A 57671-nucleotide genomic window follows, 5' to 3' on the forward strand; every position below is an offset into this window, starting at 1 on the left:
TTTCGCCGCGCTTCAGGCTGAACGACACATTATTGACGCGGCGCACGTGGCGGTTGACCGGATGCCAGGCGGTGAGATTTTCCACTTTCAGTATTGTTTCGCCGATCTCGTGCGGCTGGTGCGGATAGAGCGCGGTGAGTTCGCGGCCCACCATCATCGTGATGATGTCATCTTCACTCAGCCCGGCCGCTGGCCGCGTGGCGATGTGCTGACCATCGCGAATCACACAGATGGTGTCCGAAATTGCTTTGACCTCATTAAGCTTGTGGGAGATGTAGATGCAGGCAATACCGTGCTCGCGCAGGTTAGTGATAATCCCAAGCAGCACTTCGGTTTCCTGTTCGGTGAGCGACGAGGTCGGCTCATCGAGGATTAGCAATCGCACCTGCTTATTCAGCGCCCGCGCGATCTCTACCAGCTGCTGCTGGCCGAGGCCGAGCTCGCCAACTTTGGTGGCAGGCGAAACGTTAAGTTTGACCCGCTCCAGCAGCTGCTGGCAGCGCAGCGTCATGGTTTCATCATCGACCATACCGAAGCGACCGAGCTCGGCACCGAGGAAAATGTTCTCCATGACCGTAAGCTGCCGCACCAGCGCCAGCTCCTGATGAATAATCACAATGCCTTTGCGCTCGGTGTCGCGGATGGTTTGCGCCTCGATGCGATCGCCGGCAAAGCGAATTTCGCCGTCAAATTCGCCGTGCGGGTAAAGCCCGCACAGCACTTTCATCAGCGTCGATTTGCCCGAGCCGTTCTCACCGCACAGCGACATGACTTCACCGGCTTCGAGCCGCAGGCTGACGGCATCCAGCGCTTTTACCGCGCCGAAACGCTTGGTGATGTTGTTCATTTCCAGCAGCATCGATCTGCTCCTTCGCGTTTCAGGCGCTTAGAGTTCGCTCTGTTTATGGAAGCCGTCTTTCACCACGGTGCTTTCAATGTTGTCTTTGTTGACCGGAATCGGCTTCAGCAGGCGCGACGGCACCTCTTTCAGGCCATTATTCAGCTTGCTGTTGCTGGCGGGGGTTTTGCCATCGCCCAGTTCCACCGCAATTTTTGCCGCTTCGGTGGCGAGTTCGGTGATGGGTTTGTACACCGTCATGGTTTGCGTGCCGTTCATGATGCGTTTGATGGCGGCGAGATCGGCATCCTGACCGGAAATGGCGACTTTGCCCGCCAGTCCCTGCGCGCTCAGCGCCTGAATGGCCCCACCAGCGGTGGCATCGTTGGAGGCAACGACGGCATCAATGTGGTTGCTGTTAGCGGTCAGCGCGTTTTCCATGATTTTCAGCGCATTCTCTGGCAGCCAGGCATCGACCCACTGATCGCCCACCACTTTGATGCTGCCGTTATCGATGTAAGGTTTTAACACTTTCATCTGGCCGGCACGGAACAGGCGTGCGTTATTATCCACCGGCGAGCCGCCCATCAAAAAGTAGTTCCCTTTAGGTACCTGTTTAACCAGACTTTCGGCCTGCAGTTCGCCGACTTTTTCATTATCAAACGAGATATAAAAATCGATGTCGGCATTATTAATCATGCGGTCATAAGCGAGCACTTTAATGCCTTCGCGTTTCGCTTCGGCCACCACATTACTCAATACCTGACCGTTATAAGGAATGATGACCAGCACATCGACACCGCGGTTGATCATATTTTCAATCTGTGAGATTTGCGTCTCTTCATTGCCGTTGGCCGACTGGACAAATACTTTGGCCCCAGACTTTTCCGCCTGGCTGACAAAAATGTCCCGGTCTTTCTGCCAGCGTTCCAGACGTAAATCATCGATCGCCATACCGATTTTCACTTCTTTCGCCAGCCCGGCGTGGCTGAACAGGGCCAGTGCAGCGCTGAGGGCTAACAGCGTGTGTCTCATTTTCATCATGGTCATCCTGTAGGTTGAGGCTATTGTCGTTGTAAGGCTATGAACCAGGGCGGATGAATTGTTGCCCCGCGACGTGAACAACATCAATTACTGATTTTTATCCTGCTATTACGTTTTTTTGTTTATTTGTGATTCTTTGAGCGCGATCGAAATTTTACGCGCCCATCTGTTAAATCTTGCAGCGGCGCTGCGCGCCGGTACGCGATGTAATTAAATACATGGATTTGCGAGCTGCCGCACAAATAATAATTATCTTAAGTTCAGTGTGAAATATCGTAATTGAGCTGAACGCTTACGCCTCCGCAAAATAACGCTTCACTGCTGACCATTCGGGTCTGATGCTAAGGAGCACAACATGCACGCTTATTTCGACCAGCTTGAGCGCGTTGGTTATGAAGGGGCCAATACCACTAACGCACTGGCGTTTCGTCATTACAATCCGCAGGAAGTGATTCTGGGTAAAACCATGGCGGAACACCTGCGTTTTGCCGCCTGTTACTGGCACACGTTCTGCTGGAACGGGGCGGATATGTTCGGCGTGGGGGCCTTTGATCGCCCGTGGCAGAAAAATGGCGATGCGCTGCAGCTGGCGAAGCTCAAAGCGGATGTCGCGTTCGAGTTCTTTTACAAACTCAACGTGCCTTATTACTGCTTCCATGATGTCGATGTGTCACCGGAAGGTGATTCGCTGCGCAGCTACCAGGAAAACCTGGCGGTAATGACCGATAAACTGCTGGAAAAGCAGCAGGAAACCGGCGTCAGATTGCTGTGGGGCACCGCGAACTGCTTTACGCATCCCCGCTTTGCGGCCGGCGCGGCGACCAGCCCGGATCCGGAAATTTTCGCCTGGGCAGCCAGCCAGGTGTGCAGCGCGATGCAGGCGACGCAGACGCTGGGCGGTGAAAACTATGTGCTGTGGGGCGGACGCGAAGGGTACGAAACGCTGCTGAATACCGATTTGCGGCAGGAGCGCGAGCAGATCGGGCGCTTCATGCAGATGGTGGTGGAGCACAAGCATAAAATCGGTTTCCAGGGGATGCTGCTGATTGAGCCGAAGCCGCAGGAGCCGACTAAACACCAGTACGACTTTGATGTCGCGACGGTCTACGGTTTCCTCCGGCAGTTTGGCCTGGAAAAAGAGATCAAAGTGAATGTGGAAGCCAACCATGCCACGCTGGCGGGTCACTCTTTCCATCATGAAATTGCGACGGCGATTGCACTGGGCATCTTCGGTTCGGTCGATGCCAACCGCGGTGACAGCCAGTGCGGCTGGGATACCGACCAGTTCCCGAACAGCGTCGAAGAAAACGCGCTGGTGATGTACGAAATCCTCAAAGCGGGCGGGTTCACCACCGGCGGCTTAAACTTTGATGCCAAAGTACGGCGCCAGAGCACCGACAAATACGATCTGTTTTATGGCCACATCGGCGCGATGGATACCATGGCGCTGGCGCTGAAAGTGGCGGCGCGTATGGTGAGCGATGGTGAGCTGGATAAGCGCGTGGCGCAGCGCTATAGCGGCTGGAATGGTGAGTTCGGCCAGCAAATTCTGAAAGGCGAGTTTTCTCTTGCCTCGCTGGCGGCGCATGCTCAGCAGCAGCAACTCAATCCGCAGCATCGCAGCGGACGCCAGGAGCAGCTGGAAAATCTGGTGAATCACTATCTGTATAATTTCTAATCCATCAGGAGCGAAGCATGGTTATCGGGATCGATTTAGGCACCTCCGGCGTCAAAGTGGTGCTGCTGGATGCGCACGGCCAGGTTCAGGCAACGGCCAGCGCGCCGCTGCAGGTGACGCGTCCGCAGCCGCTATGGAGCGAACAGGATCCCGAAAGCTGGTGGCAGGCCACCGATAGTGCCATGCAGGCGCTGGCGCAGCAGCACGATTTACGCCACGTCAGCGCCATCGGCTTTAGCGGCCAGATGCACGGCGCGACGCTGCTGGACGCCGCGCATCAGGTGTTGCGTCCGGCGATACTGTGGAACGACGGGCGCAGCAGCGCGCAGTGTCGCCAGCTGGAGCAGCGCGTGCCATCGTCACGTCAGATTACCGGCAACCTGATGATGCCGGGTTTTACCGCGCCCAAATTGTTGTGGGTGCAGCAGCATGAACCGGCGATATTTGCGCAGGTAGCAAAAGTGCTGCTGCCGAAAGATTATCTGCGCTGGCGGATGAGCGGCGATTTCGCCACCGATATGTCAGATGCGGCGGGAACGATGTGGCTGGATGTGGCACAGCGCGACTGGAGCGATGCAATGCTGGCGGCGTGCGGACTGAACCGCAGCCACATGCCGCAGCTGTTTGAAGGCAACCAGATTACCGGCACGCTGCTGCCGGAAATTGCGGCGCGCTGGGGGATGGAGCCGGTGCCGCTGGTGGCCGGCGGCGGCGACAATGCGGCTGGCGCTGTGGGCGTTGGCATGGTTGAGCCAGGACAGGGCATGCTGTCGCTCGGCACCTCCGGCGTCTATTTTCTGGTGAGCGAAGGCTATCTCAGCAATCCGCAACGCGCCGTGCACAGTTTCTGTCATGCGCTGCCGCAGCGCTGGCATCTGATGTCAGTGATGCTGAGTGCCGCCGCCTGTCTGGACTGGGCCGCTGCACTGACCGGCTGCGATGATGTGCCGCACCTGCTGGCCGAAGCTGAACGCGCCAGCGCCCAGGCCACGCCGGTGTGGTTTTTGCCTTACCTTTCCGGCGAGCGCACGCCGCACAATAATCCGCAGGCACAGGGGGCTTTCTTTGGCCTGACGCACCAGCACGGCCGGCCGGAACTGGCGCGCGCGGTGCTGGAAGGCGTGGGCTTTGCGCTGGCGGAAGGCATGGATGCGGTGCATGAGTGTGGCGTACTGCCCAACACGGTGATGCTGATTGGCGGCGGTGCGCGCAGCGCGTACTGGCGGCAGATGCTGGCGGACATCAGCGGACTGACGCTGGATTATTGTCACGGCGGCGAGGTGGGACCGGCGCTCGGTGCCGCGCGCCTGGCGCAGCTGGCAGTGGACCCGGCCAGCGAATGGCCGGCACCGGCGTTAGTGCAGCGCCATCAGCCGGACGCCGCGCAGCATCAGGCGTATCAGCCGCGCCGTGCGCGCTTTGCGCAGCTATACCAGCAGCTGTTACCACTGATGTCCTGATTTGGCTGACGCATGGCCGGATGAGGTCGCAAGGCGTGAACAGAGTCGGGTATGATGGGAAGAATCGATGAAGATATGTGGCCGGATTTGGCTGCGCATCTTCGCCCATCGTTACCCCTTCATTGCCTGAGGAACCCACCATGCCGCAGCCCGTCTATTTTCTTGTCCTGCCGGGCGTCATGGCGCTCGACCTCACCGGGCCGGCAGAGACGCTGCAGCTGGCGGGCGGACATTTTGCGCTGCACTACATCGGCCCGCAGGCGAGCGTCACCTGCTCGACCGGCATGACCATTGCGGATATTGCACCGCTGCCCGCCACGCTACCTGATAACAGTCTGCTGATTGTGCCCGGCGTGTTCGATTCCCGCATCTGGTTCGATACCGGGGCAGCCGGGCAGGCGCGCGACTGGCTGCGCCAGCAACACGGCGCGATTCATACGCGGCGCATTACTCTCGTGTGTATTTGCTCCGGCGCGCTGCTCTCCGCGCAGGCTGGTCTGCTGGATGGCGTACAGTGCACCACGCACCATGATGTGTTGCCGCGCCTGAAAGCTGCCGCGCCGGCTGCGCTGGTGAAAGACAACCGCGTGTTTGTGGAAGATGCCGGCATCTGGACCAGCGCGGGGATAACTGCGGGTATCGATCTGGCGCTGCACCTGATCAACCGTCTGTGCGGCGCGCGGCAGGCGCTGACGGTGGCGCGGGAGATGGTGGTGTGGTTCCGCCGCTCGGGTGACGATCCGCAACTGTCGCCGTGGCTGCGTTATCGTAATCATCTGCATCCGGCGATTCATCGCGCGCAGGACGCGATGATTGCACATCCGGAACATGACTGGTCGCTGGGCGCGCTGGCCGAACGTGCCCACGTCAGCGAGCGCCATCTGACGCGCCTGTTTCGCCAGCATCTGGGTATCAGCGTGCGGGAATACCACGAGCAGCTACGGCTGGTGATTGCGCGCCAGCGCCAGCAGCAGGGGGAAGCGGCGGAAAAAGCGGCGCTGGCCGCCGGCTTCTCCTCGGCACGCCAGCTGCGCCGCGCCCGGCAGCGCTGGGACGATCAGCTCACCAGATGATGCTTGTCCACGCGTTTCAGCACCATTGCCAGCAGCAGGCTGCCCAGCAGGGTTACGCCAAAGACCCACGGCAGATCGAGCCACGGCCGCGACATATCGTCGTAATGATGGGTACGCAGATAGTGAATGAACAGCGCATGGAAACCATAAATCGGCAGCGAATAGCGTGAAATGGTCGCCAGCAGCGGCAGCGGCCGTTGGTTCAGCACATTTTTAAACAGCACCAGCAGGCTTATCGCCGCGATAAACACCAGTGGGCCACAGTAAAGATACCAAGTGTCATTAAACGCGCCGTTAATCTTCAGCATCTGTCTGGTGCCGAGCGCGATACCGATGACGCAGGCGATAAAACTCAGCCCGGCCAGCCAGCTGATGCCGCGCCTGTCGGTATCCATCACGCCAATCGCCCGTCCAAGCAGCGCGTACAGCAGGTAGTAAATCGAGTCGCCGCTGACATACAGATTGACCGGCAGCCAGTGGAACGGCCCCAGCGACTGGCTGACGGTGTTCGGATTGGCGATTACCGCGAGGATCAGCACCAGCAGCGCCACATAGCGCGGCGGCACGTTTTTCACCTGAATCAGCGGAGACAGCAGGTAGATGCCGATAATGGCGAAGAAGAACCACAGATGGTAGAACACCGGCTTCTGCAACAGCTTCAGCAGCGATCGGCCTTCGCTGATCGGCGTCAGCCATGTGATGTAGGCCAGCGCGACGGCGCTGTAGAACAGCAGGCACAGCACAATGCGCAGCAGATGGCGGCCCTGTGCGCTGCGTTCGCCAAAGAACAGATAACCGGAAATCATGAAGAACAGCGGCACGCAGACGCGCGAAGCCGAGTTAAGCAGATTGGCGACGTCCCAGCTGGGTCCGGTGACTGCCATCGGTCCGGTAATGTACCAGGTGGTGGTGTGAATGACGATCACCATCAGACAGGCGACCGCGCGTAAGTTATCAATCCAGCAGATTTTTTGCGACATGGCTTCCTCGTGCGTACTCCGTGCGAAGAAGGGTAGCCAGTGCACAGCGGGCCAACAACCCCCGCAGCCTGGATTTCGGAGCTCTCTGTTAACCGCCGCATAACCGCACCCGCCTGCGCCAGGATTTCCGGCTGCACAATGCGCGGTCAAAGGGTATACTGTCGCACTCTTTTTAAATCCACCCGTATCGCGTGCGAATTCAACATGCAAAAGTTTGATACCAAGACCTTTCAGGGCCTGATCCTGACCTTGCAGGATTACTGGGCGCGTCAGGGCTGCACCATCGTCCAACCGCTGGACATGGAAGTGGGCGCTGGCACTTCTCACCCTATGACTTGCCTGCGTGCTCTCGGGCCAGAGCCGATGGCGAGCGCCTACGTGCAGCCATCGCGCCGTCCCACCGATGGCCGCTACGGTGAAAACCCGAACCGTTTACAGCACTACTACCAGTTCCAGGTGGTGATTAAGCCGAACCCGGACAACCTTCAGGAGCTGTACCTCGGATCGCTGAAAGAGCTCGGTATCGACCCTGGCGTGCATGACATTCGCTTCGTCGAAGATAACTGGGAAAACCCAACGCTGGGTGCCTGGGGACTCGGCTGGGAAGTGTGGCTGAACGGCATGGAAGTCACGCAGTTCACCTACTTCCAGCAGGTCGGCGGCCTGGAGTGTAAGCCGGTGACCGGCGAGATCACCTACGGTCTGGAGCGCCTGGCGATGTACATCCAGGGCGTGGACAGCGTGTACGATCTTACCTGGAGCGACGGCGCGTTCGGCAAAACCACCTACGGTGACGTGTTCCACCAGAACGAAGTGGAGCAGTCGACCTACAACTTTGAGTACGCCGACGTCGATTTCCTGTTCAGCTGCTTCGAGCAGTATGAAAAAGAGGCACAGCAGCTGCTGGCGCTGGAAAAACCGCTGCCGCTGCCGGCCTATGAGCGCATTCTCAAAGCCGCGCACAGCTTCAACCTGCTTGATGCGCGCAAGGCGATCTCGGTCACCGAGCGCCAGCGCTATATCCTGCGTATCCGCACCCTGACGAAAGCTGTGGCGGAAGCCTATTATGCCTCCCGCGAGGCGCTCGGCTTCCCTATGTGCAACCGTAATAAGTAAGAGGCAGCCATGACCGATAAAACTTTCCTGGTGGAAATTGGCACCGAAGAGTTGCCTCCGAAAGCCCTGCGCAGCCTGGCAGAAGCCTTTGCTGCGCACTTTACCGCTGAGCTCGACAGCGCCGGTCTGGCGCATGGCGACGTCAGCTGGTTTGCGGCACCGCGTCGTCTGGCGCTGAAAGTGGCACAGCTGGCGGCCGCGCAGCCCGATCGCGAAGTAGAAAAGCGTGGCCCGGCTGTCGCTGCGGCGTTTGATGCCGAAGGCAAGCCGACTAAAGCGGCAGAAGGCTGGGCACGTGGCAACGGCATCACCGTAGAGCAGGCTGAGCGTCTCAGCACTGACAAAGGCGAGTGGCTGGTGCATCGTGCTGCGGTAAAAGGCGAAAGCGCGCAGGCGCTGCTGCCGGCGATGGTCGCGACCGCGCTAAGCAAGCTGCCGATTCCAAAACTGATGCGCTGGGGCGCCAGCGACGTGCAGTTCGTGCGTCCGGTGCACACCGTGACGCTGCTGCTGGGTGATGAGCTGATTCCGGCCACCATCCTCGGTATTCAGTCCGATCGCGTTATTCGCGGCCACCGCTTCATGGGCGAGCCGGAGTTGACGCTGGACAATGCCGATCAATATCCGCAGCTGCTGCAGGAGCGCGGTAAAGTGATCGCCGATTACGCCACGCGTAAAGCCAAAATCAAAGCCGATGCCGAAGCCGCCGCGCAGCAGCTGGGCGGTAAAGCCGACCTGAGCGACAGCCTGCTGGAAGAGGTGGCTTCGCTGGTGGAGTGGCCGGTGGTGCTGACGGCGAAGTTTGAAGAGAAGTTCCTCGCGGTACCGGCTGAAGCGCTGGTGTACACCATGAAAGGGGATCAGAAATACTTCCCGGTGTACGCCGAAGACGGCCAGCTGCTGCCCAACTTCATCTTCGTCACCAACATTGAATCGCGCGATCCGCAGCAGATCATTGCCGGTAATGAAAAAGTGGTGCGTCCGCGTCTGGCCGATGCCGAGTTCTTCTTCAACACCGACCGCAAAAAGCGTCTGGAAGATAACCTGCCGCGTCTGGAAACCGTGCTGTTCCAGAAAGAGCTGGGTACGCTGCGTGACAAAACCGACCGTATTCAGGCGCTGGCCGGCTGGATTGCCGCGCAGATTGGCGCTGATGTCAATCACGCCACGCGCGCCGGCCTGCTGTCGAAGTGCGACCTGATGACCAATATGGTGTTCGAGTTCACCGACACCCAGGGTGTGATGGGCATGCACTACGCGCGCCACGATGGTGAAGCGGAAGATGTGGCGGTCGCACTTAACGAGCAGTACCAGCCGCGTTTTGCCGGTGACGATCTGCCGTCCAGCCCGGTAGCCTGCGCCGTGGCGATTGCCGATAAAATGGATACCCTGGCCGGTATCTTCGGCATCGGACAGCATCCGAAAGGCGATAAAGACCCGTTTGCGCTGCGTCGTGCCGCGCTGGGCGTGCTGCGTATCATCGTTGAGAAAAACCTGCCGCTCGATCTGCAAACCCTGACGGAAGAAGCGGTGCGCCTGTACGGCAGCAAGCTGAGCAACACCAACGTAGTTGATGATGTCATCGACTTCATGCTGGGCCGTTTCCGCGCCTGGTATCAGGAAGAGGGCCACAGCGTTGACACCATTCAGGCGGTGCTGGCGCGTCGTCCAACCCGTCCGGCCGATTTCGATGCACGTATGAAGGCGGTTTCGCACTTCCGTACGCTGGAAGCGGCTTCGGCGCTGGCGGCGGCTAATAAGCGCGTGTCGAATATCCTGGCGAAAGCCACCGAAACCCTGAACGACAGCGTGCAGGCGTCCCTGCTGAAAGAGAACGCTGAAATTCAGCTGGCGACCTTTGTCACCGCGCTGGGCGACAAGCTGCAGCCGTACTTTGCGGAAGGCCGCTATCAGGATGCTCTGGTGGAGCTGGCGCAGCTGCGCGAAGCGGTGGATAACTTCTTCGACAACGTCATGGTGAATGCCGATGACGAAGCGGTGCGTATCAATCGCCTGACGCTGCTGGCGCAACTGCGCGAGCTGTTCCTGCAGGTGGCGGACATTTCGCTGCTGCAGTAAGCGATGGGCAGAAGTGAACCGAAGGGACGAGCAATCGTCCCTTTTTTTTCACGCGGCAGAAGGGGTGAACAGGCGCGCGTCGCGCAGCAGGTGATCGTTACCGCGACGGCGGGTAAAGCCGCTGCGGTCAAAGAATTCCAGAATCTGCACCGCGACTTTGCGGCCGGTACCCAGCTGGTTGCGGAAGTCAGCGGCGCTGGTGCTGCCTCCGGCGGCCGCACGCTGACGAATCAGATCGGCGAAGATCTGGATCTGCGCGCTGCGGTAGTAGCGATCGCGCACGATCGCCGTGATATGACCGAGACGCGCCGCGGTGAGCAACAAACCACGAATCTGCTCTTCATCCTGCTGCAGCGCATCGGCAATATCGCGCACCCACAGCGGCTGGTCGCTGAACAGCGGCTCGACCTGCTGCCACAGCGTGGCTTCCTGTGGATTAAAGCGCGGCGCGAAGTCGGGCAGGTGCAGCCAGCCCTGTTTCTGCCGCAGCTCGCCTTGTGCCAGCATCTGGTCGATTAATCCCGGCACCAGCGGTGCCGGCGCATGCGGCAGCGCCACACGGCGCAGGCGATCGTGGCCGATGCCCGGCAGCTCCGGGTGCTGCTGGTGGAAGGCGCTCAGCGCTTCCCGTAAACGCTGCTGCCAGGCGCTGGCCATTGTGTCGCTCATCAGGCTGGTCCCCAGCCGTACCGGATTCAGCGGCAGCAGCAGCGCGTCCAGCGCCGGCGCAGTGAGCTGGCGCGCCCAGCCGAGCTCGTCATACGCGGCCGGTTGATACGCCAGATGCGCCTGCAGGCTGGCGCTGTCATCGCGCGCCGCAGCCAGCTGCTGGAGCCACTGCAGGTAGTCCGGCTGGCGTTTACCGCGCTTTTTGCTATCGCACAGCAGTACGCGTCCGCCGCCCAGCGTGTGCTGCGCATTGCTGTCGCGGATAATTATCCGATCGTTTTCCGCCAGCCACAGCGGCTGGCTGAGCACCAGTTCAGCCACATCGTCCGTGAGCTGCGTTAAGCGGCCGGTGACGTGGCTGGCCGCGTGATGCAGATGCACCGGCTGTGAGGCCGTTTTCAGCGGTTGCAGCAGGCGCAGTGCGACGATCAGCCGCTGCGTGCCGGCGGGACGCGGCTGCGCCAGCAGCCAGTCGCCGCGCGTAATCTGTGCTTTCTCTACGTCACCGACGATATTCAGCGCGATGCGCTCGCCCGCCTGGGCGCGCGTCACCGGCTGATTCTGCGCATGCAGCGCCCGCACGCGCAGCGGCAGGTTCAGGCTGCTAAGCCACAGCGTGTCGCCCACCCTGACTTCACCGCTCAGCGCGGTGCCGGTGACCACCAGTCCGGTGCCTTTCAGCGTGAAAGCGCGGTCGATGGCGAGCCGGAAACGGTGGCCAGGCTCAAACGCCGGTGCGTTCAGGCTGCTGAGGTGCTGGCGCAGCGTTTCAATGCCCTGCAGCGTATGGCTGCTGCTAACAAACTGCGCTGCCGCTGGCCAGCCGAGCTGCTGCGTGAGCTGCGCGACCTGCTGCTGCACCTCTGCGATGCGTGCGGCGTCAACGCGGTCGGCTTTGGTCAGCGCCACGCTCAGCGGCGGCTGTCCGGCGAGGCTCAGCAACTGTAAATGCTCACGCGTCTGCGGCATCACGCCATCGTCACAGGCCACCACCAGCAGCGCATGATGAATGCCGCCGATGCCGGCCAGCATGTTGGCGAGAAATTTTTCATGGCCAGGCACATCAATGAAGCCCAGCGTGCGGCCATCGGGCTGCGGCCAGTAGGCATATCCGAGATCGATGGTCATGCCGCGCCGTTTCTCTTCCGGCAGGCGATCGGCATCAATCCCGGTCAGGGCCTGCAACAGCGCGGTTTTACCGTGATCGACATGTCCGGCCGTGGCAATAATCATGGTACTAAGGTCCGTATCAGGGCGGCTTCGTCATCAAGGCAGCGTAAATCCAGCCACAGTTTGCCCTCCTGCAGGCGGCCGATCACCGGGCGTGCCAGCTGGCGCCAGCACTGCGCCAGGGCGTTGAGCTGGCTGCCGTGACCGTCGCGTGGCGTGAAGGTGATAGCAAAGCTGGGCAGACGTTCGACCGGCAGCGAACCGCTGCCAATTTGCGAGGAACAGGCGGCGATCGCCAGCGAAAAATCGGCGCTGAAGGCGTGCTCCAGCGCCGGCATCAGACGTTCAGCCTGTTGCAGAATATCGTGCGCGCTGCGCGTCAGCAGGCGCAGTGTCGGCAGCGCCTCGTGCAGGGTTTCCGGCTGACGGTAGAGCTGCAGCGTCGCTTCCAGCGCCGCCAGCGTCATTTTATCGACGCGCAGTGCGCGCTTCAGCGGATGCTGTTGCAGCTGGTCAATCAGCGCTTTTTTGCCGACGATAATCCCGGCCTGCGGGCCACCCAGCAGTTTGTCACCGGAGAAACTCACCAGGCTCACGCCGGCCGCAATCAGCTGCTGCGGCATCGGTTCAGGCGGCAACCCGTACGCCGTCATATCCACCAGCGAACCGCTGCCGAGATCGCTGATCACCGGCAGGCCGTGCGCGTCGCCTAACTGCACCAGCTCGGCTTCAGACACGGCATGGGTAAAGCCCTGAATCTGGTAATTACTGGTGTGTACCTTCATCAGCAGGCCGCTATCCCCGGCGATGGCGCCGCGATAATCCTTCAGATGGGTGCGATTGGTGGTGCCAACCTCCACCAATCGGCAGCCCGCCTGGCGCATCACGTCAGGGATACGGAATGCGCCGCCGATCTCCACCAGTTCGCCGCGCGACATAATCACGTCGCGACCCGCTGCCAGGCTGGCCAGCATCAGCAGTACCGCAGCGGCGTTGTTATTGACGATACAGGCAGCTTCGGCGCCGGTTAGCTCACACAGCAGTGCGCTGACTGCGCGATCGCGATGACCGCGCGCCGCGTCGTCCAGCGCATACTCCAGCGTTACCGGCTGGCGCAGACAGGCGCTGACCGCCGCGATGGCGCGATCGCTGAGCTGCGCGCGCCCCAGATTGGTGTGCAGCACGGTGCCGGTCAGGTTAAACACCGGGCGCAGCGCGCTTTGCTGCTGCTGCTGTGCGCGGCGCAGCGCTTCATCCGGCCAGCTGGCGTGCCAGTGCGGTAACGATTGATGTTGCTGAATGTGGTCGCGCGCCTCCTGCTGCATGCCGCGCAGCTGGCGCGTGATAAAGGCGGTACCGGATTGTGCCAGCAGCGGCTGCAGCGCCGGATCGCGCAGCAGGCTGTCGATGGCAGGGAGCTGACTGTAGAGGGCTTTCATCGCATCACTTAGTGGGTGGGCGGAACCGTACGGGCAAAGCTTTCCCGCTCGAACAGCGTTTCTGCCAGTTTAACCAGCGCCGGGCGATTGACGCACCAGTTGGGCAGCACGCGGCGAAAATTGAGATAGCCCAGGGTGCAGCCGGTAGCGATATCGGCGAGGTTGAGCGTGCCGCTGTTGAGCAACTCGCCCTGTGCGGCGGCGGTTTCCAGCGCGTCGAGGCCGCGCGCGATTTTCTCGCGATTACGCAGCAGCACCTCTTCCGATTGCCGATCGCCGGGACGCATCTGTTCGCGCACGATCATCACCGCCGCATCATTGATGCCGTCGGCCAGCTTCTCCAGCTGGCGGATCTGCAGGGCGCGCAGTGCGTCGTCGGGCAGCAGGGCAGGCGCATCGCCACGCAGCTCAATCACCTGAGCAATAATTGAGGAGTCAAACCAGGTCAGCTGCTGGTCATCAATGAAGGCCGGCACTTTACCCAGCGGATTGTACTGCGGGACGTGGCTGTCAGGCTCCCACGGAGAGTGGTTGACGAATTCAAACACCAGGCCCTTTTCCAGCAGGATCACTGAGATTTTGCGCACAAACGGGCTGGTATAGCTGCCAATCAGTTTCATCGAAGCCTCCGTGTGAATGATCAATTCAGGCAACAGGGATGACGCAGGTGAATAAACCTGGTCGCCATGAATGGCGACCCTACCATGTCCGGCGTCCAATCATGCGCACGTGGCATCAATCCCCGGGAAACATAAACGGATTCAGGCTGCTGCGCGCGAATCCTTCCTGCTCCATGCGGGCATCCAGCACCAGCGAGGCGAGATCGTCGGCCACCGGTTCCAGCGCCGGATCTTTCTCCTGGTATAGCATCTTCAGATAGGTACCGCAGTCGCCGCAGCTTTCGGCTTTCACGGCGGCCTGCTCGCTATCCAGCGACCAGTAATGCAGATCGCGCGTTTGCTCGCAGTTCGAGCACTTGCTGCGCACCACGTACCACTCGCTTTCGCACAGGTTACAGTGCAGATAGCGCAGACCCTGCTGGCCAACGTCCATGTGCACCACGCTGGCGACCGGCACGCTGGCGCACACCGGGCAGAACTGACGGTGCTCGCCATATTCGGCCCGCGCTTTGCCGGGGATCATCGCTGCCATCTGCGCCCAGTAAATTGACAGCGCCGCCCAGATGAACGGGGCTTTATCACTGCTGACCTGGGCGAATTCGCCTTCCAGCAGCGCGCTGGCAAGGGTTTCCAGCTCGGTGGACGAGGCCTTCTCCAGATTCTCCAGCACCGCCAGCGCCTGGCCGCTCATCTCTGGCTTCAGCTCGGCGATCAGCGAATGCAGCAGCCGCTGCCAGTGCACATCGCGCGGATAAGTGTGGATATCCAGCGGCGGTTTGCCCTGCTGCGCGCTCTCTGCCAGCCGCTGATGCAGATCGATCTGCAGCGGATGGTCATACAGCACGATTTCCTGGGCCTGCGCGATCACCGCGGCAAAACGCAGGTAGTCGCCCAGCGGATTTTTCGCCGCCAGATCACGCAACCGCGCCGCACGGCGGCTGTAGAGATTTTTCAGCCGGGGGAAAAGTAACGGCGGAACTTGCTCCGCCGTGTTCTTTTCGCTCTTCTCCAGCTGCTCCTGCGGGATGATGCGAATACTCATCAGGGACGTTTTTCCTGTTGTGTTTGGCGTTGGCGCTGCTCGCGATACCAGCGTGGGTGATGTTTCTTCGCCCACGCGGCCGGTACCCAGCCCTCAACCATGGCGGTAATGGTGCCTTTCACCCACAGGGCGGCATAAATATGCACCATAATCGTCATGATCAGTGCCACAGCCGAGACCGAATGCACCACCAGCGCGGCGCGAATCAGCGGAATGGTGAAGTACCCGGCGAACCAGGGGCGCCAGATGACAATTCCGCTCGCCAGCAGCAAGACTAAGCTGATGATAGCAGCCCAGAACACACACTTCTGCCCGAAGTTGTATTTCCCGGTATCGCCCACCTCTTCATTACGCACGATTTTGCGGATATTTTTTGCCCATACCAGATCGTCGCGCTGGATAAGATTGTGCTTCCAGTAGCGTAAGAACATGATAATAAAGGCTGCAAACATCACCACGCCGACGAACGGGTGCAGAATACGCGCCAGCTGTGGCGTACCGAGCACGTGCATCAGCCAGTTAAACGACGGGAAAAAGAAACCCAGTCCGCTGAGCGCGGCAAACACAAAACAGAACGCGACAATCCAGTGATTGATGCGTTCCGGCGCGCTGTAGCGCACCAGACGATCGCGCTTTTTCATCATTCGCGCTCCTCTTTTTCATGCAGGTTTTCGTCGTCGTCCTCTTCCACCCGGTTCGGACCGACGCCAACGTAGTGGAACACCGCGGCGGCGAAGGTGGCGGCAAAGCCGATAGCAGCCAGCGGTTTCCAGACGCCTTTCCAGAAGGTGACCGCCGGGCTGATGCTCGGGTTGGCCGGCAGGCCGTGATACAGCTGCGGTTTGTCGGCGTGGTGCAGCACATACATGACGTGCGTGCCGCCGACGCCAGCCGGATCGTACAGCCCGGCGTTGGCATAGCCGCGCGTGTTCAGCTCAGCGACGCGATCGGCAGCCAGCTGCTGCATATCGCTTTTGCTGCCGAAGTGAATCGCCCCGGTCGGACAGGTTTTCACGCACGCCGGTTCCTGACCGACGTTAACGCGATCGACGCACAGCGTGCACTTATACACGCGGTTGTCGTCTTTATTCAGCCGCGGCACGTCAAACGGACAGCCGGCGATGCAGTAGCCGCAGCCAATGCACTGTTCCGACTGAAAATCGACGATCCCGTTCGCGTACTGAATAATCGCGCCTTCCGACGGACAGGCTTTCAGGCAGCCGGGGTCGGCGCAGTGCATACAGCCATCCTTGCGGATCAGCCACTCCAGCTTGCCGTTCTCCTCGACTTCCGAGAAACGCATCACCGTCCAGGATTTGGCGGTCAAATCCGCCGGGTTGTCATACACCCCGACGTTATGACCGACCTCGTCGCGAATGTCGTTCCACTCTGAACACGCGACCTGACACGCCTTACAGCCGATGCAGGTGGTAACGTCGATCAGTTTCGCCACTTCCTGCTGATGGTCACGCGCCTGCGGGGCAGGCGTGAAACCATTGGTGGCGGAGCGGCGGATAATGTCTTGCGATTGATAAGCCATCTTCGTTCTCCGTTACACCTTCTCGACGTTAACCAGGAATGCCTTAAACTCCGGCGTTTGCGTGTTGGCGTCACCGACAAACGGCGTCAGGGTATTGGCGATAAAGCCTTTTTTCGCCACGCCCTGATAGCCCCAGTGAATCGGGATGCCAATGGTATCGACAGTTTTGCCATCGACGTTGAGCGGACGCAGACGCTTGGTGACCACCGCTTTGGCTTTAATATAGCCGCGGTTGGAGCTCACCTTCACCGTGTCGCCCTGAGCGATGCCGAGCTTGTTCGCCAGCTTCTCGCCAATCTCCACAAACTGTTCCGGCTGCGCGATGGCGTTAAGCAACGCGTGTTTGGTCCAGTAGTGGAAATGCTCGGTCAGACGATACGTGGTGCCGACATACGGGAACTGCTCCGCTTTGCCCATCGCCGCCAGATCGTCTTTGAACACGCGCGCGGCCGGGTTGGAGACCACGTCAGGATGCAGCGGGTTGGTGCCAAGCGGCGTTTCAAACGGCTCGTAGTGCTCCGGGAACGGTCCTTCTGCCATTTTGTCGATGGCGAACAGGCGGCCCATGCCTTCCGGCTGCATGATAAACGGCCCGACGTTACTGCCCGGTGCGGCCGTGCTGTAGTCCGGAATATCCATACCGCCCCACTTGCTGCCATCCCATTTGAGGATCTGGCGTTTCGGATCCCACGGGTTGCCCTGCGGGTCGGCGGAGGCGCGGTTATACAGGATGCGGCGGTTCAGCGGCCACGCCCAGCTCCAGTTCAGCGTATTGCCCAGCCCGCTCGGATCGGTGTTATCGCGGCGCGCCATCTGGTTACCGTCCGGTGTCCAGCTACCGGCGAAAATCCAGCAGCCGCTGCTGGTGCTGCCGTCATCTTTCAGATGGGCAAAGGTGCTGAGCTGCTGGCCTTTTTTCACCAGCAGCGTGCCTTTGTCATCGTAGATGTCCGCCAGCGCCTTGCCGTTGCTCTCCATCGCCACCTCTTCCGAGGCCGGATTGTCGGGCGTCAGGTAGTTCCAGGTCATGTTCAGCACCGGCTCTGGCTGTGCACCGCCTTCACGCGCATACATCTCACGCAGTCGCAGATAGATACCGGAGAGAATTTCACCGTCGTTGAGCGCTTCGCCCGGCGCATCCTGACCTTTCCAGTGCCACTGCAGCCAGCGGCCGGAGTTGACGATTGAGCCGTTCTCCTCGGCAAAGCAGGTCGACGGCAGACGGAACACTTCGGTCTGAATCTGCGCCGGATCGACATCGTTAAACTCGCCGTGGTTTTGCCAGAAGGTCGAGGTTTCGGTGTTGAGCGGGTCGATGGTGACGAGGAACTTCAGCTTCGACAGCGAATCGATCACTTTGCGCTTGTTCGGGAACGACGCCACCGGGTTAAAGCCCTGGCACAGATAGCCGTTTACCTTGCCCTGCGACATCATCTCGAAGTACTGCAGCACGTCGTAGCCTTTGTCCCACTTCGGCAGCCAGTCAAAGCCCCAGCTGTTCTCCGCCTGCGCTTTATCGCCAAAGAAGGCTTTCATCATGCTGACGAAGAATTTCGGGTAGTTGCCCCAGTAATTCACCTGGCCCGGCAGCGTCGGCTTCGGCGTGTTCGCCGCCAGATAGCTGGTGAGATCGGTCTGTTTTTCCGACGGCAGCGTCATATAGCCCGGCAGGCTTTGCGACAGCAGGCCGAGATCGGTCAGACCCTGAATATTGGAGTGTCCGCGCAGCGCATTGACGCCACCGCCGGCCATCCCCATATTGCCCAGCAGTAGCTGAATCATCGCCATGGTGCGAATGTTCTGCGCCCCGACCGAGTGCTGTGTCCAGCCCAGCGCATACAGGAACGAGGTGGTGCGGTCGCGCGCGCTGGTTTCGCCAATCAGCTCACAGACATGCAGGAAATCCGCTTTTGGCGTGCCGCAGATGCGCTCGACCATTTCCGGCGTATAACGGCTGACGTGCTGCTTCAGCAGATTCCAGACGCAGCGCGGATGGCTCAGGCTGTCATCGCGTTTGGCAAAGCCGTCGTCGCCCAGCTCGTAGTTCCAGCTGGTTTTGTCATATTTGCGATTGGCTTCGTCGTAGCCGCTGAACAGGCCATCGTCGAAATGGTAATCCTCCCGCACGATCAGGCTGGCATTGGTGTACGCCTGCACATATTCATGCTGGATTTTGTCATTCTGCAGCAGCCACAGCAGCACACCCGACAGGAAGGCAATGTCGGTGCCGGGGCGGATAGGCGTGTAAAAGTCTGCCACCGATGCCGTGCGCGTGAAGCGCGGATCGATAACAATCAGTTTGGCTTTGTTGTGAATTTTGGCTTCCATTGCCCAGCGGAAACCGACCGGATGCGCCTCAGCAGCGTTTCCGCCCATCACCACAACCAGATTGGCATTACGGATGTCGACCCAGTGGTTGGTCATCGCACCGCGACCAAATGTTGGAGCAAGACTTGCTACCGTTGGTCCGTGTCAGACGCGTGCCTGGTTGTCGACCGCCAGCATACCGAGCGATCGGGTAAATTTTTGCGTTAAGTAGCCGGTTTCGTTGCTGGAGGCCGAAGCGCACAGCATGCCGGTGGAGAGCCAGCGGTTTACCGTCACGCCGGCGGCGTTCTGCGCGATAAAGTTGGCGTCGCGATCGGCTTTCATCAGCTGCGCGATGCGCGTAAAGGCGTCATCCCAGCTGATGCGCTGCCATTTGTCGGAGCCTGGCGCACGGTATTCCGGATATTTCAGACGGCTGTCGCTGTGGACAAAATCAAGCAGGCCCGCGCCTTTCGGACAGAGCGCGCCGCGGCTCACCGGATGGTCCGGATCCCCTTCGATGTGGAAAATGGTCTCTTTGGCGTTTTTCGCGCCATCGCCGAGGCTGTACATTAACAGGCCACAGCCGACTGAGCAGTAAGTGCAGGTATTACGGGTTTCGCGGGCACGCAGCAACTTATACTGCCGTGTTTCCGCCAGCGCGGCTTCCGGCGTAAAGCCGAGCAGTGCTGCCGTGGTTCCTGCCATACCGCCAGCGCAGATCTTGAAGAATTTTCTTCGGCTGACGTTCATGGGTAATCCTTGAGTCGACATTGCTGTAATAATTTTTTTGCGCTGGATGGAGCCGGGGTTCAGAATGGCTCCACGCAGGATTGCGTCAAAAGCGACCTGATATTACCACTACTTTAATGTGGTTGTTATGCGAGACGAGAGAAGTGAAAGCGAAACAGCAAAAAAGTAACCAGAATGTGAATGAGATCGCAGGACTGAGCCAGACCACCGTATGGCAGCGCCACGCGATTACCGAAGCGGAAAGCGACTGGCTGGCGCAGGAAGTGCCGGTGGCGCTGGTCTACAACGGCATTTCACACGTGGTGATGATGGCGACGCCGGATAATCTGCAGGCTTTTGCGCTCGGTTTTTCGCTCTCCGAAGGCATTATTGAGCAACCCGGCGAGATCTATGGCATGGATGTGGTGCCGGGCTGCAATGGGTTCGAAGTGCAGATCGAACTCTCCAGCCGGCGTTTTATGGCGCTAAAGGCGCAGCGTCGCGCCATGGCGGGCCGCACCGGTTGCGGCGTGTGCGGGGTGGAGCAGCTGGATCAAATCGGCAAGCCGGTGCAGCCGCTGCCGTTTACGCAGACCTTCGATCTGGCCTGCCTTGATAACGGGCTGGCACAGCTGCGCGATTTCCAGCCCATCGGCAATCTGACCGGCTGTACGCACGCCGCCGCGTGGATGTCGCCGCAGGGCGAACTGCAGGGCGGCTGCGAAGACGTGGGTCGCCACGTGGCGCTGGATAAGCTGCTGGGGCAGCGCAGCCAGCAGCACTGGCAGCAGGGCGCTCTGCTGGTTTCCAGCCGCGCCAGCTATGAGATGGTGCAAAAATCTGCCATGTGCGGCGTAGAGATCCTGTTTGCCGTCTCGGCCGCCACCCAGCTGGCCGTTGAGGTGGCCGAGCGCTGTAACCTGACGCTGGTCGGTTTTTCTAAACCGGGACGCGCCACGGTGTACAGCCATCCGCAGCGTCTGATTAACGGTTGATGTGCGATACATGCCGGGAATTTCATCGTTCGCGGCGTGCAGCGTACCGGGAGGTGTCAGGCAATCTTTTATTACGCTGCGCTTTTTCTGGTTAGCCTGCTAAATAATATGCATGCAATAGTTTTTAATGTGACATTCTTTTTGATAGGAATGAAGAAGTTGATGCGCTATCATTAACGTCTCAATCAATAATAATATATCCATTATGGCTTTAATTAAAAAGCTGCGGCAGCTGAATCGCAGGCGTAATTATTTAAAGAAAGAGATTAAATATTCTCTTGATCTTTATTTTGCAGCAAGGAAATGGAAAAAGTCTACAGGCCACAAACAGAATTGTGAGGATATCAAATCCATTCTGCTGGTTCGCAATGAAGGTAAAATCGGTGATGCCATTGTTTCTACGTGTTTTCTCAGAGCGCTGTTTGAAGCCGGGTATCGTGTAGATATTCTGGCGGTAAAGGAGAATGAGAGCATTTTCCGACATAATCCGTATATTCACAACATCTATCTCTCGGACAGTTTCAGCGATTGTCATCAGCGCGATAAATATGACACCGCCATCGGGAGTGAGGTCGTTACCCTCCTGAGAGACAATGCTTACGATTTATTGATCGATACGGCTATCTGGCAAACCGCGCTGTATATGCCCAAAATGATTGCCGATATCAATCCTAAAATGACGCTGGGTTTTAACAAGCCTGGCTGGCTTAAACCTTACGATATCAACATTCAGTTCGATCACCTTAATAACCACGTTAAAAATATCTATCGTGCGGTTCTTGACTATCTTCAGGTTGAGGCGGTTGGTGGGCTGAATTATGAAATATTTTACCCTGAGCGCATTGATGCCGAAATTCACCAGTCCGGCATGTTTTCCGCTGATGAGCACAATATTTTAATCAATATTTATGCCAGTCATGCCGATCGTGACCTCTCTGAGCAGCAGCTGAATGAGCTAATCGGGGCGATTGTCAGGCACAATGCGGCCACCAATATCGTGGTGCTCGATCACAAAGGCGCGCTGGAACAGGCATCGCTGCACCCCGCGAAGTTATACCGCGTTCCCTCGCTGTATCACGCTTTCGCTGCGGTTAAGAAAAGTGATTGCGTGATTACTCCCGATACCGCCGTGGTGCATATCTCGGCGGCTTATAACAAAGCCCTGGTTGGCATCTATCAGGACTCACTGAAAAATAATCAGCTGTGGTCGCCTGGCTACAGTAACGGCCATCAGATATTTTCCGATGAGTTTGTTTTTAAAAATGACGGACGGCTGGTTGAGAAAATAAGCCAAAAAATCCACACGCTGGTTCAGCCATAATCGATGAGGTCACTGTGCCGTCAGTACGGTGACCGTGCATCGGGCAGTCCCTTACACCACCTGCACCGCTAACGCCTGCTGCAGAGCGCTGAGCGCACCGGGCTTTGCCGCACCGCCGTCGCAAATCAACAGATCGATATCGCCGACAGGGGCGTACTGGGTACGGCTGATCACGCCGAGTTTGCTGTGATCCGCCAGCAGCAGGGTGCGGCTGGCCTGCTGTACCATGGCGTGCGCGATGGCGGCTTCATGCGGATGGAAGCTGCTGGCGCCGTTTCGGGCGTCGATGCCGACCGGTGACAGCAGCGCCACGTCGGCGCGATATCGATAAATTTCCCCTACCGTCATTTCTCCCCGCGTCTGCTGCGCGCCGGCCATCATCATGCCGCCCAGCAGCAGCACCTGGTTATTCAGGGTTTCATGCTCTTCGGCCGCGCTAAGCGCCAGTGCCGCCTGCAGACTGTTGGTGATGATGGTCAGGCCGGACATGGTGCGCAGCTCTTCAGCCAGCAGCGTGGTGGTGGTGCCGGCATCGAGGAACAGCGTCTGGCCGGGTTGCAGATGTTGTACCGCCGCGGCGGCAATCGCACGTTTCTCTCTGGCCTGTGCGTTACGACGCACCTGCAGCGGTGGCTCCGGCGGGCTCTCCAGCGCCACCAGACCGCCATGTACGCGGCGCGCCAGCCCCTGCGCCTCAAGCGAAATGATATCGCGCCGTGCCGTTTCCCGCGAAATACCCAGCTCTTTGATGATGCGTTCAGTGCTGAGCTGATGTTGCGTACTGAGCAGCGCGCGGATGCGATGTAAACGGGTTTCCTGCAGCATGACGTTTCCCTGTGGCAGAGCGAAGCTGGGCCTAAGCTTACCTGAGTGTCATCGTGGCGTCATGTGTATTTGGTTGTATTTGTGTATTTGGTTGCATTTTTCACTAAAGCAGGCATGATGTTCGCAGAGATCAGGCTGCAAACACCCCTTTCACCTTCGCAACGGGAGTTACCATGGTTACACGTTCCACCATCATGGATACCAACAGTTTTCGCGCCGAACACGCCGACGCGCTGGATCCGGCCACCCGCACTCTGACGGACAAGCGCAGCAAAGTGCTGGGCGAATCGTATCGTCTGTTTTATCGCAAGCCGGTGCATCTGGTGCGCGGCGAAGGGCAGTATTTATGGGATGCGGCGGGTAACAAATATCTGGATGTGTATAACAATGTGGCGAGTATCGGCCACTGCCATCCGGCGGTCATTGAGGCAGTGAATCAGCAGATGAAGATGCTGAACACGCACACGCGTTATCTGCACGAGCGCATTCTTGATTACAGCGAAGCGTTGCTGGCGACCACGCCGGAAGCCATCGATCGCGCCATGTATATGTGTACCGGCTCAGAAGCCAACGATTTGGCGATTCGCGTGGCGCGCGCCTGGAGCGGTGGCACCGGTATTATTGTCTCGCAGGAGGCGTACCACGGTACCAGTGATTTGACCTCTGGTGCGTCACCGGCGCTGGGTAGCGGTCAGCCGCTGGCCGCGACCACTCGCCTGGTGCCACCGCCGGATGCTTATCGTGTCGATGCGCCCGACCTCGGGGCATGGTTTGCCGATCAGATTCAGCAGCAGATTGATGACATGAAAGCGCACGGCATTAAATTCGCCGGTTTCCTCGCCGACTCGATCTTCTCCTCCGACGGCGTGCTGCCTAATCCGCGCGGATTCCTGCAGCAAGCGGTGGATGTGGTGCATGCTAACGGCGGCATTTTTATCGCTGATGAAGTGCAGCCCGGCTTTGCCCGTACCGGCGATGCCTTCTGGGGCTTTGCCCGTCACGGCGTGGTGCCGGATGTGGTCACCACCGGTAAGCCGATGGGCAACGGTATTCCGGTTTCCGGCCTGCTGGCGAAAAGCGACGTGCTGGCCGCGTTCAGCGATGAGATCCCTTATTTCAATACTTTCGGCGGCAATCCGGTGGCGATGGCCGCTGCGCAGGCGGTGCTGACGGTGATTCAGGAAGAGGGGCTGCAGGAGCATAGCCGCGTGGTCGGCGCCCAGCTGCTGGCGGAGCTGCAGAAGCTGATGGATCGCCATGACTGCATTGGTGATGTGCGCGGTGCCGGGCTGTTTATTGGGTTTGAGCTGGTACAGGATCGCAGCAGTAAGACGCCGGACAAAGCGCTGGCGCTGGATTTGATCGAGAAGCTGCGCGATCACCATGTGCTGACGTCGGTGGCCGGGCCGTACGGCAACGTGCTGAAACTGCGTCCGCCGCTGGCGTTCCAGAGCGGTGATATCGACTGGCTGGTGGGAGCGCTGGATAAGTCGCTGACCGAGCTGGGGCGTTAATTACTCAGATATCAGGTCGCCATGAATGGCAACCCGACAGCATAATGTGCCAGATGCGCGTTGATGCGCATCTGGCAGGGCGCGAAAGGACATCACGCCGCGGCAGTTTCCTGCGCAAAAATCTGCTCCATCTTCTGCCACGCCTGCGCCACATCATCGTCAAGATTGAACAGGCCGGAGGTGCCGACAATAAACACGTCGACGCCCGAGGCGGCAATCTGCTTAAAGGTGCGCGCGTTGCACGACCCATCGATTTCGGTCAGATAGTGATAACCGTGCGTTTCCCGCATGGCGATCAGCTGGCGAATTTTGTTCAGGGTTTCCGGAATAAATTTCTGCCCGGCGAAACCGGGATCGACGGACATCACCGTCACTTTATCCAGCAGATGCGCATATTCACGAATGCTGTCGGCTGGCGTCGCCGGATTCAGCACCACGCCGCAGCGACGGCCGGCCTCTTTAATTTGCGTCAGCAAACGGAAAATTTTGTTATTCGCCGTCTCCGGATGGAAGCTGATAATATCCGCGCCGGCGTCAATGCACATCGGAATAATATCTTCCGGGTGGTTCACCATTAAATGCACATCAATCGGCACATCGGTAATTTTACGCAGGTTCTCAATAAAGAACGGCGACAGCGTAATATTCTTAACATAGCTGCCATCCATAATATCGACATGATAGAACGAGGCGCTGGCGTTCATCGCTTCGATCTGCTCGCGGAAGCGGGTCAAATCCATGCACATCAGGGACGGTGAAAAGCGGGCGTTCATGCTGATTTCCTCATTACGCAAACAGCGCCCGCAGGCGCTGTCTGTGACATCAATGGAAGAACGAAATAATATGGCCGAGCACAATGCCGACGATACCGAAGTCCGCATCACCAAAGGTGGTGGACGCGAAGCCAAGGTCACCCATCAGCGGCAGCAGAATGGCGGGCAGGAAGGAGATCAGCAGCCCCTGGACAAAGGAACCGATGATGGCGCCGCGCCGTCCGCCGGTGATATTGCCGTAGACGCCAGCGGTCGCGCCGCAGAAGAAGTGCGGCACCAGACCCGGCACAATCACGCTCAGACCGAACAGCGGACACAGGAACATGCTGATCAGCCCGGCGGCGAAGCTGCACAGGAAGCCGATGATCACGGCGTTCGGCGCGAACGGGAAGACCGTCGGGCAATCCAGCGCCGGTTTTGCGTTTGGCACCAGTTTATCGGCGATGCCTTTGAACGCCGGGACGATCTCGGCAATCACCATGCGTACACCGGCAAGAATGATGTAAACACCCGCAGCAAAGGTGATTGACTGGATAATGGCAAAGACGATGAAGTTCTGGCCGCCGCTCACCTGGCTTTCGGTAAACTCTTTACCGGCAACCAGCACCAGCGCGACAAACAGAATCATCATGGTCAGCGAAATTGCCACGGACGAGTCGCGCAGGAAGTTGAGGGTTTTCGGTACTTTCAGCTCTTCAATTGACGGGCTGCCTTTGCCCACCGCTTTGCCGACCAGCGCTGACAACAGGTAGCCGGTGGAGCCAAAGTGGCCCAGCGCCAGATCGTCCGAGTTGGTGATTTTGCGGGTGAACGGCTGCAGAATCGCCGGACATACCACCATCATGGTGCCGAGGATCAGCGAGCCGATCAGCACCAGCCAGAAGCCGTGCACGCCGCCCACCGACAGGATCACCGCCAGCATGGCCGACATATACAGCGTATGGTGCCCGGTCAGGAAGATGTATTTCAGCGGCGTGATGCGCGCCAGCACAATATTCACCAGCATACCGAACACCATGATCATCGCGGTTTCGGTACCGTAGTTTTTCTGTGCCAGCGCGGCCATCGCATCGGTATTCGGCACCACGCCCTGAATATTGAACGAGTGCTCGAATAGCTGGCTGAAGATGGTCAGGGTGGCCGCAATTAAGTTGGCCCCGGCGATAAGAATAACAAAACCCATGATGGTTTTTAGCGTACCGGAAATGACATCGGATACCGGTTTCTTTTGCAGTAATAAACCAATCAGGGAAAAAAGGCCGACAAGTATAGCGGGTGTTCCAAGAACATCCTTAATTATAAACTGCAGCATAAATTACTCCGTGTGAGTAAATTTCGTCGGGTCAATTACAGGTTGTCGGCGAGAATTTCTTTAATTCTGGCGTTATCCAGTAAATTGCTCAGGCCAAATACCTGTGCGCTGTGGCTCGACAGCTGGTCAGCGATATCTTTAGCGCTGATGATAATATCGGCCTGCTCAGATTTGGCAGAGGTTAAATCGGTATGACCCACTTCAGCCTCTTTACCCAGCTCCTTAATAATTTTCTTCACGTTCATTTCCACAATGAAGCTGCTGCCTAAACCGTTTCCACACACAATCAGTACTTTTTTCATTTTCAGGTTTCTCTGGTGATTAATCTTTAATGACAGCTTCAATCGCTGGCAGGGTCGATGCCGACAGCAACTGCTGCAGGCGGGATTCGTCGCTGAACACCTCAGCCAGCGCGGTGATCATCTGAATATGATCGTCGCCAGACAGGGCGCACAGCATAATAACGACAAACACCGGGTCGTTTTCATCGGCGGCAAAATTCACACCTTGTTTTACGTGCAGCAGCGACAGGCCGTTTTTGCGCGCACCCTGTTCCGGACGCGCATGTGGCATCGCCAGACCCGGCGCCAGCACATAATAGGGCCCCAGCTCAGCGTGCGACGTAAAGATCGCATCCAGGTAAGCCGGGGTAATTGCCCCCTCCGCCAGCAGCGGCTCGGCCGATAAACGCACCGCTTCCTGCCAGTCGCTAACGTCGTCTATTACCCGGATATGTTGCGGTGTCAGCCATTGAGTGAGCATCAGTAATTCCTGTTTATTCGTCGATGCGGTGCACTGTAGGTGATTTTATCGCCTGGGTTCTGTGATGTTGCTCGCAAAAGTTAGCGCTAACACGAATGATGTTAAAAACTGTGTTAGCGATAACATTTTTGCGCGCGCGGTTTGTCACGCTGAGACCGGGGTGACATGCTCAGGCCAGCGAAAATCACGCAGCCAATGAGACATGCCCGATTCTGTGGTTTTTAACATGGCACCAATTTGCTTTTGGTTTTAAGCTGCGTGCGGATAAATCGAGCGCTACCCGGAACCAGCAGGGTAGAGACAGGAGAACGCATGACAGAAAAACGACGGCGCAGTACCGGCAAAAGCACGCTGGCCGATGTTGCCCGTTTGGTCGGTGTCAGCGCCATGACGGCGTCGCGCGCTTTGCGTATGCCGGAGAAAGTGTCGCCCGAAATTCGCGCAAGGATCGACGCGGCCGTCGCGGAACTGGCCTATGTGCCCAACGTGCAGGCGCGTAATCTGGCGTCGGCCTCGTCGCGGCTGATCACCATGGTGGTACCTTCTTTTGCTACGCCGGGCAGCGCGATTGTGTCAGAGGCGCTGCAGGAGGTGCTGCGGCCGCAGGGCTATAACATGATGCTGGCCGAAGCCAATCACTCGGCGGCGGAGGAGAGCGAGCTGATTGAGATGCTACTCTCTTACAACCCGGCCGCGATGGTGCACTTCAATTTCGACAATGCCGCCGAAGCGCAGCGCCTGCTGAGCAACTCCGGCCTGCCGGTGATGGACATCGGCGGCGTGCATCAGGATTCTGCCGGCATCAGCATCGGCGTGGACTATGCGAAAGCCATTCGTCAGCTGGTAAACAGCCTGGTGGAGCGCGGCTATCGCCATCCCGGCCTGCTGTGCACACAAACGCATAGCACTATTTTCCGTCAGCTGCTCAATGGCTGGCACAGCGGGATGCTGGCGCTGAATCTGGCACCGCACCGCGTGGTGACCTCACCAAAAATGCCCACCTTTGCCGCCGGCCACAGCCTGCTGGCAGAGATCCGTCTCACCTGGCCGGAACTGGACGTCCTGATCTGTACCAGCGATGAAGTGGCGTGCGGCGCCATCATGGCCTGTCACGCAGCCGGCGTCTCGGTGCCCAGCCAGCTGGCGATTGCCAGCATCGGCGGTGGCCCGCTGGCGGCGGTATGTTCGCCGCCGCTGACCAGCATTGTGCTGCCGTACGAGGAGATGGGGCGCATGGCCGGTAAACGCCTGCTGGCGGCACTCAACGGCGACGAGCCGCCTGCCATCAATGAGCTGCCGGTGCAGCTTAAGCTGCGCGCCAGTACGCACAAGGTGTAGCCGTGTGTGCGCACCTTTTGCCAGATTGATCAAATCCTTATCATTACTAAGGCATTGATAACCCTTTTCCGGATCATGATTTTAACTATAATGATCCGACTGCTTATGCGGCACACCAGCAAGGTTGTGCTGCCAAACACTAAATGGAGAGGAAGAACATGAGTTATTCACTGCCATCCCTGCCGTACGCCTACGACGCACTGGAACCGCACTTCGACAAGCAGACGATGGAAATCCATCACACTAAACATCACCAGACCTACGTTAACAACGCCAACGCGGCGCTGGAAGGTACCGAATTCGCAAACCTGCCGGTTGATGAACTGATCACCAAACTGGATCAGCTGCCAGCAGACAAAAAAGGCCCACTGCGTAACAACGCTGGCGGCCACGCTAACCACAGCCTGTTCTGGAAAGGCCTGAAAACCGGCACCACGCTGCAGGGCGACCTGAAAGCAGCAATCGAAAAAGATTTCGGTAGCGTTGAGAAATTCCAGGAAGAGTTCGAGAAAGCGGCTGCGACCCGTTTTGGCTCTGGCTGGGCGTGGCTGGTGAAAAAAGGCGACAAGCTGGCGGTCGTTTCAACCGCTAACCAGGACAACCCGCTGATGGGCGAAGCCATCGCTGGCGTGTCTGGTTTCCCAATCATCGGTCTGGATGTGTGGGAGCACGCTTACTATCTGAAGTATCAGAACAAGCGCCCTGACTACATCAAAGCGTTCTGGAACGTGGTGAACTGGGACGAAGCAGCGGCACGTTTCGCCTCGGCAAAATAAGTTCTGGCTTACGCTATGTGAATAACCGGTGCCTGCGTGCACCGGTTTTTTTATCGCCATCCTAAACCGCAGCTCAACAAACTCCACGTCATGACCAGGCTAAAGTGGTTATTAACGCGCCGTTGATAATTTGGGGCATACAGTAGCCTTCAGTTATCTCGCGACGTAAAAATAATCATGTCTATTATTACACATTCTGAGCCGGACTCCGTTTCGTCGGCCGCGCTGTTTATACCTTTAGTCAGTGGAAAGCTGCGGCCAAATAAGCTGTGGAATAGCCAGCAATTTCGCCTGAAATTTGCCTTAAGGTCAGCGGTATTTCCACTGACTACCTTTAATTATCTCCATCAGCTGGCCAAACTCTCTTTTCTGCCGCAGCTGTTAAACAGCCAGGGCTTACTGCCGGCTAAGCCGCATCGCCCGTATTTGCGCGCAGGTTTCAGCGTGGCGCAGCGTGCGCAGGCGATTCTCGATCATTATCAATTAATGGATCGGCTGGCGAATAATCAGCTGCGCCAGTTGCTGCTGAGCCCGAGCGGTAATCTCCTTGCCCGTTTCACCGGCAAAAACGAGGAGCAGTTTGCGATTTATTGCTGCTCCGGCCATTACGACCGGGAAGGGGAAATTACGCTGCTGCTTAATTATCAGGATATGACGCTGGCCTCGCTGTCATTCTCTATTATTCAGGAACAGCAGCAGCGCACGCTATTAATTGGGGGCTTGCAGGGGCCGCGGAAACATATTTCCAGTGACGTTATTCGCGATGCCACCAAAGCCGCGCACGGCGTATTTCCCAAGCGTCTGCTGATGGAAGCAGTATTTATTCTGGCGGCACAGTGCGGCGTAGAGGCCATTACCGCCGTCGGCGATACCACCCATGTTTTCCGCAGTCTGCGCTACCGTCACAGCAAAGGTGATAAATTCTTTGCCAGCTATAGCGAGTTCTGGCTGTCACTGGGCGGGGAAATGCGGGGTGATGAGCTGTTTACGCTGCCGCTGAGCATGGCACGTAAAGATCTGGAAGAGATTGCCAGCAAGAAGCGCGCGGAGTATCGCCGCCGCTATGCCTTGCTGGATACGCTGGCGCAGCAGGTGCTGCAGGCTGCCGGGGCAGAACGCGACGTGGCCCACGCCGCGTAACGGTAATCAGAACGGCTGCTTCGCGTAGCCGGTCATCACCTTCAGCCCCATCTCGCGTCCCAGCGCGGTCATCGGGTGTACCACCACCAGGCCGCGCACGCTTTTCTTCAGCGCGCCCATGTTCGCCTGCTCTTTTTTGGTGATTTCACGGCTGAACGGCAGCTTTTTCAGCTGCTGGGCTTCTTTGCTCAGTTTCTCTTCGCGCACGTTGCGCAGACGCTCAATCTCCTGCACCAGCGTCTCTTTCTCTTTCAGCAGCGCGCCAAGCTTTTCGGCATCGCCCGCTTCCAGCAGCTGCGGTTCTTTGCGATTCAGCGCGTCCAGCTGGTCGCTGAGACGTTTAATCTCGGCTTTTTCTTGTTCTTTCATTGGGAAAACTCATTAAGGAAAACAGGCTAAGGATACATCAAATCCGCCCGCTTTTGCAGCGCAGCGACAACAGAGGCAACGGGATAATCGGGTGCAGCGGGCGGGCAGGCAAAAAAATACCCAGCGCAAGGCTGGGTATTGACTGGAATTACAGAATGAAGCGGCTGAGATCTTCGTCGGCCACCAGTTCATCCAGATGCTGACCAACGTATTCGGCATCGATGGTGATCGATTCGCCGTGGCGATCGCTGGCGTCATAGGAGATGTCTTCCATCAGACGCTCCAGCACGGTGTGCAGACGACGTGCACCGATGTTCTCGGTGGTTTCGTTCACCTGCCACGCCGCTTCGGCGATGCGACGAATGCCGTCTTCGGTGAATTCAACGTTAACGCCTTCGGTGCCCATCAGCGCTTTGTACTGTACGGTCACGGACGCGTTCGGCTCGGTCAGGATGCGTTCGAAATCATTGACCGTCAGCGCCTGCAGCTCAACGCGAATCGGCAGACGACCCTGCAGCTCCGGAATCAGATCCGACGGGCTGGCCACCTGGAACGCACCGGAGGCGATAAACAGGATATGGTCGGTTTTGACCATGCCGTGTTTGGTGGACACGGTGCAGCCTTCCACCAGCGGCAGCAGATCGCGCTGTACGCCTTCACGTGACACATCCGGGCCCGACGACTGGCCGCCGCGCTTACAGATTTTGTCGATTTCGTCGATGAACACGATACCGTGCTGTTCAACCGCGTCGATGGCGTCCTGCTTCAGCTCTTCCGGGTTCACCAGCTTGGCCGCTTCTTCTTCAATCAGCAGCTTCATCGCATCTTTGATTTTCAGCTTACGCGGTTTCTGCTTCTGGCCGCCGAGGTTCTGGAACATCGACTGCAGCTGGCTGGTCATCTCTTCCATGCCCGGAGGCGCCATGATTTCAACGCCCATCGGTGCAGCAGCCAGATCGATCTCAATCTCTTTGTCATCCAGCTGGCCTTCGCGCAGTTTTTTGCGGAACGACTGGCGCGCAGCAGACGGCTCAGCGCTCTGCTCCGGCTGGCCCCAGTTGTTTTTCGCTGGCGGGATCAGCACATCCAGAATGCGATCTTCTGCCATCTCTTCGGCACGGTATTTGTTTTTCTCGATCGCCTGGCTGCGCACCATCTTGATGGCGGAGTCCGTCAGATCGCGAATAATCGAATCCACTTCTTTCCCGACATAGCCCACTTCGGTGAATTTAGTGGCTTCAACTTTGATGAACGGCGCATTGGCCAGCTTCGCCAGACGGCGGGCGATTTCGGTTTTACCGACGCCGGTTGGGCCGATCATCAGGATATTTTTTGGGGTCACTTCATGGCGCAGCTCTTCGTCAAGCTGCATGCGGCGCCAGCGGTTACGCAGCGCAATGGCGACCGCTTTTTTGGCGCCGTCCTGGCCGATGATGAAGCGGTTAAGCTCGCTGACAATCTCGCGTGGAGTCATCTCAGACATGGTTTTGGTCCTTACGCCTTAGACGGTAATTCTTCGTAGTTAATGTTGTGGTTGGTGTAGATGCAGATATCACCGGCGATATTCAGCGCTTTGGCTACGATATCGTGCGCACCCATCTCCGTGTTCTCCAGCAGCGCGCGGGCGGCTGCCTGGGCGTAAGGCCCGCCGGAACCGATGGCAATCAGGTCATTTTCCGGCTGAATCACGTCACCGTTACCGCTGATGATCAGCGAGGAGTTCTCATCGGCAACCGCCAGCAGCGCTTCAAGGCGGCGCAGCATCCGGTCAGTACGCCAGTCTTTCGCCAGTTCGACCGCGGCTTTCACCAGATGGCCCTGATGCATCTCCAGTTTACGTTCGAACAGTTCAAACAGGGTAAAGGCATCTGCGGTGCCGCCAGCAAAGCCCGCGATCACTTTGTCGTTGTAAAGACGACGCACCTTTTTAACATTGCCTTTCATTACGGTATTGCCGAGCGTCGCCTGGCCATCACCGCCGATCACGACCCGGCCGTTGCGTCGTACACTTACTATTGTTGTCACGGGCAGACCCCTTGTTGCAGTGGAAAAAAGACACCGCGCAGCGGGCGCGGCGTATCATGCAACCAGATATGGGGTAATCCTGTGGGGTTTCAACCCCCGGCAATATCTGATGCTGCAAATTGCCGGGGGCGAGCAGGGAGGGTTAAGGCAGGGCGAGCGGGATACAGCTGCTGTGGCCGGAGCTGTGCAGGCGCTTCACGGTGCTGTCTGCGCTGCTGCGGTCTTTAAACGGCCCAATCACCACGCGATTCCAGCCGCCGCCAGTCGTGATGCGGCTTTCGAAACCTTCAAACGCCAGACCGGCGCGTACCGATTCCGCCTGATCGGTACCTTTAAACGAGCCACACTGCACCATCCAGCGCTGGGTGCTCGCTTTCTCTTCCGTTTTGGCTTTGGCGCTCTCCTGCGGCTTCGCCGGCTCGCGAGTGATCGGCGCGGCCTGTTGTTGCTGCTGGCGTGCCGCCTGCTGCTGCAATTCCTGCTGGCGCTGCTGCTGCAACTGTTGCTGACGCTGCTGCTGCTGTAACTGCTGTTGCTGACGCTGCATCTGCTGTTGTTGCTGTTGTTGCTGTTGTGCCTGCTGCTGACGCTGCAGCGTTTGCTGGCGCTGAGCCGGGGTTTGTTCGTTCCACGGCACTTCATTCAGCTGGGTTGGCTGCTGGCGCATATCGGCCTGCATCTGCTCCAGCAGCTGACGCTGTTCGTCGGTCAGCTGAGTTTGCGACTTGATTTCGCCACCGGCAGACGGCTCGGTGGGCGACGGCACGGTCACCTGACGATTTTCCAGCTCTTTGATGTACTTCCAGCGCTCTTCCGGCTTCGGCGGCAGGCCATTACCGTTGGCTTTATGATTCGGAATCACCGGTGTTTCTTCTTTTTTGTGATGCGAGATGAACCATAAACCACCGGCAAAGGTCACCAGCACTGCCACGGCCAGTACTATCATCAGCTTTGAAGTGCCGGAGCCGCCTTTGCTTTTCTTGCTGCGGCCTGCGGGTTTTTTGCGACGCGTCCCTGTTGAACGCCCGCGGCCTACGTAATCTCTCTGTGCCACTTTCGTTCTGATACCCTTCAAAAAAATGCCACTGGGCGTGTAAATGGGGTGTTAATTTTGCCCGGCAAGGAATGCGTCATGTTACTCAAGGGCTGGAACTTTGACCAGCACAGTCTGCCTTCAGAATCTGCTGAAAATGCAGGGTTCCCGCATTCATTTTTCGCGTTTTGCTGCCGGTGCGGTACTGCCGCGGACGCGGAGTTCGGCGTCGAGCAGGCGTGAACCGTTGTTGACCCGTTTGCCCTGCAGCTCATCCAGCAGCAGCAGCATCGCTTCGCGGCCAATGGCAAAACGCGGCTGTGCCACGGTGGTCAGGGGCGGATCGTAGTATTGCGCCAGCTCGATATCATCGAAGCCGACCACCGACAGATCCTGCGGAATACGCATTCCCAGCTTGCGCGCCTGGTTCATCGCGCCCAGCGCCATCAGATCGCTATGGCAGAACAGGGCTTTCGGCGGCTGCGGCAGGCTCATCAGCTGCTTCAGCGCGCTGGCACCGGCTTCAAAGGTGAAGTCGCCGTGCACAATCAGCGTGGGATCGATGGCGATATTGCTGCGGCGCAGCGCCTGGATGTAGCCCTGCAACCGATACTGGCTGAGCGGGATATGTTCCGGTCCGGTGATGCAGGCGATCTGCCGATGGCCCAGCTGTAACAGGTGATTCACCGCTTCAAAGGCCGCGGTCAGGTTATCGATATGCACCGTGGGCAGCGCCATCTCCGGCGCGAACTCGTTGCCCATCACCATCGGCGGCAGATTACGCTGATCTTCAATGCCGGCGTCAAACGGCAGCTGCGAACCCAGCAGTACCATGCCGTCAATCTGGCGCGTCAGCATCAGGTTAAGGAAGGTTTTTTCCTGCTGATCCTGATGCGCGCAGTCACCAATCAGCACCAGATAGCCTTCCTGCGCGGCGGTCACTTCCACGCCGCGGATAATCTCGCTGAAGAAAGGGTCACAGATGTCCGGCACAATCACCAGAATGGTTTGCGTGTCGCCGCGTTTGGCGTTGCGCGCCAGACCGTGCGGCGCATAGCCGACCGCCTGCACTGCCTGTTCCACTTTCTGCCGGGTCGCGGCGGAGACTTTTTCCGGATTCATCAGCGCGCGCGAAACCGTGGCGGTGGAGACGCCAGCCTGCTCGGCCACATCTTTCATGGTGGCTGCCGATGAGGGTTGCTTCTGATCCAACGTTAACTCCTGACGCGGTACAGCGCATAGATATTCACACATAGCCGGCCCAGAGCCGGGACGGGCACTATTGTTAACCCAACGCCGTGTGAGGTTGTTACTTAATTTGCATAAAAATTGTGACTTGTGCGACTTTTTTCGATCTGGCTCGCAGATGTGGCGCGGCTTAACTCTCGGTGGGGTCGATATCCAGCGTCCATTTGACTTTGCGCGCGGCGGGCAGGGTGGTAACCAGCGGCAATGAACTGCTCAGCAACTGCTGCAGCCGCTTGCGCGACGGATGCTGTAGCAGCAGTTGCCAGCGCCAGCGTCCGCTGCGCTTCGGTGCCAGCGCCGGCACCGGCCCCATCAGCCACATCGCCTCATCTTTGAGCGGGCTGGCTTCCAGCAGGTTACGCAGCTGAGTAAGGAACTCCGCCGCCTGCGCGTTATCCAGATCTTCCGCGCGAAACAGTGCGTGGCTGGTCCACGGTGGCAGTTGCACTGACTGGCGCTCCAGCAGCGTCTGATCGGCAAACGCAAAATAGCCGCGATGCAGCAGCGTTTGCAGCAGTGGATGTTCCGGATGGTGCGTCTGCAGTAACACTTCGCCCTGCTTACCGGCGCGGCCGGCGCGGCCGGCGACCTGTGTGTAGAGCTGGGCAAAGCGCTCGGCGGCACGGAAATCCGCAGAAAACAGCGCGCCATCGACATCCAGCAGCGATACCAGCGTCACGTCCGGGAAGTGATGGCCTTTGGCCAGCATCTGCGTGCCGACCAGAATGCGCGCCCCGCCGCGATGCACATCGGCCAGATGCTGTTCCAGCGCGCCTTTGCGGCTGGTGGTATCGCGATCGATGCGCGACACCGGTACGCCAGGAAACAGCGTGCTGAGCTGCTGCTCCAGCTGTTCCGTGCCCACGCCGACCGGCAGCAGATGGGTGGAACCGCAGCCCGGACACTGATGCGGCAGCGGACGCTGGCTGTCGCAGTGGTGACAGCGCAGCTGACGATGCTGCTGATGCAGCGTGTAATAACTGTCGCAGCGCTGGCACTCCGCCAGCCAGCCGCAGTCGTGGCACATCAGCGCCGGCGAAAAGCCGCGGCGATTGAGAAACAGCAGAACCTGATTATCCGCCTGCAGGTGTTGGCGCATCTTGCCCAGCAGCGCTGGCGCGAGACCGCCTTTCAGCTGCTGCCCCTTGAGATCGATTAGCTGCTGCAGCGCCGGTTTGGCGTTACCGGCACGTTTGGTCAGGTTGAGCTGGCGATATTTGCCGACACGCACGTTGTGCAGCGTCTCCAGCGCCGGTGTCGCCGAGCCCATCACAATCGGCACATCTTCTTCGTGAGCGCGGAATACCGCCAGATCGCGCGCCTGGTAGCGCCAGCCTTCCTGCTGTTTGTAGGAGCTGTCGTGTTCTTCATCAATGATGATCACGCCCGGCCGCGCCAGCGGTGTGAACAGCGCGGATCGTGTGCCGATGACGATGGCGGTCTCGCCGCTGCGCGCGCGCAACCAGACCGCCAGACGCTCGCTGTCATTGAGCGCCGAGTGCAGCACATCAATCGGCGCATCGAAGCGTTCACGAAAGCGGGCAATGGTTTGCGGCGTCAGGCCAATTTCCGGCACCAGCACCAGCGCCTGTTTGCCGCGCGCCAGCACATTCTCCAGCACGCTGAGATAGACCTCGGTTTTACCCGATCCGGTAATGCCTGCCAGCAGCCACGCGGCGTAATGTTCGTCCTCGCTGCGAATGGCGCCCACCGCCATCGCCTGATCGGTATTCAGCCGCAGCCGTTCACCTTTCACCGCGAAACTGGTGCGCCAGTCGTGCTGCTGTGGCGCATGTTCGCGCAGGTCGCACAGGCCTTTGGCACGCAGCGCCTGCAGCGCGGCATCGGTAAAATCCTGCTCGCCGATCTGATGCCGATACAGCGGCCGCTGACGCAACGCCGCCAGCGCCTGCTGCTGTTTCGGCGCGCGCTTCAGGCTTTCCAGCGCCACTTCGCGCCCGGCTTCGTTCACTACCCACTGCCACAGCGGCGCTTCCTGGGCCGGCTTGCCCTGACGCAGCAGCACCGGCAGCGCATGGCTGAGCACTTCGCCGAGCGGAGAGTGATAGTAGCCGGCGGCCCAGTTGAGGATGCGCCACAGCGCGGGTGAGAACAGCGAGCGGTCGTCGAGCAACGCATCAATCTGCTTCAGCTGGGCAAGGGGGAGATCGCTGGTGGCGCGCGTGCTAACCACGATGCCAGTCATTTTCCGGTTGCCGAACGGTACGCTCACGCGCGCGCCGGCCACCGGCTGCGGCGCATCGGCGGGCAACAGGTAGTCAAACAGGCGAGGCAGCGGAACGGGCAGGGCAACCTGAACAACGGGCATGTCGATCTCTATCCGGTTCTGTAAAAAGGAGAAGTAGTGTACACGCTGGCGTCACCCCCGTCATACTTCAGCGCGCGGCGGCGCTGTCTGCAGGCGTTTCCCCGGCATGGCAGAGCACGGCGCATTGCGCGGATTTGATCAATGCGCTCATTTTCTGTATACTATGCCGCCTTTGATGAGATGACTCGTCAGAGATACACCATTTATTAACCGCGTGTGGTGCTGTGCAGGTTCGCCTGGCACGGAGAGCGACACGGCCTTTTATGAGGTTCTCCCATGAAACAAGGTATTCACCCGAAATACGAAGCTGTGACCATCACCTGCTCTTGCGGCAACGTGATCAACACCCGTTCAACCATGACTGGTACCCTGAACCTGGACGTGTGCGGCAAATGCCACCCGTTCTACACCGGTAAGCAGCGTGTTGTTGACTCTGGTGGTCGTGTTGATCGCTTCAACAAGCGTTTCAGCATCCCAGGCAGCAAGAAATAAGATTATTTGCCGGCGAATCTTCACGATTCGGTTGCAAGAAAAAACCCAGCCTCGGCTGGGTTTTTTTATTTCTGGCCTCAGTATTCCCAGCTGTCGGGATCGATGCCCATCTCACGCATAATCTGTTTTGCTTCTTCCGGAATCTCGTCGCTGCGCTCTTTACGCAGATCAACATCATTCGGCAGCGGTTGCCCGGTGAAGGCATGCAAAAAGGCTTCGCACAGCAGTTCGCTGTTGGTGGCGTGACGCAGATTGTTCACCTGACGGCGGGTACGCTCATCCGTTAAAATCTTCAGCACTTTCAGCGGGATAGAAACTGTAATCTTCTTAACCTGCTCGCTCTTCTTACCGTGTTCAGCGTAAGGGCTGATATATTCGCCGTTCCATTCAGCCATGGGTTACCTTAATCAATAAAAAGTTGAATATGGGGAAATCCGTTGATTATGCCCGATTTTTCGATGCCTGACCGCTTAAACTGCCGGTTTTATGCTTACACATCGCGTTTCACAGGAAAGCGCGCTGAACACCAGGCGATGACGCGTAATTTTAGCGGGTATTGCGGCTTTGCTCAATCTATACGCAAAGACATTTAGATGTCCAGATGTATTGACGTCCAGTTGCGGAATGTTATTCTGTTGCCACTTTTTTATTACACTTCAGGAACAGTAAGCACCATGACGCGTAAACAGGCAACCATCGCAGTACGCAGCGGTTTGAATGATGACGAGCAATATGGCTGCGTTGTCCCACCGATTCACCTCTCCAGCACCTATAACTTCCTCGATTTCAACGAGCCGCGCGCGCATGACTATTCACGCCGTGGTAACCCGACGCGCGATGTGGTCCAGCGCGCGCTGGCTGAGCTGGAAGGGGGCGCGGGCGCGGTGCTGACCAACACCGGGATGTCGGCGATTCATCTGGTGACGACGGTGTTCCTGAAGCCAGGCGATCTGCTGGTGGCGCCGCACGACTGCTACGGCGGCAGCTATCGTCTGTTTGACAGCCTGAGCAAGCGCGGCGCTTACCGCGTGAAGTTTGTCGATCAGGGCGATGAAGCGGCGCTGGCGGCGGCGCTGGCGGAAAAACCAAAGCTGGTGCTGGTCGAAAGCCCGAGCAATCCGCTGCTGCGCGTGGTGGATATTGCGGCCATCTGCGCCGCCGCGCGTGCTGCCGGTGCGGTGAGCGTAGTGGACAATACCTTCCTCAGCCCGGCGCTGCAGAACCCGCTGGCGCTGGGTGCCGATCTGGTGATCCACTCCTGCACCAAATATCTCAATGGTCACTCGGACGTGGTGGCCGGTGCGGTCATCGCTAAAGATCCGGCGCTGGTCACGGAACTCGCCTGGTGGGCGAATAACATTGGCGTCACCGGCGCGGCGTTTGACAGCTACCTGCTGCTGCGCGGCCTGCGCACGCTGGCACCGCGCATGGCGGCGGCGCAGCGTAACGCCCTGGCGATTGTTGATTACCTGAAGCAACAACCGCTGGTGAAAAAGCTGTATCATCCGTCTCTGCCAGAGAATGCCGGACACCAGTTTGCCGCCCGTCAGCAGCGCGGTTTTGGCGCCATGCTCAGTTTTGAACTCGACGCCGATGAGGCGCGGCTGCGCCGCTTCCTGAAAGCGCTGCAGCTGTTCACGCTGGCGGAGTCGCTGGGCGGCGTGGAAAGTCTGATTTCGCACACCGCCACCATGACGCACGCCGGCATGTCGGCGGACGCGCGTGCCGCAGCGGGCATTTCCGACTCGCTGCTGCGTATTTCTGTCGGAATTGAAGATCACGAAGATTTAATCGCCGACCTGGATAATGCATTCAGGATCGCAGCCGAGGGGTAACCATGACGATTTCAGCAGGCGCGGGAACGCCGATCAAGCAGTTGCATAAATTTGGTGGCAGTAGCCTGGCCGACGCGCGCTGTTATCAGCGCGTCGCCGGTATCATGGCCGATTACAGCCAGCCGGGCGACTTAATGGTGGTCTCAGCCGCAGGCAGCACCACTAACCAGCTGATCAGCTGGCTCAAGCTGAGCCAGAGCGATCGCTTATCGGCCCATCAGGTGCAACAGGCGTTACGCCGTTTTCACAGCGAACTGATCGCTGCACTGCTGCCTGCTGAATATGCAGAAACCCTGACCGCAGCCTTCATCCGCGATCTTGAACGCCTGGCGGCGCTGCTCGACGGCGCCATCACCGATGCGGTGTACGCCGAAGTGGTTGGCCACGGCGAAATCTGGTCGGCGCGCCTGATGGCGGCGGTGCTCAGCCAGCGCGATATCGAAGCGGCGTGGCTGGACGCACGCGACTTCCTGCGTGCCGAACGTGCGGCACAGCCGCAGGTAGATGAAGGCAAATCCTGGCCGCTGCTGCAGGCGCTGCTGGCGCAGCATCCGCATAAGCGTCTGGTGGTGACGGGTTTTATCAGCCGCAGCGAAGCGGGCGAAACCGTACTGCTCGGCCGTAACGGCTCTGACTACTCGGCAACGCAGATTGGCGCGCTGGCGGGCGTGAACCGCGTCACCATCTGGAGCGACGTGGCTGGCGTTTACAGCGCGGACCCGCGCAAGGTCTCCGATGCCTGCCTGCTGCCGCTGCTGCGGCTGGATGAGGCCAGCGAGCTGGCGCGTCTGGCGGCGCCGGTGCTGCACACGCGTACGCTGCAGCCGGTCTCCAACAGCGACATCGATTTACAGCTGCGCTGCAGCTATCAGCCGGAGCAGGGCTCAACGCGCATTGAGCGCGTGCTGGCGTCCGGCACCGGCGCGCGCATTGTCACCAGTCACGACGATGTCTGCCTGGTTGAGATTCAGATTCCCGATAGCCACGATTTTGCCACCCAGCAGAAAGAGATCGATCTGCTGCTGAAGCGCGCGCAGCTGCGTCCGCTGGCGATGGGTATCCATCCGGATCGTCGCCTGCTGCAGCTGTGTTACACCTCGGAAGTGGTCAACAGCGCTTTTAACCTGCTGCAGGACGCGGCGCTGCCCGGTCATCTGCAGCTGCGTGACGGTCTGGCGCTGGTGGCGCTGGTCGGCGCTGGCGTGACGCGTAATCCGCTGCACAGCCATCGCTTCTGGCAGCAGATCAAAGACCAGCCGGTCGAATTCGTCTGGCAGTCAGAAGATCATATCAGCCTGGTGGCGGTGCTGCGCGTCGGCCCGACCCAGCATCTGATTCAGGGACTGCACCAGTCGTTGTTCCGCGCCGAGAAGCGCATCGGCCTGATCCTGTTTGGCAAAGGCAATATCGGTTCACGCTGGCTGGAGCTGTTCGCGCGCGAGCAGGAGACGCTGTCGGCGCGTACCGGGTTTGAATTTGTGCTGGCGGGCGTGGCGGACAGTAGCCGCAGCCTGCTGAGCTATGACGGTCTCGACGCCAGCCGGGCGCTGGCCTTCTTTGATGATGAAGCCGAAGCGCGCGACGAAGAGTCGCTGTTCCTGTGGATGCGCGCGCACCCGTTTGACGATCTGGTGGTGCTCGACGTCACCGCCAGTGATTCGCTGGCGCAGCAGTATCACGATTTTGCCAGCCACGGCTTCCACGTCATCAGCGCCAATAAAGTGGCCGGCGCTGCCAGCGGCCAGAGCTGGCGTCAGGTACGCGATGCCTTCGCCAAAACCGGTCGCCACTGGCTGTATAACGCGACCGTGGGTGCCGGATTGCCGGTCAATCACACGGTGCGCGACCTGCGCGAAAGCGGCGACAGCATTCTGGCGATCAGCGGTATCTTCTCCGGCACGCTGTCGTGGCTGTTCCTGCAGTTTGACGGCACGGTGCCGTTCAGCGAGCTGGTCGATCAGGCGTGGCAGCAGGGCTTAACCGAGCCCGATCCGCGCGTTGATCTCTCCGGTCAGGACGTGATGCGCAAACTGGTGATTCTGGCGCGCGAAGCCGGTTACGACATCGAACCGGATCAGGTGCGGGTTGAATCGCTGGTGCCGTCACAGTGCGAAGGCGAATCCATCGACCACTTCTTTGAAAACGCTGACGAGCTGAACGAGCAGATGCTGCAGCGCTTCGAAGCCGCACAGGAGATGGGTCTGGTGCTGCGCTACGTGGCGCGTTTCGATGCCAACGGTAAAGCGCGCGTCGGCGTGGAAGCGGTGCGTCCGGAGCATCCGCTGGCGGCGCTGCTGCCGTGCGATAACGTGTTTGCCATTGAAAGCCGCTGGTATCGCGACAATCCGCTGGTGATCCGCGGGCCGGGCGCCGGCCGGGATGTCACCGCCGGTGCGCTCCAGTCTGATATCAATCGTCTCGCCCAACTGCTGTAAACCTGCTGCGCAGACGGCGTCCGCTGTCTGCGTTTTCCCTCTGCTTCCCCGTCAGGTGAATCCCTTTCACTTGGGTTGAATATTTGTCACGCCCGGCAAGCAATTTTATGTTGACGCTAAGCTGAAGATCGTTCATTTTGTGCATCTGGACGTCTAAACGTATGGATGTTCGCGGTTCGCAAATTAATCGATATGTGATGATGAGGTAACAGGATGAGTTTCTTTCATGCCAATCAGCGCGAAGCGCTGAACCAGAGCCTGGCTGAGCTGAACGGGCAAATTAATGTCTCTTTTGAGTTTTTCCCGCCCCGCACCAGCGAAATGGAAGCAACTCTGTGGAACTCCATCGACCGCCTGAGCAGCCTGAAACCCAAATTCGTCTCGGTCACTTACGGAGCCAACTCCGGCGAGCGCGACCGCACTCACAGCATCATCAAAGGCATTAAAGAGCGCACCGGACTGGAAGCGGCACCGCATCTCACCTGTATTGATGCGACGCGCGATGAACTGCGCGCCATTGCGCGAGACTACTGGAATAACGGCATTCGCCATATCGTGGCGCTGCGCGGCGATTTACCACCGGGCGGCGGCAAACCAGACATGTACGGCAGCGATCTGGTGTCGCTGCTGAAAGAGGTCGGTGATTTTGATATCTCGGTAGCGGCCTATCCCGAAGTGCATCCGGAAGCGAAGAGTGCGCAGGCGGATCTGATCAACCTGAAGCGAAAAATTGATGCCGGTGCCAGTCGCGCGATTACCCAGTTTTTCTTCGACGTGGAGAGCTATCTGCGCTTTCGCGATCGCTGCGTGGCCACCGGTATCGACGTGGAGATCGTGCCGGGCATTCTGCCGGTCTCCAACTTTAAACAGCTGCAGCGTTTCGCCACCATGACCAACGTGCGCGTACCGGGCTGGATGAACGCCATGTTTGATGGGCTGGATGATGATGCGGAGACGCGCAAAATGGTCGGTGCCAACATCGCCATGGACATGGTGAAAATCCTGTCGCGCGAAGGGGTGAAGGACTTTCACTTCTACACGCTGAACCGCGCCGAGATGAGCTACGCCATCTGCCACACGCTGGGTGTTCGCCCGACGCTGGCGGCATAAGCGTGAAAGGATAAAAAAGAGAAGGGGGCCTCAGGGCCCCCTTCTTGCTGTGATGCGCTGCCAGCCGTTAGCCGGTGTTACGCATGCCGGCCGCGACGCCAGCGATAGTGACCATCAGCGCCTGTTCTACGCGCGCATCAGGTTCATCGCCGCGCTCTTCCTGCGCACGCGCACGCTGCAGCAGTTCCGCCTGCAGCACGTTGAGCGGATCGGTGTAGACGTTACGCAGCGCGATGGATTCGGCGATCCACGGCTGGTCCGCCATCAGATGCGCATCGTTCGCGATGGTCAGCACCGCTTTGATGTCGGCATCGAGCTGATCGCGCAGCTGTTTGCCGAGCGGCCACAGCGATTTATCCACCAGACGCTGATCGTAATACTCCGCCAGCCACAGGTCAGCCTTCGAGAACACCATCTCCAGCATGCCGAGACGCGTGGCGAAGAACGGCCATTCGCTGCACATGGTTTCCAGCTGATCCTGATGGCCTTCGTCCATCGCTTTCTGCAGCGCCGCGCCGGCACCCAGCCACGCGGGCAGCATCAGGCGGTTCTGCGTCCAGGCGAAGATCCACGGAATGGCGCGCAGCGACTCAACGCCGCCGGTCGGACGCCGTTTCGCCGGGCGCGAGCCGAGCGGCAGTTTGCCCAGCTCTTGCTCTGGCGTCGCCGAGCGGAAGTAGGGAACGAAATCCGGATTTTCACGCACATAGCCGCGGTACATGGCGCACGAATAGGCTGACAGGCCGTTCATGATCTCCTGCCATTCGCGTTTTGGTTCTGGCGGTGGCAGCAGGTTGGCTTCCAGAATCGCCCCGGTGTAAAGCGACAGGCTGGCGATGGTGACTTCCGGCAGGCCATATTTGAAGCGAATCATTTCGCCCTGTTCGGTCACGCGCAGGCCGCCTTTCAGGCTGCCCGGCGGCTGTGACAGCAGGGCTGCATGCGCCGGTGCGCCACCGCGGCCAATCGAACCGCCGCGTCCGTGGAACAGCGTCAGGGTAATGCCGGCTTTGTCGCAGGTTTTAATCAGCGCATCCTGGGCCTGATACTGTGCCCAGCTGGCTGCCATCACGCCGGCATCTTTTGCTGAGTCGGAATAGCCAATCATCACCATCTGCTTGCCGTTGATGAAGCCGCGATACCAGTCGATATTCAGCAGCTGGCTCATCACGTCATTGGCGTTGTTGAGGTCGTCGAGGGTTTCAAACAGCGGCGCCACCGGCATTGCGTAAGGGATGCCGGCCTCTTTCAGCAGCAGATGCACCGCCAGCACGTCAGACGGCGTTTTGGCCATCGAAATCACATAGGCGGCAATCGAGCCCTGCGGCGCTTCTGCCGCCACTTTGCAGGTATCCAGCACTTCACGCGTGTTGTCGCTGGGCTCCCACTGCCGCGGCAGCAGCGGCCGCTTGGAATTCAGTTCACGGATCAGGAACGCCTGCTTGTCGGCTTCTGACCAGCTTTCATAGTCGCCCAGTCCGAGATAGCGCGTCACTTCGGCAATCGCTTCGGTGTGGCGGGTGCTCTCCTGACGGATATCGATACGCACCAGCGGCACGCCGAAGCATTTCACGCGGCGCAGCGTATCCAGCAGCTGGCCGTTGGCGATGATGCCCATGCCGCACTGCTGCAGCGACTGGTAAATAGCAAACAGCGGCTGCCACAGCTGATCGTTTGAAACCAGCAGATCGGCCGGACGCGGCAGGCGCTCACCCTTCAGGCGGCGCTCCAGATAGCTCTGGGTGCTCATCAGCTGGCTGCGGATACGCTTCAGAATCACACGATACGGCTCCAGCGCCTCCGCATCGCCACACAGTTCGCGCACTTCGTCGCTGCACTCGGACATCGACAGCTCGGACACCAGCACGCCGATATCGCGCAGGAACAGGTCGGCGGCTTTCCAGCGGCTTAGCTGCATCACGTGGCGGGTAATCGGTGCGGTGACGTTCGGGTTACCGTCACGGTCGCCGCCCATCCACGAGGTAAATTTGATTGGCACAAAATCCACCGGCAGCTGGATGCCGAAGCTCTCTTCCACCTGCTGGTTCAGCTCGCGCAGAAACGCCGGCACGCCTTCCCACAGGCTGTTCTCCACCACCGCGAAGCCCCATTTGGCTTCATCTACCGGCGTCGGGCGATATTTACGGATCTCATCGGTGTGCCACGCCTGCGCCACCAGCTGACGCAGACGGCGCATGACCTGGTTGCGTTCGTAGTCGGTGATGTCACTGTGGTCGAGCTGCTGCAGACAGCTGTTCACTTCGCCCAGCTTGTGGATCAGCGTGCGGCGGGTAATTTCGGTCGGGTGGGCGGTGAGCACCAGCTCCAGCGACAGCTCCTCAATCGCCTGGCGGATGGCCGGCTCGCTGAGATCGCTCTGCTGCTTCAGGCGCTCAAAGGTCTTTTTCAGCAGCTCCGGATGGTTAGCACCGTCGCCGCTGCGCGAAATGGTTTGATACTGTTCTGCCACGTTGGTGAGGTTAAGGAACTGGCTGAACGCGCGTGCCACCGGCAGCAGCTCGTCGTTAGACAGGTTTTGCAGCGTGGAGAGCAGTTCCTTACGATGAGTGTCATTTCCTGCACGGGATGACTTAGAGAGCTTGCGGATGGTCTCCACCCGATCGAGGATGTTCTCTCCCAGTGCATCCTTTATCGTATCCCCGAGCAGTTTGCCGAGCATACTGACATTACTTCGCATTGCGGAATATTGTTCGTTCATGTGACCCTGACACCCTTATCGTCTTAAATATAAAACCTCTATACCCAACGGGCATAACATCGTCTTTTATCTAGCCACGGTTCTTCCTGTTCGTCAATTGACTTAAATTGCCGGTATCGTGCTGCTAACTATCGGAAATTCATCGAATTTAATTGACAGGAGGTGGGATAAGTTATTCTTATTATCAAATCCCGGATAATGACGGGGCAATTTGCTGATTTCGCAGTGAAATGCCCCATCTTTTAATCATCAATGGCAAAAATGCTGCACAACCTGAGTGATAAGCGCATGAGTCGGCTTAATAAATGCGGTATCAATAAACTCGTCTGGCTGGTGCGCCTGATTGATGGATCCAGGCCCTAACACCAGCGTCGGGCACAACTGCTGGATAAACGGCGCTTCGGTGCAGTAATTCACCACTTCTGTCGGCACGCCCAGCAGCTTCTCCACCACTTTGACCAGTTCATGATCGGCCGGGCATTCGTAACCGGGAATCGGCGGATGCAGCTCACCGACAGTCAGACGGCCCGGCCAGCGCGCGCTCACCGGTGCCAGCGCTTCATTGAGTAAACCGTCGAGATCGCTCAGCGTCAGTCCCGGCAGCGGACGGATATCCATATGCAGCTCACAGCAGGCGCAGATGCGGTTCGCCGCGTCGCCGCCGTGGATATGGCCAAAGTTCATGGTCGGATACGGAATGGCGAAGCCGTCGTGGTGATAGCGCTCTTTCAGCGTATTACGCAGCTGCATCAGCTGAGTAATGGATTCATGCATCAGCTCGATCGCGTTCACGCCGCGCGCCGGATCGCTGGAGTGCCCGGACTGACCCTGAATGCGGATGGCGTGCGACAGATGGCCTTTGTGGGCGCGCACCGGTTTCAGCGATGTCGGTTCGCCGATGATGGCGCAGTCCGGCCGCAGCTGGGTCGATTCAGAGAAGTATTTCGCGCCGGCCATCGTGGTCTCTTCATCGGCGGTGGCGAGGATGTACAGCGGTTTGCCGAGCTTCGTCACGTCAACGTCACGCAGCGCATCAAGAATAAAGGCAAAGAAGCCTTTCATGTCGGCGGTGCCTAAGCCGTACAGCTTGTTGTCGTGTTCGGTCAGGGTAAAGGGATCGCGCGTCCAGCGGCCGTCGTCGTACGGCACGGTGTCGGTATGGCCCGCCAGCAGCAGGCCACCTGCGCCGCTGCCGCTGCGCGCCAGCAGGTTGAATTTATGGCGTGTACCCGGCACCGGCTGGACTTCCACGCTGAAGCCGAGATCGCGGAACCAGCCCGCCAGCAAATTGATTAAAGTTTCATTGCTCTGATCCAGCGCGCTGTCGGTGGCGCTGATCGACGGTGTTGCAATCAGCTGGCGGTAGAGTTCGATAAAAGGTGGAATTTTTGTCTTCACTGTTGACGGTCCCTGGGTTAGGATGTATCAATATTAATGCATTAATAGTGAATAAAAATACATTAACGTCGTCTGCATGTGAACTGAAAAAAACTGCAAACGGCATCGTGGGCAACGGGGCAATGCCGCGACCCGATACGTGTGACTGTAATAAGGTATACAGCCTGATGTTGAATACGCTGATCGTTGGTGCCAGTGGTTATGCTGGCGTAGAGCTTGCCACCTACCTGAATCGCCACCCGCATATGAACATAACCGCTTTGGCGGTTTCAGCGCAAAGCCCGGATGCCGGAAAGTTACTCTCCGATCTCCATCCGCAGCTGAAAGGCAGGGTCGATTTGCCATTGCAGCCGCTGGGTGATGCCGCAGAGTGGGCCGGCAAGGTCGATGTGGTGTTCCTCGCCACCGCACACGAAGTCAGCCACGATCTGGCCCCGGAATTCCTGAAAGCCGGCTGCGTGGTGTTCGACCTCTCAGGCGCGTTCCGCGTTAACGACGACGGCTTTTATCAACAGTATTACGGTTTCAGCCATCAGCACCAGGCGTGGCTCGACAAAGCCGTTTACGGCCTGGCCGAATGGAACCACGCGCAGATTAAAGACGCGCAGCTGGTGGCGGTGCCGGGTTGCTATCCGACCGCCGCGCAGCTGGCGCTTAAGCCGCTGATTAAGGCTGGCCTGCTTAATCCGGCTCAGTGGCCGGTCATCAATGCCACCAGCGGCGTCAGCGGTGCCGGGCGTAAAGCCAGCGTCACCACCAGCTTCTGTGAGGTCAGCCTGCAGCCGTACGGTCTCTTCAATCACCGTCACCATCCGGAGATTGTGGCCCATCTCGGCACGCCGGTGATCTTCACGCCGCATCTCGGTAATTTCCCGCGCGGCATTCTGGAAACCATCACCTGCCGTCTGAACGCCGGTGTGAGCCAGCAGGATGTGGCGGCGGCGTTCCACAGCGCCTACCACGACAAACCGCTGGTGCGGCTGTACGACAAAGGCGTACCGGCGCTGAAAGCGGTGGTTGGCCTGCCGTTCTGCGATATCGGCTTTGCCGTGCAGGGCGAGCACCTGATTGTTGTCGCAGCGGAAGACAACCTGCTGAAAGGCGCCTCCTCACAGGCGGTGCAGTGTCTCAATATTCGTTTCGGCTTCCCCGAAACGCTGTCTCTGATTTAACGGACGGATAACCTGACCATGAGCAATCCTCTGATCATTAAGCTGGGCGGCGTACTGCTGGATAGCGAAGAAGCGCTGGCGCGTCTGTTTGATGCCCTGCTGGCGTACCGCACGCAGTATCAGCGTCCGCTGATCATCGTCCACGGCGGTGGCTGCCTGGTGGACGAGCTGATGAAGAAACTGGCGCTGCCGGTGAAAAAGAAGAACGGTTTGCGCGTGACGCCAGCCGATCAGATCGACATTATTACCGGTGCGCTGGCCGGCACCGCTAACAAAACGCTGCTGGCATGGGCGAAGAAGTACGGCATTGGCGCAGTGGGTTTATGCCTCGGCGATGCCGGCCTGGTGAACGTGGCACAGTTCGATGAGGAACTGGGGCATGTTGGCAACGCCACGCCGGGTAATCCGCAGCTGATCAATACGCTGCTGGATGCAGGCTATATGCCGGTGATCAGCTCGATTGGCATCACCGACGGCGGCGAACTGATGAACGTCAACGCCGACCAGGCCGCGACCGCGCTGGCGGCGACGATCGGTGCCGATCTGGTGCTGCTGTCAGACGTCAGCGGTATTCTCGACGGCAAAGGTCAGCGCATCGCCGAGATGACCGCAGCCAAAGCCGAGCAGCTGATTGCCCAGGGCATTATTACCGATGGCATGATTGTGAAAGTGCATGCGGCGCTCGACGCGGCGCGTACGCTGGGCCGCCCGGTGGATATTGCCAGCTGGCGTCATGCTGAACAGCTGCCAACCCTTTTCAACGGCGTGTCGATTGGCACCCGGATTCTCGCATAATCAAGGATTACGACATGAGCACGCAAAACATCAAAAAAATCGTTCTGGCTTACTCGGGCGGTCTGGATACCTCGGCCATCATTCCCTGGCTGAAAGAGAACTACGGTGGTTGTGAAGTTGTGGCGTTCGTGGCCAACATTGGTCAGGATCCGGCCGATCTGGAAGGCGTAGAGAAGAAAGCGCTGCAGTCGGGCGCGTCTGAGTGCCACGTGGTCGATCTGCGTGAAGAGTTTATCAGCGAATACGTTTACCCGGTGCTGCAGACCGGTGCGCTGTACGAAGGCACCTATCTGCTGGGCACCTCAATGGCGCGTCCTATCATCGCCAAAGCGCAGGTTGAACTGGCGCTGAAAGTGGGCGCAGACGCGCTGTGCCACGGCGCAACCGGTAAAGGCAACGATCAGGTGCGTTTCGAAACCACCTATACCGCGCTGGCACCGCAGCTTAAAGTGGTGGCGCCATGGCGTGAGTGGAACCTGCGTTCGCGTGAAGCGCTGCTGGATTACCTGAAAGAGCGCAATATCCCGACCACCGCGTCGCTGGAAAAAATCTACAGCCGTGATGAGAACGCCTGGCACATCTCGACCGAAGGTGGCGTGCTGGAGAGCCCGTGGAACGCGCCAAACAAAGATTGCTGGGTGTGGACCGTCGATCCGCTGGAAGCGCCGGATCAGCCAGAAAACGTCACCGTCAGCGTGGAGAAAGGCCAGGTTGTCGCGGTGAACGGTGAGAAACTGAGCCCGTTCCAGTGTCTGGAAAAACTCAATGCGCTGGGAGCGAAACACGGCGTGGGCCGGATTGATATCGTGGAAAACCGTCTGGTGGGCATCAAATCACGCGGCTGCTACGAAACCCCGGGCGGCACCATCATGGTCAACGCGCTGCGTGCGGTTGAGCAGCTGGTACTGGATCGCGACAGTTTCAAATGGCGTGAACAGCTGGGTCAGGAGATGTCTTACGTGGTGTATGACGGCCGCTGGTTCGCACCGCTGCGTCAGTCAATCCAGGCCGCTGCCGCATCGCTGGCAGAGCTGGTGAACGGTGAAGTGGTACTGCAGCTGTACAAAGGCCAGGCCACGGCGATCCAGAAAAAATCGGCGAACAGCCTGTACTCAGAAGAGTTTGCCACCTTCGGCGAAGACGAAGTGTACGATCACCGTCACGCGGGCGGCTTTATCCGTCTGTTCTCGCTCTCTTCACGCATTCGCGCGCTGAACGAGCAGAAGAAGTAATACCGGCGGCAGGCGACATATTTTGCAGGGGCGGCTTCGGGCCGCCCTTTGTTTAACAGATTCAGGAGCAAGCAGATGGCACTTTGGGGCGGACGTTTTTCGCAGGCGGCAGATCAACGGTTTAAACAGTTCAACGACTCACTGCGGTTTGACTACCGCCTGGCGGAGCAGGACATCATCGGTTCGGTGGCCTGGTCACAAGCGCTGGTAACGGTAAACGTGCTGAGCAGTGAAGAGCAGCAGCAGCTGGAAGCCGCGCTGAATGCGCTGCTGGAAGAGGTTCGCGCCAATCCGCAGCAGATTCTGCAGAGCGATGCCGAGGATATTCACAGCTGGGTGGAAGGCAAGCTGATCGACAAAGTCGGCGCGCTGGGCAAAAAGCTGCACACCGGGCGCAGCCGTAACGACCAGGTGGCGACCGATCTTAAACTGTGGTGTAAAACGCAGGTGGCGCTGCTGCTGGAAGCCACGCGCGAGCTGCAGTCAGCGCTGGTGGCCACGGCTGAAGCCAATCAGGATGCCGTGATGCCGGGCTACACCCACCTGCAGCGGGCGCAGCCGGTGACGTTTGCCCACTGGTGTCTGGCCTACGTTGAGATGCTGGCGCGCGACGAGAGCCGTCTGCAGGATACGCTGAAGCGGCTGGATGTCAGCCCGCTGGGCTGCGGCGCGCTGGCCGGTACTGCTTATGAGATCGACCGTGAGCAGCTGGCCGGCTGGCTCGGCTTCGCCTCTGCCACGCGTAACAGCCTGGATACCGTGTCAGACCGCGATCACGTGCTGGAGCTGCTGTCTGATGCCTCGATTGGCATGGTGCACCTGTCGCGCTTCGCTGAAGACATGATCTTCTTCAACACCGGTGAAGCCGGCTTTATTGAGCTGTCCGATAAAGTGACGTCGGGCTCATCGCTGATGCCGCAGAAGAAAAATCCGGACGCGCTGGAGCTGATCCGCGGCAAGTGCGGTCGTGTGCAGGGCGCGCTGACCGGCATGATGATGACGCTGAAAGGGCTGCCGCTGGCGTACAACAAAGATATGCAGGAAGACAAAGAAGGGCTGTTCGATGCGCTCGATACCTGGCTTGACTGCCTGCATATGTCAGCGCTGGTGCTGGATGGCATTCAGGTGAAGCGTCCGCGCTGTCAGGAAGCCGCCGAGCAGGGTTACGCCAACTCGACCGAACTGGCCGATTATCTGGTAGCCAAAGGCGTGCCGTTCCGCGAAGCGCACCACATTGTCGGCGAAACCGTGGTTGAAGCGATCAAACAAGGCGTCGCGCTGGAAGCATTAAGTCTGGCGCAGCTTAAGCAGTTTAGCGCGGCGATCGGGGAAGATGTTTATCCGGTGCTGTCGCTGCAGTCTTGTCTCGATAAGCGTAACGCGCGCGGCGGCGTGGCACCACAGCAGGTGGCGCTGGCGATCGGCGAAGCGAAGCAGCGCTTAAACCTGGCGTAATGCGCGCCAGGAAATTTCTTTCGCAAAAAAGAGACAATTCTTGATCGGTCTGGCGTGAAGAGTTCTTAAAGTGTGCTCGCAGTTAATTTGGAGAACATAAATGAGCACTTCACGCTTTGGCTACCCTTTCTTTCCTCTGGAGCCGGCCGTTGAAAACCAGGTTCCTGTCACCTTCGATTCCGCCTCGGTGAATGACGGCGGTTTTATTGTCGATGGCGAAATCACCCGCGATACGCGCCCTGCGCTGAACGGCTATGCCGGCCGGGGCGTCACGCTTGAGTGTTACCATCACGGCGAGTTAGTAGGCAGCACGCTCAGCGATGCTCAGACCGGCTACTTCAGTTTTACGTTGCCTGACGCGCTGGCTGGCGGGAATCATCAGTTCGTGGCACAGGTGGCGGCAATGCCGCAGAGCGCAAGCGCACCCTTCACACTGATCGTGGAGGATGCCGGTTTTGTACCGGTCACGCTAACCGCCATGCACAGCGGCACGCAGTTTATCTGGCCGGAAGAGAGCACTACGCAAACCCAGCCGACCTTTTCCGGTAAAGGCCAGCCCGGCAGCCGGGTTGAGCTGTTTGATAACGATGAGCCGCTCGGCAGTGCGCTGGTCGATAGCGATCACAAATGGACCTTTACGCCGTCTCATGCGCTGGCCGCTGGCGAGCATCAGATCGTGGTGACATGCGGCGCAGGGAATGTCAGTGCGCCGGTCAGCCTGATCGTCGCGGATGATATTACGGGAGATGTGGCCCGGCCGGAGGCACTCAGTGGCCTGCATCTGCACGACCTGCTGGCCAGCGTGCCGGTTAACCTGTTCCAGGACGCGGAGCTTAACCCGGCCACGCAGCAGTATGAGCTGGTGCTGAATAATGACGATCTGCAGCAGGAGCTGACGCAGTCCGGTATTGTTGGCCACTTCCTGGTGCTGACGGAGCAGGATTTGCAGCAGTTGCTGGGTGATGTACCACTGTGATGCAAAGGCAAAAAAAAGCGGGCTTTAAGTAGCCCGCCAACCTCTAGCTTCGGAATTACATATAGTTATAGGCACATCATCAAAGGGCTGGCACTCCCGGCCAACTCAGTGATTTCGTGAGCAGGTTGCAGGTGCTGCTCCAGATTGTTGTTGTTGCGTGTCTGCGTTAGCCGCTTTAACAATCTGTGGTCTTAATCAGATGGCCGGTATTATTCCTGTTCACCGCTTGATAGGGCTAATCGTTCATTGCTATTCTATCTATCGCCACGGGCTATCGTGGTTTGGAGGCTATCAATGAACATTCGTGATCTGGAATATCTGGTTTCGCTGGCGGAACATCGCCACTTTCGTCGTGCCGCTGATGCCTGTCATGTCAGCCAGCCGACCCTGAGCGGGCAGATTCGCAAGCTGGAAGATGAACTGGGTGTGATGCTGCTGGAACGGACCAGCCGTAAGGTGCTGTTTACTCAGGCTGGACTGCTGCTGGTGGATCAGGCGCGAACCGTGCTGCGTGAAGTGAAGGTACTGAAGGAGATGGCCAGCCAGCAGGGCGAAACCATGTCCGGGCCGCTGCACATTGGTCTGATTCCGACCACCGGTCCCTATCTGCTGCCGCATATTATTCCGATGCTGCATCAGACCTTCCCGAAACTCGAGATGTATCTGCACGAGGCGCAAACGCAGCAGCTGCTGGCGCAGCTCGACAGCGGTAAGCTCGACTGCGCGATTCTGGCGCTGGTAAAAGAGAGCGAAGCTTTTATTGAAGTGCCGCTGTTTGATGAACCGATGAAGCTGGCGATCTACCAGGATCACCCGTGGCACGATCGCGATCGTGTGCCGATGTCGGATCTGGCCGGTGAGAAATTGCTGATGCTGGAAGATGGTCATTGTCTGCGCGATCAGGCGATGGGCTTCTGCTTCGAAGCCGGTGCTGATGAAGATACCCATTTCCGCGCGACCAGCCTGGAAACGCTGCGCAACATGGTAGCAGCCGGCAGCGGTATCACTTTGCTGCCGTCGCTGGCGGTACCGAATGAGCGCGTACGTGATGGCGTGTGCTATCTGCCGTGTTACAAACCGGTGCCGCAGCGCACCATCGCGCTGGTGTATCGTCCGGGATCGCCTCTGCGCAGCCGCTATGAGCAGCTGGCAGAAGCAATTAAAACCCACATGCAGGGTTACCTGGACCGTTCGTTAAAACAGGCGGTTTAAGCCGTTTAACGCCGCCACGCGGTAGGCTTCGGCCATGGTGGGGTAGTTGAAGGTGGTGTTCACGAAATACTCAATCGTGTTACCGCCGTTCTTCTGCTCCATGATGGCCTGGCCGATGTGGATGATCTCCGCCGCACGCTCGCCAAAACAGTGAATACCCAGAATCTCTTTGGTTTCGCGGTGGAACAGGATCTTCAGGCTGCCGACGTGCATGCCGACAATCTGCGCGCGCGCCAGATGCTTAAACTGTGCACGGCCCACTTCATACGGCACTTTCATCGCCGTCAGCTGCTGTTCGGTTTTGCCGACGGAGCTGATTTCCGGAATGGTGTAAATCCCGGTCGGGATATCTTCAATCAGGTGCGCGGTGGCTTCCCCTTTGATGATCGCCTGCGCGGCAATGCGGCCCTGATCGTAAGCGGCAGAGGCCAGGCTCGGGTAGCCAATCACGTCGCCCACCGCATAGATATGCGGCTGCGCGGTCTGATACATACTGTTCACTTTCAGCAGGCCACGGCCATCGGCTTCCAGCCCGACGTTTTCCAGCGCCAGTGAATCGGTATTACCGGTACGGCCGTTAGCGTACAGCAGGCAATCGGCTTTGACCTTTTTGCCGGACTTGAGGTGCATGATGACGCCATCGCTGACACCTTCAATCTTCTCAAACTCTTCGTTGTGACGAATCACCACGCCGCTGTTCCAGAAGTGATAAGAGAGCGAATCAGACATCTCCTGATCGAGGAACGCCAGCAGGCGATCGCGGGTGTTGATCAGGTCAACCTTGACGTTAAGGCCGCGGAAAATCGACGCATATTCACAGCCAATCACGCCCGCACCATAAATGATGACGTGGCCGGGTTCATGATGCAGGTTGAGAATGGAGTCGGAGTCGTAAATGCGTGGATGGGTAAAATCGACGTCCGCCGGATGATACGGGCGGGAACCACAGGCGATGACAAACTTCTCTGCGGTTAAGCGCTCGCGCGTGCCGTCTGGCTGTTCCACTTCGATGGTGTTGGCATCAACAAAATGGGCGTCGCCCTGATAAAGCTCACAGCGGTTACGCTCGTAAAAGCCCTGACGCATGGCAGTCTGCTGGCTGATGACGTTCTCAGTATGATTCAGAATGTCGGCGAACGAGGAGCGCAGGAGTCGGGTGTGATCGCTATAAAGAGGGTTTTGATTGAACTCAATGATACGGCTGACAGCGTGACGCAGAGCTTTGGAAGGGATGGTTCCCCAGTGAGTACAACCGCCGCCGATGTTGTGGTAGCGTTCGATCACTGCAATGCGCGCTCCCTGCTTCACCAGCCCCATCGCCGCACCTTCGCCGCCCGGACCGGAGCCAATCACAATGGCATCGTAATCGTAAGACTTTTGCATACCAGTACGTCCTATGTTTCTATACATTTTTACAACGAGATTCTAACATCTCGCCGCGCACATCTGAATTCTAACAGCGTAAATTGGCAAAGTTTGACAATCAGTGAGGTTAACAGGCGGTCACAAACTTTGCGCCGCTGTACGCTGAAAAGTTTGTTATAGTGCCTGCCTGATTACTCACAAGGCCGGGAAAATGGGCGTTCGAGCGCAACAAAAAGAACGTACACGACGTTCACTGATTGAAGCGGCATTCAGTCAGTTAAGTGCAGAAAGGAGTTTTGCCAGCCTGAGTTTACGCGAAGTGGCACGCGAAGCCGGCATTGCGCCGACCTCGTTTTACCGTCACTTCCGCGATGTGGATGAGCTCGGCCTGACCATGGTCGATGAAAGTGGCCTGATGCTGCGCCAGCTGATGCGCCAGGCGCGCCAGCGCATCGCCAAAGGCGGCAGCATTATTAAAACCTCGGTCGCCACGTTTATGGAGTTCATCGGGAACAATCCCAACGCTTTTCGTCTCTTACTACGCGAGCGCTCCGGCACCTCAGCGGCTTTTCGTGCGGCGGTCGCGCGGGAGATTCAGCACTTTATCGCTGAACTGGCCGACTACCTTGAGCTGGAAAACCGCATGCCGCGCAGCTTTACCGAAGCGCAGGCGGAAGCGATGGTGACGATTGTGTTCAGCGCCGGCGCGGAAGCGCTGGATGTGGATATCGAACAGCGGCGCAAACTGGAAGAGCGTCTGGTGCTGCAGCTGCGAATGATCGCCAAAGGCGCGTATTACTGGTATCGCCGGGAGCAAGAGCGCCTGGCGGTTACCCTGGAAACCCCCGAAGAGTAATGTGATAAGGATAATGAAATGATTGAGCAAAACTCTCGCGATAAAGGAACGCTGTTACTGGCTTTTATCACCGGTTTAGCTATCAACGGCTCCTTTTCGGTGCTGTTCAGCACCTTTGTTCCCTTTTCGATTTTCCCGCTGATCGCCCTTGGCCTTGCCGCGTGGTGTCTGCATCAGCGCTATCTCAACCGTAATATGCCGGACGGCATGCCTTCGCTGGCGGCGGCATTTTTTCTGCTGGGGATTCTGGTGTACAGCGCGCTGGTGCGTGCCGAATATCCGGATATCGGTTCTAACTTCATCCCGACCATTCTGATGGTGGCGCTGGTGTTCTGGATCGCCATGCGCTTCCGCCGCAGCAAGAACAAGCACTGAAAACAATCACGGGAACCGCAGGGTTCCCGTTTTTTTAGGCTTTTCGCGTCAGTAACACACCGCATTCCATATGGTGGGTGTAAGGGAACTGGTCAAACAGCGCCAGCCGCGTGATGTTATGCGTGGCACTCAGTACGCTGAGGTTGTCGCACAGCGTCTGCGGATTACAGGAGATATAGAGAATACGCGGATAGGCCTGCACCATCTTCACCGTCTCGTCATCCAGTCCGCTGCGCGGCGGATCGACAAAGATGGTCTCGCACTGATAGCTGTTGAGATCGATGCCTTCCAGACGGTTAAAGCTGCGCACGCCGTTCATCGCCTGGGTAAACTCTTCGGCTGCCATACGAATAATTTGCACGTTGTCGATGTGGTTGGCCGCGATGTTGTACTGCGCCGAAGCCACCGACGGTTTGGCGATTTCCGTCGCCAGTACGCGGCGGAAGTTACGCGCCAGCGCCAGCGAAAAGTTGCCATTGCCACAGTACAGCTCCAGCAGATCGCCGCGCGAATCTTGCGTCACGTCCAGCGCCCACTCCAGCATCTGAATATTCATCGCCGCATTCGGTTGGGTGAAGCTGTTCTCCACCTGACGATAGATCATCTCCTGACCGGCTACCGGCAGGCGCTCATCGACGTAATCGCGATCGAGGCAGATTTTGGTTTTCGTGGCACGGCCAATCAGCTGCACATCAAA

At 58.5% G+C, this 57671-nt stretch carries 49 protein-coding genes (2 of these 49 cut by a window edge); 23 read left to right on the plus strand and 26 right to left on the minus strand.

Going from position 1 to position 57671, the window contains the following annotated elements:
• Together K7H94_RS00290 and xylF are read right to left on the minus strand one after the other, a co-directional pair.
• Window positions 1-859, minus strand: the 5' portion of a protein-coding gene (locus K7H94_RS00290; RefSeq protein ID WP_222951479.1) for a xylose ABC transporter ATP-binding protein. Its footprint begins 662 nt before the window's first position; the window shows 859 of its 1521 coding nt (coding positions 1-859); it begins with the start codon at window positions 857-859; its stop codon lies beyond the left edge, outside the window.
• 27 nt (window positions 860-886) lie between these two features.
• A complete protein-coding gene (gene xylF / locus K7H94_RS00295) occupies window positions 887-1879 on the minus strand; it encodes a D-xylose ABC transporter substrate-binding protein (RefSeq protein ID WP_058758164.1) in 993 nt (330 codons plus the stop codon).
• A gap of 358 nt (window positions 1880-2237) precedes the next feature.
• On the opposite strand from xylF, the gene xylA reads away from it, so the two are divergent.
• The 3 genes from xylA (at window position 2238) to K7H94_RS00310 (ending at window position 6093) form a co-directional block, all read left to right on the plus strand.
• The gene (gene xylA, locus K7H94_RS00300) at window positions 2238-3560 is read left to right on the plus strand and encodes a xylose isomerase (protein WP_222951480.1); all 1323 of its coding nucleotides are present in this window, start codon (window positions 2238-2240) and stop codon (window positions 3558-3560) included.
• A 17-nt stretch (window positions 3561-3577) separates the two neighbouring features.
• Entirely contained in the window at window positions 3578-5020 is a 1443-nt protein-coding gene (gene xylB, locus K7H94_RS00305) for a xylulokinase (RefSeq protein WP_222951481.1), read from the plus strand.
• Window positions 5021-5160: 140 nt separating this feature from the next.
• Window positions 5161-6093, plus strand: a complete 933-nt coding sequence (locus K7H94_RS00310) for a GlxA family transcriptional regulator (protein WP_058770764.1) — start codon at window positions 5161-5163, stop codon at window positions 6091-6093.
• Here the strand turns inward: K7H94_RS00310 and K7H94_RS00315 are convergent.
• Window positions 6078-7073, minus strand: a complete 996-nt coding sequence (locus K7H94_RS00315) for an acyltransferase (protein WP_222951482.1) — start codon at window positions 7071-7073, stop codon at window positions 6078-6080. The genes K7H94_RS00310 and K7H94_RS00315 overlap by 16 nt on opposite strands.
• Before the next feature lie 204 nt (window positions 7074-7277).
• On the opposite strand from K7H94_RS00315, the gene glyQ reads away from it, so the two are divergent.
• Together glyQ and glyS are read left to right on the plus strand one after the other, a co-directional pair.
• Window positions 7278-8189 (plus strand): glycine--tRNA ligase subunit alpha, encoded by a 912-nt coding sequence (gene glyQ, locus K7H94_RS00320; protein WP_021506863.1) that lies wholly within the window; start codon window positions 7278-7280, stop codon window positions 8187-8189.
• Between the two features lie 9 nt (window positions 8190-8198).
• On the plus strand, window positions 8199-10268 hold the full coding sequence (gene glyS / locus K7H94_RS00325) for a glycine--tRNA ligase subunit beta (protein ID WP_058775590.1): 2070 nt from the start codon (window positions 8199-8201) through the stop codon (window positions 10266-10268).
• 48 nt (window positions 10269-10316) lie between these two features.
• On the opposite strand, the gene selB is transcribed toward glyS, so the two are convergent.
• The 7 genes from selB to fdnG all read right to left on the minus strand — a co-directional run bounded on the left by selB (window position 10317) and on the right by fdnG (window position 19808).
• The gene (gene selB / locus K7H94_RS00330) at window positions 10317-12170 is read right to left on the minus strand and encodes a selenocysteine-specific translation elongation factor (protein ID WP_222951483.1); all 1854 of its coding nucleotides are present in this window, start codon (window positions 12168-12170) and stop codon (window positions 10317-10319) included.
• Window positions 12167-13546, minus strand: a complete 1380-nt coding sequence (gene selA, locus K7H94_RS00335; RefSeq protein ID WP_222951484.1) for an L-seryl-tRNA(Sec) selenium transferase — start codon at window positions 13544-13546, stop codon at window positions 12167-12169. The genes selB and selA overlap by 4 nt, the downstream gene beginning before the upstream one ends.
• A gap of 8 nt (window positions 13547-13554) precedes the next feature.
• The gene (locus K7H94_RS00340) at window positions 13555-14166 is read right to left on the minus strand and encodes a glutathione S-transferase (RefSeq protein WP_021506859.1); all 612 of its coding nucleotides are present in this window, start codon (window positions 14164-14166) and stop codon (window positions 13555-13557) included.
• A gap of 115 nt (window positions 14167-14281) precedes the next feature.
• Window positions 14282-15208 (minus strand): formate dehydrogenase accessory protein FdhE, encoded by a 927-nt coding sequence (gene fdhE / locus K7H94_RS00345; protein ID WP_058770768.1) that lies wholly within the window; start codon window positions 15206-15208, stop codon window positions 14282-14284.
• Entirely contained in the window at window positions 15208-15849 is a 642-nt protein-coding gene (fdoI, locus tag K7H94_RS00350; RefSeq protein ID WP_031279592.1) for a formate dehydrogenase cytochrome b556 subunit, read from the minus strand. Before fdoI ends, fdhE begins: the two co-directional genes overlap by 1 nt.
• Window positions 15849-16748, minus strand: a complete 900-nt coding sequence (gene fdxH, locus K7H94_RS00355; RefSeq protein ID WP_021506856.1) for a formate dehydrogenase subunit beta — start codon at window positions 16746-16748, stop codon at window positions 15849-15851. Before fdxH ends, fdoI begins: the two co-directional genes overlap by 1 nt.
• Window positions 16749-16760: 12 nt before the next feature.
• Window positions 16761-19808: a formate dehydrogenase-N subunit alpha gene (fdnG, locus tag K7H94_RS00360; protein ID WP_081049407.1), complete on the minus strand. Its 3048-nt coding sequence runs from the start codon at window positions 19806-19808 to the stop codon at window positions 16761-16763.
• 143 nt (window positions 19809-19951) lie between these two features.
• On the opposite strand from fdnG, the gene fdhD reads away from it, so the two are divergent.
• Both fdhD and K7H94_RS00370 read left to right on the plus strand, forming a co-directional pair.
• Window positions 19952-20782: a formate dehydrogenase accessory sulfurtransferase FdhD gene (fdhD, locus tag K7H94_RS00365; protein WP_222951485.1), complete on the plus strand. Its 831-nt coding sequence runs from the start codon at window positions 19952-19954 to the stop codon at window positions 20780-20782.
• Window positions 20783-20987: 205 nt separating this feature from the next.
• The gene (locus tag K7H94_RS00370; RefSeq protein WP_222951486.1) at window positions 20988-22103 is read left to right on the plus strand and encodes a glycosyltransferase family 9 protein; all 1116 of its coding nucleotides are present in this window, start codon (window positions 20988-20990) and stop codon (window positions 22101-22103) included.
• 51 nt (window positions 22104-22154) lie between these two features.
• On the opposite strand, the gene K7H94_RS00375 is transcribed toward K7H94_RS00370, so the two are convergent.
• A complete protein-coding gene (locus tag K7H94_RS00375) occupies window positions 22155-22928 on the minus strand; it encodes a DeoR/GlpR family DNA-binding transcription regulator (RefSeq protein ID WP_088516188.1) in 774 nt (257 codons plus the stop codon).
• A gap of 173 nt (window positions 22929-23101) precedes the next feature.
• Here K7H94_RS00375 and K7H94_RS00380 point away from each other — a divergent pair, with 173 nt between their 5' ends.
• Window positions 23102-24442 (plus strand): aspartate aminotransferase family protein, encoded by a 1341-nt coding sequence (locus K7H94_RS00380; protein ID WP_058758150.1) that lies wholly within the window; start codon window positions 23102-23104, stop codon window positions 24440-24442.
• Window positions 24443-24534: 92 nt separating this feature from the next.
• On the opposite strand, the gene alsE is transcribed toward K7H94_RS00380, so the two are convergent.
• From alsE to K7H94_RS00400, 4 genes are read right to left on the minus strand one after another with little or no spacing between them, the layout of a single operon-like run.
• Entirely contained in the window at window positions 24535-25215 is a 681-nt protein-coding gene (alsE, locus tag K7H94_RS00385) for a D-allulose 6-phosphate 3-epimerase (RefSeq protein WP_021506849.1), read from the minus strand.
• Between the two features lie 49 nt (window positions 25216-25264).
• Entirely contained in the window at window positions 25265-26527 is a 1263-nt protein-coding gene (locus K7H94_RS00390; protein WP_058758148.1) for a PTS ascorbate transporter subunit IIC, read from the minus strand.
• 35 nt (window positions 26528-26562) lie between these two features.
• The gene (locus K7H94_RS00395; protein ID WP_021313417.1) at window positions 26563-26829 is read right to left on the minus strand and encodes a PTS sugar transporter subunit IIB; all 267 of its coding nucleotides are present in this window, start codon (window positions 26827-26829) and stop codon (window positions 26563-26565) included.
• A gap of 19 nt (window positions 26830-26848) precedes the next feature.
• A complete protein-coding gene (locus tag K7H94_RS00400; protein ID WP_021506847.1) occupies window positions 26849-27289 on the minus strand; it encodes a PTS sugar transporter subunit IIA in 441 nt (146 codons plus the stop codon).
• Window positions 27290-27601: 312 nt separating this feature from the next.
• Between K7H94_RS00400 and K7H94_RS00405 the strand changes: the two genes are divergently transcribed.
• From K7H94_RS00405 to K7H94_RS00415, 3 genes are all read left to right on the plus strand, one after another.
• Complete coding sequence (locus tag K7H94_RS00405) at window positions 27602-28627, plus strand: LacI family DNA-binding transcriptional regulator (RefSeq protein WP_021506846.1); 1026 nt, start codon at window positions 27602-27604, stop codon at window positions 28625-28627.
• A gap of 158 nt (window positions 28628-28785) precedes the next feature.
• On the plus strand, window positions 28786-29403 hold the full coding sequence (sodA, locus tag K7H94_RS00410) for a superoxide dismutase [Mn] (protein ID WP_021506845.1): 618 nt from the start codon (window positions 28786-28788) through the stop codon (window positions 29401-29403).
• A gap of 177 nt (window positions 29404-29580) precedes the next feature.
• Window positions 29581-30543 carry a VirK/YbjX family protein gene (locus K7H94_RS00415; RefSeq protein ID WP_222951487.1) on the plus strand — a complete coding sequence of 321 codons (963 nt, stop codon included), beginning with the start codon at window positions 29581-29583 and terminating at the stop codon, window positions 30541-30543.
• A gap of 6 nt (window positions 30544-30549) precedes the next feature.
• On the opposite strand, the gene K7H94_RS00420 is transcribed toward K7H94_RS00415, so the two are convergent.
• The 6 genes from K7H94_RS00420 to priA form a co-directional block, all read right to left on the minus strand.
• A complete protein-coding gene (locus K7H94_RS00420) occupies window positions 30550-30912 on the minus strand; it encodes a YibL family ribosome-associated protein (RefSeq protein WP_021506843.1) in 363 nt (120 codons plus the stop codon).
• Window positions 30913-31060: 148 nt separating this feature from the next.
• Window positions 31061-32395 carry an HslU--HslV peptidase ATPase subunit gene (gene hslU / locus K7H94_RS00425; protein ID WP_021506842.1) on the minus strand — a complete coding sequence of 445 codons (1335 nt, stop codon included), beginning with the start codon at window positions 32393-32395 and terminating at the stop codon, window positions 31061-31063.
• Between the two features lie 11 nt (window positions 32396-32406).
• On the minus strand, window positions 32407-32937 hold the full coding sequence (gene hslV, locus K7H94_RS00430) for an ATP-dependent protease subunit HslV (protein ID WP_031279590.1): 531 nt from the start codon (window positions 32935-32937) through the stop codon (window positions 32407-32409).
• Window positions 32938-33079: 142 nt separating this feature from the next.
• Window positions 33080-33991 (minus strand): cell division protein FtsN, encoded by a 912-nt coding sequence (gene ftsN / locus K7H94_RS00435; protein ID WP_222951488.1) that lies wholly within the window; start codon window positions 33989-33991, stop codon window positions 33080-33082.
• Between the two features lie 153 nt (window positions 33992-34144).
• Window positions 34145-35149 (minus strand): DNA-binding transcriptional regulator CytR, encoded by a 1005-nt coding sequence (gene cytR / locus K7H94_RS00440; RefSeq protein ID WP_370586247.1) that lies wholly within the window; start codon window positions 35147-35149, stop codon window positions 34145-34147.
• 199 nt (window positions 35150-35348) lie between these two features.
• Entirely contained in the window at window positions 35349-37547 is a 2199-nt protein-coding gene (gene priA / locus K7H94_RS00445; protein WP_058770775.1) for a primosomal protein N', read from the minus strand.
• A gap of 276 nt (window positions 37548-37823) precedes the next feature.
• Here priA and rpmE point away from each other — a divergent pair, with 276 nt between their 5' ends.
• Window positions 37824-38039, plus strand: a complete 216-nt coding sequence (gene rpmE, locus K7H94_RS00450) for a 50S ribosomal protein L31 (protein WP_021506837.1) — start codon at window positions 37824-37826, stop codon at window positions 38037-38039.
• 77 nt (window positions 38040-38116) lie between these two features.
• On the opposite strand, the gene metJ is transcribed toward rpmE, so the two are convergent.
• Entirely contained in the window at window positions 38117-38434 is a 318-nt protein-coding gene (gene metJ / locus K7H94_RS00455; protein ID WP_007885403.1) for a met regulon transcriptional regulator MetJ, read from the minus strand.
• A 279-nt stretch (window positions 38435-38713) separates the two neighbouring features.
• On the opposite strand from metJ, the gene metB reads away from it, so the two are divergent.
• The 3 genes from metB (at window position 38714) to metF (ending at window position 43419) form a co-directional block, all read left to right on the plus strand.
• The gene (gene metB, locus K7H94_RS00460) at window positions 38714-39874 is read left to right on the plus strand and encodes a cystathionine gamma-synthase (protein ID WP_021506836.1); all 1161 of its coding nucleotides are present in this window, start codon (window positions 38714-38716) and stop codon (window positions 39872-39874) included.
• Window positions 39875-39876: 2 nt separating this feature from the next.
• Window positions 39877-42309: a bifunctional aspartate kinase/homoserine dehydrogenase II gene (locus K7H94_RS00465; RefSeq protein WP_021506835.1), complete on the plus strand. Its 2433-nt coding sequence runs from the start codon at window positions 39877-39879 to the stop codon at window positions 42307-42309.
• Between the two features lie 213 nt (window positions 42310-42522).
• Window positions 42523-43419: a methylenetetrahydrofolate reductase gene (metF, locus tag K7H94_RS00470; protein WP_021506834.1), complete on the plus strand. Its 897-nt coding sequence runs from the start codon at window positions 42523-42525 to the stop codon at window positions 43417-43419.
• Between the two features lie 67 nt (window positions 43420-43486).
• On the opposite strand, the gene ppc is transcribed toward metF, so the two are convergent.
• Both ppc and argE read right to left on the minus strand, forming a co-directional pair.
• The gene (gene ppc / locus K7H94_RS00475) at window positions 43487-46138 is read right to left on the minus strand and encodes a phosphoenolpyruvate carboxylase (protein ID WP_031279588.1); all 2652 of its coding nucleotides are present in this window, start codon (window positions 46136-46138) and stop codon (window positions 43487-43489) included.
• Between the two features lie 249 nt (window positions 46139-46387).
• Entirely contained in the window at window positions 46388-47536 is a 1149-nt protein-coding gene (argE, locus tag K7H94_RS00480; protein ID WP_150059710.1) for an acetylornithine deacetylase, read from the minus strand.
• 167 nt (window positions 47537-47703) lie between these two features.
• Between argE and argC the strand changes: the two genes are divergently transcribed.
• The 6 genes from argC (at window position 47704) to oxyR (ending at window position 54378) form a co-directional block, all read left to right on the plus strand.
• Window positions 47704-48708 carry an N-acetyl-gamma-glutamyl-phosphate reductase gene (argC, locus tag K7H94_RS00485; RefSeq protein WP_104094282.1) on the plus strand — a complete coding sequence of 335 codons (1005 nt, stop codon included), beginning with the start codon at window positions 47704-47706 and terminating at the stop codon, window positions 48706-48708.
• An 18-nt stretch (window positions 48709-48726) separates the two neighbouring features.
• The gene (gene argB / locus K7H94_RS00490) at window positions 48727-49503 is read left to right on the plus strand and encodes an acetylglutamate kinase (protein WP_058775576.1); all 777 of its coding nucleotides are present in this window, start codon (window positions 48727-48729) and stop codon (window positions 49501-49503) included.
• A 14-nt stretch (window positions 49504-49517) separates the two neighbouring features.
• Window positions 49518-50735 carry an argininosuccinate synthase gene (locus tag K7H94_RS00495; RefSeq protein WP_021506829.1) on the plus strand — a complete coding sequence of 406 codons (1218 nt, stop codon included), beginning with the start codon at window positions 49518-49520 and terminating at the stop codon, window positions 50733-50735.
• A 75-nt stretch (window positions 50736-50810) separates the two neighbouring features.
• The gene (gene argH, locus K7H94_RS00500) at window positions 50811-52190 is read left to right on the plus strand and encodes an argininosuccinate lyase (RefSeq protein WP_222951489.1); all 1380 of its coding nucleotides are present in this window, start codon (window positions 50811-50813) and stop codon (window positions 52188-52190) included.
• Window positions 52191-52290: 100 nt separating this feature from the next.
• Window positions 52291-53166 (plus strand): Ig-like domain-containing protein, encoded by an 876-nt coding sequence (locus K7H94_RS00505; RefSeq protein ID WP_104094279.1) that lies wholly within the window; start codon window positions 52291-52293, stop codon window positions 53164-53166.
• A gap of 294 nt (window positions 53167-53460) precedes the next feature.
• On the plus strand, window positions 53461-54378 hold the full coding sequence (gene oxyR, locus K7H94_RS00510; protein WP_021506826.1) for a DNA-binding transcriptional regulator OxyR: 918 nt from the start codon (window positions 53461-53463) through the stop codon (window positions 54376-54378).
• Here the strand turns inward: oxyR and sthA are convergent.
• Window positions 54361-55761: a Si-specific NAD(P)(+) transhydrogenase gene (gene sthA, locus K7H94_RS00515; protein WP_021506825.1), complete on the minus strand. Its 1401-nt coding sequence runs from the start codon at window positions 55759-55761 to the stop codon at window positions 54361-54363. The two genes, oxyR and sthA, sit on opposite strands and share 18 nt — an antisense overlap.
• 193 nt (window positions 55762-55954) lie before the next feature.
• Between sthA and fabR the strand changes: the two genes are divergently transcribed.
• Window positions 55955-56599 (plus strand): HTH-type transcriptional repressor FabR, encoded by a 645-nt coding sequence (fabR, locus tag K7H94_RS00520; RefSeq protein WP_031279587.1) that lies wholly within the window; start codon window positions 55955-55957, stop codon window positions 56597-56599.
• Window positions 56600-56617: 18 nt separating this feature from the next.
• On the plus strand, window positions 56618-56974 hold the full coding sequence (locus K7H94_RS00525; protein WP_058781921.1) for a YijD family membrane protein: 357 nt from the start codon (window positions 56618-56620) through the stop codon (window positions 56972-56974).
• A gap of 34 nt (window positions 56975-57008) precedes the next feature.
• Here K7H94_RS00525 and trmA read toward each other — a convergent pair whose 3' ends face one another.
• On the minus strand, window positions 57009-57671 hold the 3' portion of the coding sequence (gene trmA / locus K7H94_RS00530) for a tRNA (uridine(54)-C5)-methyltransferase TrmA (RefSeq protein ID WP_058758135.1). 441 nt of this gene lie beyond the right edge of the window; 663 of the gene's 1104 nt are visible here — the last part of the coding sequence; its start codon lies beyond the right edge, outside the window; its stop codon occupies window positions 57009-57011.

Source organism: Pantoea dispersa (genome assembly GCF_019890955.1).
Classification (GTDB): Bacteria; Pseudomonadota; Gammaproteobacteria; order Enterobacterales; family Enterobacteriaceae; genus Pantoea; species Pantoea dispersa.

What these genes read in the sequence shown, in the direction of transcription:
- xylF (WP_058758164.1), bottom strand. Translation starts at nt 1,879, where the DNA reads ATGAAAATGAGACACACGCTGTTAGCCCTCAGCGCTGCACTGGCCCTG.
- xylA (WP_222951480.1), top strand. Translation starts at nt 2,238, where the DNA reads ATGCACGCTTATTTCGACCAGCTTGAGCGCGTTGGTTATGAAGGGGCC.
- xylB (WP_222951481.1), top strand. Translation starts at nt 3,578, where the DNA reads ATGGTTATCGGGATCGATTTAGGCACCTCCGGCGTCAAAGTGGTGCTG.
- K7H94_RS00310 (WP_058770764.1), top strand. Translation starts at nt 5,161, where the DNA reads ATGCCGCAGCCCGTCTATTTTCTTGTCCTGCCGGGCGTCATGGCGCTC.
- K7H94_RS00315 (WP_222951482.1), bottom strand. Translation starts at nt 7,073, where the DNA reads ATGTCGCAAAAAATCTGCTGGATTGATAACTTACGCGCGGTCGCCTGT.
- glyQ (WP_021506863.1), top strand. Translation starts at nt 7,278, where the DNA reads ATGCAAAAGTTTGATACCAAGACCTTTCAGGGCCTGATCCTGACCTTG.
- glyS (WP_058775590.1), top strand. Translation starts at nt 8,199, where the DNA reads ATGACCGATAAAACTTTCCTGGTGGAAATTGGCACCGAAGAGTTGCCT.
- selB (WP_222951483.1), bottom strand. Translation starts at nt 12,170, where the DNA reads ATGATTATTGCCACGGCCGGACATGTCGATCACGGTAAAACCGCGCTG.
- selA (WP_222951484.1), bottom strand. Translation starts at nt 13,546, where the DNA reads ATGAAAGCCCTCTACAGTCAGCTCCCTGCCATCGACAGCCTGCTGCGC.
- K7H94_RS00340 (WP_021506859.1), bottom strand. Translation starts at nt 14,166, where the DNA reads ATGAAACTGATTGGCAGCTATACCAGCCCGTTTGTGCGCAAAATCTCA.
- fdhE (WP_058770768.1), bottom strand. Translation starts at nt 15,208, where the DNA reads ATGAGTATTCGCATCATCCCGCAGGAGCAGCTGGAGAAGAGCGAAAAG.
- fdoI (WP_031279592.1), bottom strand. Translation starts at nt 15,849, where the DNA reads ATGAAAAAGCGCGATCGTCTGGTGCGCTACAGCGCGCCGGAACGCATC.
- fdxH (WP_021506856.1), bottom strand. Translation starts at nt 16,748, where the DNA reads ATGGCTTATCAATCGCAAGACATTATCCGCCGCTCCGCCACCAATGGT.
- K7H94_RS00370 (WP_222951486.1), top strand. Translation starts at nt 20,988, where the DNA reads ATGGCTTTAATTAAAAAGCTGCGGCAGCTGAATCGCAGGCGTAATTAT.
- K7H94_RS00375 (WP_088516188.1), bottom strand. Translation starts at nt 22,928, where the DNA reads ATGCTGCAGGAAACCCGTTTACATCGCATCCGCGCGCTGCTCAGTACG.
- K7H94_RS00380 (WP_058758150.1), top strand. Translation starts at nt 23,102, where the DNA reads ATGGTTACACGTTCCACCATCATGGATACCAACAGTTTTCGCGCCGAA.
- alsE (WP_021506849.1), bottom strand. Translation starts at nt 25,215, where the DNA reads ATGAACGCCCGCTTTTCACCGTCCCTGATGTGCATGGATTTGACCCGC.
- K7H94_RS00390 (WP_058758148.1), bottom strand. Translation starts at nt 26,527, where the DNA reads ATGCTGCAGTTTATAATTAAGGATGTTCTTGGAACACCCGCTATACTT.
- K7H94_RS00395 (WP_021313417.1), bottom strand. Translation starts at nt 26,829, where the DNA reads ATGAAAAAAGTACTGATTGTGTGTGGAAACGGTTTAGGCAGCAGCTTC.
- K7H94_RS00400 (WP_021506847.1), bottom strand. Translation starts at nt 27,289, where the DNA reads ATGCTCACTCAATGGCTGACACCGCAACATATCCGGGTAATAGACGAC.
- K7H94_RS00405 (WP_021506846.1), top strand. Translation starts at nt 27,602, where the DNA reads ATGACAGAAAAACGACGGCGCAGTACCGGCAAAAGCACGCTGGCCGAT.
- sodA (WP_021506845.1), top strand. Translation starts at nt 28,786, where the DNA reads ATGAGTTATTCACTGCCATCCCTGCCGTACGCCTACGACGCACTGGAA.
- K7H94_RS00415 (WP_222951487.1), top strand. Translation starts at nt 29,581, where the DNA reads ATGTCTATTATTACACATTCTGAGCCGGACTCCGTTTCGTCGGCCGCG.
- K7H94_RS00420 (WP_021506843.1), bottom strand. Translation starts at nt 30,912, where the DNA reads ATGAAAGAACAAGAAAAAGCCGAGATTAAACGTCTCAGCGACCAGCTG.
- hslU (WP_021506842.1), bottom strand. Translation starts at nt 32,395, where the DNA reads ATGTCTGAGATGACTCCACGCGAGATTGTCAGCGAGCTTAACCGCTTC.
- cytR (WP_370586247.1), bottom strand. Translation starts at nt 35,149, where the DNA reads ATGAAAGATGTGGCCGAGCAGGCTGGCGTCTCCACCGCCACGGTTTCG.
- priA (WP_058770775.1), bottom strand. Translation starts at nt 37,547, where the DNA reads ATGCCCGTTGTTCAGGTTGCCCTGCCCGTTCCGCTGCCTCGCCTGTTT.
- rpmE (WP_021506837.1), top strand. Translation starts at nt 37,824, where the DNA reads ATGAAACAAGGTATTCACCCGAAATACGAAGCTGTGACCATCACCTGC.
- metJ (WP_007885403.1), bottom strand. Translation starts at nt 38,434, where the DNA reads ATGGCTGAATGGAACGGCGAATATATCAGCCCTTACGCTGAACACGGT.
- metB (WP_021506836.1), top strand. Translation starts at nt 38,714, where the DNA reads ATGACGCGTAAACAGGCAACCATCGCAGTACGCAGCGGTTTGAATGAT.
- K7H94_RS00465 (WP_021506835.1), top strand. Translation starts at nt 39,877, where the DNA reads ATGACGATTTCAGCAGGCGCGGGAACGCCGATCAAGCAGTTGCATAAA.
- metF (WP_021506834.1), top strand. Translation starts at nt 42,523, where the DNA reads ATGAGTTTCTTTCATGCCAATCAGCGCGAAGCGCTGAACCAGAGCCTG.
- ppc (WP_031279588.1), bottom strand. Translation starts at nt 46,138, where the DNA reads ATGAACGAACAATATTCCGCAATGCGAAGTAATGTCAGTATGCTCGGC.
- argC (WP_104094282.1), top strand. Translation starts at nt 47,704, where the DNA reads ATGTTGAATACGCTGATCGTTGGTGCCAGTGGTTATGCTGGCGTAGAG.
- argB (WP_058775576.1), top strand. Translation starts at nt 48,727, where the DNA reads ATGAGCAATCCTCTGATCATTAAGCTGGGCGGCGTACTGCTGGATAGC.
- K7H94_RS00495 (WP_021506829.1), top strand. Translation starts at nt 49,518, where the DNA reads ATGAGCACGCAAAACATCAAAAAAATCGTTCTGGCTTACTCGGGCGGT.
- argH (WP_222951489.1), top strand. Translation starts at nt 50,811, where the DNA reads ATGGCACTTTGGGGCGGACGTTTTTCGCAGGCGGCAGATCAACGGTTT.
- K7H94_RS00505 (WP_104094279.1), top strand. Translation starts at nt 52,291, where the DNA reads ATGAGCACTTCACGCTTTGGCTACCCTTTCTTTCCTCTGGAGCCGGCC.
- oxyR (WP_021506826.1), top strand. Translation starts at nt 53,461, where the DNA reads ATGAACATTCGTGATCTGGAATATCTGGTTTCGCTGGCGGAACATCGC.
- sthA (WP_021506825.1), bottom strand. Translation starts at nt 55,761, where the DNA reads ATGCAAAAGTCTTACGATTACGATGCCATTGTGATTGGCTCCGGTCCG.
- fabR (WP_031279587.1), top strand. Translation starts at nt 55,955, where the DNA reads ATGGGCGTTCGAGCGCAACAAAAAGAACGTACACGACGTTCACTGATT.
- K7H94_RS00525 (WP_058781921.1), top strand. Translation starts at nt 56,618, where the DNA reads ATGATTGAGCAAAACTCTCGCGATAAAGGAACGCTGTTACTGGCTTTT.